Genomic DNA, 57671 nt, shown 5'->3' with positions numbered 1-57671 from the left:
CCAGCAGCTGACGTTGCGGAGTAATTCTCATGAAACAAAGAATTGTATGATTGGATTTTCTCACCTTCATAAACCTGACCATTTGCTTTTATAGTGCTATTTTGCTTGATGCCAAATGAAAACTGGCCACCCGCAGATAAAGTTAAGCCATCTAGACTAAAACGTAATGTTTCTTCCCCTTTGGCAGTATGATGTCCATATTCTTTTGTGCTCGTTCCCGCAGGTGTCTCTGCAGCATAGAGAGTCATCCACAAACTTCCAAGAGCATTCATTTTCTCAAATTGTTCTAATAGTTTTTGCCTTTCAACCTCTGTCATTTCATAGCCTAAATCTTCTGATTTCGTAGCTAATATAGCTGCATACTGTAAGCTCAATACATCAGAAGCATTTAACATATTTTGTAAATGTGCTTCAATTGCTGCTTCAGAATTCAATCCCATTAAATGATTGAGTATTGATTGCAATTTTTTTTGTTCTATCTCATTCATTGTTTCAGCTGGCATATTTGTAATATCTGCTAACTGCTTAACTAATAAAGCACTTGGTACATCACCAATTTTCGTCGCATCTAATTCAAAATAGCTTTTATAGTCTTCATTCAGTAGATATTCTAATGCTTTTGCATCATTTTCCTTCTTTATACCGTTCAAAAATCCCGGAATACTTCCAGCATCCATTTTTCCACTAGCAATAAGAGCAACAGCAGTTGATGCTGATAACCCATTTTTCGGATCAGTAATCATTGATACTGTTTCGATTGATGACTTCAATCCGGAAAGAGTCTCCTTGACTCCTTCTAAATCACTTTTGAATGTATCTACAGCTTCTTGTAGATTACTTCTCGTCTTCTTTATAGCTGTAACACATGTATCAACATCTGTTTGAAAGGCATCCTTTTTACTGCTAATCGTAGTAGCAGGATCACTGGTTATCGCAGCTGCTGCATCTGAATCGGCTAAAATTTCATCAATTACTTTTTTCATCTCATCGATTTGCCCTGTTAGCTTCTCTTCCCTTTTGACAAGCTTGTCACAATAATCGTCTTCCACACCTGGCACAGAAGAACGAACCTTCGTAGAAAAGCCTTCTCCTGTAACAGCTCCATGATATATATCTAATTTTCTAGCGAATAATGTAATTTGCTGTGGATATTCTACGTAGACCTTACTACTCATATCATTGATTATTTCCAAGTAGGCATTCAACGCATCCGCCTGTTGCCCTTCTATTTTTGCAGATAGCTTTGTACTAGCATCTTGTGTCGCATCTGTAATTGTTTGAGAATAACTTGTTAATGTACTACTCATTTCCTGTAGTCCAGAAATTTTATCGATTTTTACTGCCATTCTTTTCCCTCCTTTTTAGGCTTTCGCTTTTTCAGCTGCCTCTTCTGCTTTTGCTCTCGCTATCATTCGTTCATTTTCTTCTCTCGCCATAGCTACATGATAAGAATTCCTCAAGCTTTGAATCTGTATATCATAGGCTGTCGCCTTATTTTTTAAGCTTGAAACTACACTGCTTCTCTCAGCTTTGACATCACTGACACAGTTTGTAACCAAATCCTTGGCATTCTCATGGTGTTCTTTATACTTATCTCCGTCCATTTTATCAGCATCTCTCGTGACCCCATATGAAGATGTTATTTTAGTTCCAGATAACTGACTCGCAAAAGCGAGCAGTTTAGCCTTCTTTCCTTCTAACTTCGTAATATCTGCTGCAATACTAGCCGAACTACTCATAACTCCATTTCTCCTCCTTTTATTTAACCTTTAACTTAAGGGTAAGTAAATACTATTTTATCGATAAAGTAAAAATAATTATCCATTTTCAAATTATCTATGTGTTTGAACCTACCGTTTTTACGAATACTTTTCTTACTTCCCTTATCTATGTATCGAAACTTCCGTTTCGATACATAGTAAAAGAAGTATTTCTATTATTTTGGTGTAATGTAAGTCAAAATCTCTGCTGTCTGTTTATCAATCATCCTAAAGGATACGACACCCAGACCGACTGCATTCATTTCTGAAATTAAAATTGACCCATCTTCATAGACATGTTCAACAAAAGCCACATGGCCATATGTGCTGTCTGCCCCTGCTACTCCCGGTTGGAAGCACAGTGCTGTACCTGCTTTTGGTTCGTGACTGACCTCATAGCCGCGCGCTTTTCCTGTTGCGCCCCAGTCCATACCATTCCCCATGTTCACTTCAACATATCCGCCAAGCTGAACAACTCGGTTATAGGCATACTGTGTACAATTTCCTGCAGCATAATACTCGGCACCATGGTAACTTTCGCCTGCATAGTCTTTGAAATCACTGTCTGGATGACTGTCAGCTATAATCAGACCACCTGAAGAAGTAGATGGTTCTGCCTTATCATATTCTGTCAGTTCATATTCTTCGATAAAGGCATTCAGTTTTTCATCGTAGAGCGTATCTGTTGCATACACACCTGTTAATGCTTTGGTTGCTTCACGATAACTAGCCGCCTTCTCTTTCCACGTTCCTTCGTAAATCGTCGGATTCCACTCAGTGCCATCCTTCAATAACTCAGCATAATCCTCAAAAGATTCCGTATAGCTTGGGTATTGCCTGAACGCCGATTGAATCTGGTACCAGTTACCTGAACCATCATCCTCATACGTTGTAAAGGTCACTGATTGCCCTTCATGATCTCCCTTAATACCAAATAAATTGTAATAAGGCTCTTGGCTAAGCTGACTACCGCCTGAACCTGTTTCCAAAATGGCTTGTGCAATCATTACCGAGGCATAGAGACCATGTTCTTGCCCTACCTTACGCGCCTTTTCACCAATCCTTAAAATGAACAAATCCGTTGGTTCATTACGATTAACGGAAATCGTTCCTGCTTCCGGTGCTACTGATTGCGCCGTTCCTGTGCCACCAGTATCAGTCCAAGTCTGAGTTGGTGGTGTGCTTGGCGCAGGTGTTGGCTGTGCCGGTGTTTGAGGTACCTGTGGTGTTTCTACCGGTGGTGCAGGTACTTCCGGAATCTCCGGAGAAGTACTTGAGTCTGTTGTTCCAGAACCTGAGTCACCTGTTGAACTTTCACCGGTATTACTACTATCCGTACTTTCTGATGTACTACTATCTGTCGTTTCTTCTGTTGTCTCACCTGTTCCTGTTTCTGGAACAGTTATCTCGGCGTCAGCATTTTCTGCTCCATAAACAATCATTGGAGTAAATGTCTGTACCAGCAACAAACTTAATGTGCATATTGCCATTACTTTTCGCTTCATATGCGTTTTTGTGCTCCTTTGTTTAGTAAAAATCATTTTCTTATTGATTTCTTGGTTGCTGAATCTTATGGGCAATACTATTTTGGATAAAGTATCCCTCATCTTCTTTCAGATTTTCCTCTTTATAACTCTTATTATTGACAGTCAAGAATGTCTGATCATTAAGTCTGACTTTAAGTATTGCTTCCTCTGCTTTCTTGATCGTCTTGCTTACGTCATCGTAGCCCTTACCTAATTCAAATGCGTCACCAATAGAAAGTAAATGTACGCCTCTATCTTTTCCTTCAAGATAGACGGTTACTAATGCTGCCTGTGCCTTACTATTTAATGATCCAACGAATTTATTGACGTTGTTAAGAACAACAAATAATGGTTCTGCATGCTTTTCAAAATATTCTACTTGAGAAATGCTTCCATTCTCCTTTTGATAAGCGAAGAAATCATCTGTTCTTTGTTGGATTCTTTCTTGGATAGCAGTTATCAATTCTTCATGGTCTTCCTGAGTTGTCGCAGCGACATTAACTTGTTCATATTTGGTATATAGACTACTCTGACCACTATCAAATAACAGCACTTTATGCCCTTGCCCCAATAGAGTATCCAGCGCATGGTGAGCAAAGCTTTCTCCATCGGTTGGTTTTGCATACGCATACAACAAGTGTGCATTTTTAGGATACCAAGCAACACTTTGCACATCTTCAAAATCTAAGCCAATAGGTAATAATTGTTTTGTTGCAATCTGCTTGCGTACACTAGCAATTTCCTTGAACTCTTCGAAACTGAATACCTCAGGCATCATCGGAATCTCTTCCGGTCTCTCACCGGTCCAATGAGCGTCCATTTCAGAGACTTCTGCTTGGATTGCTTCGATGATTTTCAAGGTGTCTTCTCCGACTGCCGGTAGAGCTGCTTGGAATAATTCCGGCTCATCCAACTTGATTAAGCCACGACCTGGAAGGTCATCAATTGTTAAGGTCGTTCTGCCGACGATTGAGCGAGGCTCAGCATCATCAATCATTTTCAATGCAATTTGCAGCTTGATATTACTTGAAAGGTTCATACGCATTGCGTTTTGACGGCCTGCTGATAGCAGTAAGTGAATACCGATACCGGCACCTTCACGAGCTACCTGAGTGATGACTTTATCCAGCATCTCTTCAAATTTCGAGCCCTTCATTCCTTCGTAACCATCTAATAGAATCAAAATGATTGGTTCTTCTTTGCCACTGGCTTTTTCGTACATTTCCAACGTTGCAACAGAGAACTCACTCAACAGCTTTTTACGACGTTTTAGTTCATCATTGATTCTTCGTGCGAACTTAGCGATTTTCTCTTCTTCATCAATAGCCATCGTGTCTGCGACATGTGGCAATCGTTTCAGTGGAAGCAAACCGTTTGTTCCGAAATCAAGCAGATACACATGCAGGCGTTCAGGATTGTGCACACGTGCCAAATCCATTACGACATTCTGCATGAAGGTACTCTTTCCGTAACCTGGACTGCTGAAGACAGCCATGTGTCCTTCATTCGTCATATCTAGCTTCAAGGTTTCCTGTGCCTGCATACTTGGAACGTCTACTACACCAATAGTTGGTACCAAATGCTGCTTCTCTGATGCCCATTCTTCTTTGAAGTCTACTTCATGCAAGTCTGTTACTACGATACGTTCTTCCAATGGCGGCAGCCATGGTCTTGGCAATGGAGTGATATTTTCCTGCTCTGCTACTTCATGAATACCATCAATGATTGCATCCAGCTCTGTTGGGATTTGCTTCACATCATCAACATTTTCCAACCCACTCAAATCTTCACTGAGGATTTCATACTGACCTAACTCATTCACTAGATAAATGGTATGGTCTTCGATTTGCTGATCGTCTTTATCCGGCTGATAGTCGGCTCCACTCCACGCACTTTGGAACAATTCGTAGATTTCGTTATTCCCAACCTGCAGGTATGAACGTCCAGCCTGTGTGATTTCCGCAGCATCCGGTGTTTTCAGCATTTCCATACTATCCGCTTTATCTGCAACCTTCAGACAAAGCTTGAATTTCGAGTTACTCCAGATTTGATCGTTTACCACACCTGATGGCTTCTGTGTCGCCAAAATCAAGTGAATCCCTAAGGAACGTCCGATACGAGCGGTTGAAACCAGCTCTTTCATAAATTCAGGCTGCTCTGATTTCAGCTCGGCAAACTCATCACTAATTAGGAACAAGTGAGGCATAGGCTCTGATACATCCCCACTCTTATACAGCTTCTGATATTGATTGATATGGTTCACGTTGTTTTCAGAAAACAGACGCTGACGACGTTTCAGCTCGGCATTAATGGAAATCAGTGCCCGCATACTCTGTGCGCCATCCAAGTTGGTGATACTCCCCAATAAATGCGGCAAGTTTCTAAACAGGTTTGCCATTCCCCCACCCTTGTAGTCAATCAGTAGGAAAGCTACATCATAGGGATGGAAATTCACGGCTAAACTCAAAATATAACTTTGGACAATTTCTGATTTACCTGAACCAGTCGTTCCGGCAACCAAGCCATGCGGTCCATGTGCCTTCTCATGAAGATTCAGCATCACGATATCATCTTTTCCTCGCAGTCCCAATGGAACAGCCAGGGTTTTATGGGGCGAGTTCTGTGCCCAACGCTGCGTCACGTTGAATTCATTGAAGGTTTCGATGCCATACATTTCAAGGAAAGTCACGGCCTCAGGAATACTAGATTTCAGATTCTGTAAATGATTCAGCGGAGCCAATAATCTTGGCAACGCTTCTTTATCAAAGCCAGCAGGGAAATGATCCAATTGGAATTTCGTATTTTTCAGCTGACCTTTTTCCAGCAATAGGACACCAGTATTTCGATCGCGAATATCAATAACTGTTTTGATGTTATCAGATAAGCTACTCAATACATCTTCAACAAAAATGACACTACAGCCTAATTCGCTTGGATCTTCATTAAAGAATTCCATAATGACATGGTCAAGAATCAATTTCTCATCCGTAATCATCACGACATAGTGTGGCGTAAACAGGGTACTGTCTCGACTATTACCATTTTCTGCCAACGCATTCTTACGGTTTTTCAAAATCTGATTCAAACTGTTCAATACTTGGTCACGGCTTCGTTGGTTATAAACAAATCCCCGAACGTTTACATCCTGCAATTTTGCATGAGGCAGCCAACGCATCCATTCCCACTGATCCTTTTCGCTTTCAGGGAAAATAGAGATAAATTGTAAGTCATGATAACTGTGGAATAAAGATAATTGATTAACCAGTAAGTGCAACTGTTCCAACACAAAATTCCTTGGTCCGATATAACCGACAGGACCATTGACCAGATTCGCCAAAATTGGCATTTCATCAAGCTCAAGGCTTTTTGTATACAGCTCATAGCCTGACTTTTCCAAATTATCCGTTTCTTTTCCACGTTCCTTGTTTGAGTAATCAATTGAACTGGTACTTTGTACTCTTCCCAAGCCTAAACGATAGTACAGGAAGTCAAAGTGAAGAGCTGTTTTTTCATAGATACGTGGGCTGTATGTTTTCCCCATCTCCAACAGTTCCACAACGCTTGGATAATGATAATGCTGTCCTTGACGCTGCTTTTCATTCATCTGGTACAGCTCGACAGATTTATCAACTAAGTATTTGTTGTATTGTACTTCACGATCAACCAAGCTTTGCTTATGTTCCTTCTTGTTTTTAAAATAGCTTTGAATAGAGAAGGTTAGCGTCATCAAGGTTGTCGCTCCACTGGCTAGGACAAACAGCATGTTTGAACGGAGAAATGCCATTAAGGCTGTTACTGCCAACATACCCAGCGGTGGTAAAATAATCTTCACCAACTGTTCCTTCGGCTCATCCTTCGGATCACTTGGTGCATTGATGGTTACTTTTTCCTCCGGTTCACGATAAATGATACGTGGTGAGCGATGGAAATCAGGATAGTCTTCATACATCTCATAGCGAGAACGATAAATCTCACAAAGAGTTGAATCGGCAACCGTTCCTCTTGTTGCATGGATTTCATGAGAAAAGACCTTCAATGTATGTCGACCAAAAGAAATTTCATCGCCTTTTTCCAATACATAGTCCGTTTCCATCATGACTTTATTATTTAATGTCGCTAATCCTTCCAGCAAAAGAAGTTGCCAATTGTCACCGGATTTTTTCATTACAGCAGAGAAATGTTTTTCTGTAAGCGCAAGAGACACACCACGCTCGTGCCCAATAATCAGCTCCGTTTTATCCAACAGGTCAAAAACCATTTTTTTCTGTACAGGTGTAATAAGCAAACTCATTTCCTGCTCATCATCAAGTGTTATTGTCAGCACTTCATCTACAGTCAATTGCTGCTCTGTTTCATCTTGCTTTAGGTACCAGCCATCTTCATAGTAGAGAACCAATTCTTTTTCCTGCGGTAACGGCATATGCAGTGCTGCCTGATTACTATTGGAAATAAGCTGTTCTTTTTCATGATCCAGAAGAAGTTGATAGCGATAGCCTTCAAAATAGAGAATGGCTTGCATCTTATCCATCTAGTTCCCCTCCTGCTGGGAAGTCCCTGTTGTTTCGGCTGTTGACCCAGTTGTCGATCCAGCAGTCGTTTCCGCGGTTGCCTCTGCAGCTGCTGCTTCATCTATACTGGTATTCCGCTTTTCTTTGTATTTCTCATAATCACTTTCAAGCGTATTGATGGTCTCTTCTTTTTCTGTACCTGAAAGGTTTGAATCATTACGAACCTGTTCAATTTTCTGAGTAATTCCATATAAAATTAAATCTGAGTCTTCCAGTTTTTTCGCAATATCCAAAGCTTCGTCTAAGTTTCCGCGACCATTTTCAATCCAATAATCTAAGTAGTTCTTATCTGAGCGCAATGTAATATTGTTCAAAATAACTGTTTTCTGCGTATCTTGAAGAGCTTCACCTTGAACAAAGCTGTAAGCCAGTTCATATTTTTGTGTATAAGGCACATCCTCAGTTTTGATTGGTTCAAGTGTTGAAATAACCGCTTCATAATCATTCTTCAGGAATGCTGTATCTGTATCCTGCATCCTATTCAAAAATGGAATACGGAAGAATAGCAAATAAACCAGAGGCACAATCAAAATAACAGCTAAAATAGACATCCAAATAGACAGTTGCTTAATTAATGTGAATTTTCGCTTGCTCACCTTTCGAGTAGTTCTTTCCAGCTCAGCAACCGTTAGCTCGTAATTTTCTATTAAGTATTGATGAATCGCTTCGAAGGTCTCTAGTCCAATAATTGTCTGAATGAACTTTGATCCTTTTTTGATATCCAACTGTCCTTCATATAGCTTTGAAAAGTCTTGATCCTTTTCAAATAACGCAATAATCAGGCTCTTGTATTGACGCAACAGCAGCTCTTCATTCATCACCTGAGGAGGCATCTTACCTTCCAACCCACGGTAAGCAATGGTTGGTACCAAGTTGTAATCAAACAGAATGTTTTCCGGATGAATAAAAAATGTCAATGGAAGGTCTAACAACTGTTTTACTTCCATCATATTGGCCATTGCTCGTAATTTATCTTCTTTTGGACGAGTAAGCAGCTCATTAAAGCTGATATGTTCTTTAGGAAGATGGTAAGTAAAGGTCACTTCATCCTCTTCCCAGTGAATATCTGTAGCCATCAATAATGGATGGGCCACTTTCAATAGTGCCAAGTCCTTCTCTTCGCTAACCTGCACTTCTGATTTACGTAAAGCCAGCAGCCATTCAGCTGTCGCTTTCTCAAATTCATATGTGTGATTTTCAATTGTTATAATTGCTGATACACCCTTAGACGATTCCATGTACTTGCTCCTCCAACACTTCTATAATATCTCCATCAGTGATCGGATAATCCTTTATCCGTTGCTCCTCACTTAATAGAATCCCTTTATTTAAAACCTTTAATTGATACTTTTTCAGCGCCTTACTTCTGCCGAAAATCTGATTCAGCTCTCTGATAAAACGATATACAGTGATATTGCTGGGAATCCGCAAATCAACGATTTTCCCACGATTATCACTGTATACCAGTGTAATATTAATGTGTTCAGTATTGTCTGCCATTAAACCAACCTCTTTTTCCTTCTAGAGTGAAACAGGAACAATGCAACTACAGTTAGTAACGCGGTCCCTACTATCAACGGCCACAAAGATGGCGGTGAGGAAACTGCCGAAGCAGTCTCCTCCTGTTGTGCCACCTTGACTGTTTCCCCACCGATAAACAGGTCTTCTGTGTCTATTTCCTTCACTGCCGGTACTTCCACCAAAAAGTATTCCGACTTTTCCTGTTCACTTTTCTTTTCTTTTACTTCCTTCGCATGCTCGACTTTTTCCATCATTTCTACATCAAACAAACGGTCTTCCGCAATAAAGCTTTGGGTTTTATTCCCAGTTCCCTGGTCTTTATTCAAACGATCAGTTTTTAAATCTAAATCATTATCAATTAAATTCTCTTTCGCTGAGGCTGTCTCAGAAACTAGCATAAAGCTTGCTGCTGTTAAAAGTACAATCAGCCATTTCTTCATTTCTTTGCCACTTCCCTTGCTTTTTTACGTGGTTTCCAAATGAAAATGTTGAATGCAACCAACCCTGCAATAATTAACAGATAGAGCAGAATCTTAACAATATCCAATGCATTATTCGAAAGGATATCAGCTAAATTATGCTCACCGATTGAGAGCGGGTTGACCTGCCTGATGAACCCAACGAGCGGATTGTTTTCTTTCGTCTTTCCTATCGCATTCGTTACAAATACATAACTTACAAATAGAAATAGGCTCAAGGCAAAACCAGCAATATGGAACTGTTTCAACGCATAATGATTCATCAATGAGAAAATCAACATGAAAATCAGTACCATCATAATCCAGACAATTTGCGACTCCTTCGTAATTGCCAATTCTCCAATACTTAGCAGTGCTAATATCAAACCTACGACTACAGCACTTGTACTCAAAAGAATTGTCTCCATGATATTGTCTTTAAACCAAAGCTGCTCCCGCTTGAACTTGTCCTTGATTTTACGAACAACTGGCTGCGTTGCGAATAGATACGCAAGGAACAAACTCAAGGTAAACATAATCAAAATCCAAGTAAATGGTTGATTAACCTCTGTTGTCTGAATAGTTGCTTCAGCATTTCCTGTGACAGGATTAGCAATAAATTGAAGTAACGAGTTATTTGGCACACCGTCTTGGTACGCATTGTTTAATACCTTGACAAATGCATCAACGAAATTGGAATTATTTGCCAATTCTGTATTTAACTCTTCCATGATTTGATCCGCATTCTCTGATAGCTCTTCACTATTCTGCTGTGCATTTTTCACTTCATTATTGAAGGAATCAAAGATTGTTTTCACACCATCCGCCTGCTCAACATTTTGCTGCGACGATTCCTTCACCATCTCTGATTGAGAAAGAATCATCTTCAATGTTTCATAGACTGAGGTCACCTCTGAGTCCGTCTGAGCATTCACGGCACTGACCAGACTCTCGCTGGCGGTTAACGATTGACTCGTTTCCTGCCAAGTATTTAGTAGTTCCATTTGCTCTGCGACAGAGGCGTTTAAGCTGGTTGTGTTTTCTTGTGTTTGCACAAGCGTTGTCTGTACCTCAGTATTTTTGAGCTCAATAGACTCCGCTAATGCTTTTAGCTGCTGCAGTTGCTTCCATTGTTTCTCAAAATCACCGTCTGTGTTCATAAATGATTGATTTAGAACCGTTTTAAATACATCCGTCAAATTCATATCCAAAAACGTATGGAAAGTAATAAACGGGTAGTTGCTAAATTCTGCCAGCTCATCATCCACAGTTTTATACAATTCCAAAATCTTTCCGATTTCTTCTGAATAAGCTCTTTTAGCAATTTGATAATTTTCAGAGAGAAAAGCAGATGTATCCAAAGTATAATCAATTGTTACAGCATAACCATTTTGTGGTGTTGCTGCTCTCGGTTCAATTTGTGCTTCGGGCGCTGTTAATCCACCTTCAATAGAATCATCAGATGTAGGAGCATCCGAATACTCTGGGACATCTTCCAAAGTATCCTCTGAAGACTCTGAGTTTTCTTCACTTTCCATAATATCCTCATAATCTCCACTTGAGTTGATTACTTCTTCCGATGTAGACGTTAATGATTGGACAATCACTGATCCCTCTTCATTTTGAGTTGCTCTTAACTCATAAAAATCTTCTCGACCATCAGAATCAATAATACTTCTAGATTGCATTACTTTAACTTTTATTTTTGGATTCGCTTCCGTCTCATCATAATCGTCAGGTAATTCATATGGTATTATGATTTCTCTTCGACCATTAGTTGAGCTTTGTACTTTATATTGATATGAGTTTTCATTTATTCCTGATCCCAATAATTCAGGTACACTAACACCTGCACTAGGACTATTTAGTAATTTAACTTTTTGTGTTGTTCCTACTATTGTTGGATTAACAAAGATAGATGCTTCTTTCCCAATAATCTGCCAATCAATAACTATTTTATGCCTTTTACCTACTGCAACCTGTCTTTCAAAATCCAAATTAGTATAGGCTTCTTGAAGCGATTTGTAGTAGGTCGGATTATTATTGGCATCCTTGTCAATGTTGACTTCTGTGTTATCTTTTAGAAATTCCAATTGAGGAACACCGATATATGGATCGCTCCAATCTATCGGATTATAATGTGTATCATTTTGATTTTTGATGTCGTCATTGATTGTTGCAATCTTGGAATTGATACTAGTCAAGTACGTATTAATCTCCGCTAGAGGATGACCTTGCGTATTTTTATCCTTATTCCAATAAGGAGCATTGGTGTAGTTAAAAATATTTGCTTTTGCCGTTGTTGTCGGCAAAACATCTGCAAAATCAGTCACATCTCTTAACGGTAAACTATCCAACCTTTCTTGCATTCTTTGAATATATCTATCATTGAAGTTTTCTATTTGGTCAAAATAATTGTTCACTTCAGTTTCAACCTGATCCTCTGGGATTGTTGGATCCATCTCATACTTTTTCTTGATTACATCTCTTAACGTAATTCCAGGTGCAACATCTCCTTCGTTTAGTGTATATCCAAACGCAGAATAAAATTGTTTCTCATATTTTTCAAAATACTTATCTCTTAATGCTTCCAACTCTGCAAGTTGAGTATCAATATCCAATTTTGACTGAGTGAAATCACCAGTCAAACCAGCCATTTGTTGAAAATATTGTCCTTCCTCCTGTGAGCTAAACTGTTGAACAAAATAATCATTCAAATTGCTAATGGTAGACATTAAGCTACTTGTTTCTGAGCTTAAAATACTACTATCTAGAGTTAATAGTATTTCCAAGAATTCTTCATAGGTCAGTTTCCCTTCGGCTCGTTGCTGAAGCAGTTCTTCCAGAATAGTTGAATAGTCCTTGTGACTGTCCAATAACGAAACTGTGCTGTCAGAGAAGCTTGATAATAAGCTAGTCAGCAAATCATTAGACTGTAATGCACTGTTTGATTGACTGGTCAAAGCCGGTAGATAATCCTTGAAATTGATTGTTGGCTGATAAAGGACATCCTGGAAATTCCCAACTGATTCTGTTTGATTCGTATAAACCTTTTCAATATTTCTTTGAGCTGTAAACAAATTATCAATGATACTGACTACGTACATGTCTACTAGCTGCTGATTCAGGCCGCTGACGATACTGCGACCAACGCTTCTGGATTCATTTTCCAGTGTGCTGTTTCCATTGGCATTTATCTTATAATTAATTTGAAGCTTTTCCGGAGAAGAACTATCCAATTCCAGCAACTTCTCAGAAAACGTACTTGGGATAGTGATTAATAAATTGTATGTACCATTTTTCAATCCGCTTTCCCCGATCCCTCGAGTTACAGTAAACCAGTTGTGGTCAGTGTCCTTCTCAATTTTTTTCACATAGTCAACACCTAAGCTGTAGGCTCTCCCATTACGAGTCACCCCAACGTCCTCATTTACCAAAGCTATGTTCAATCTAGTCGCTTCTTCTTCTTTGTTCGCTGAAATATCAGTATGATCTCGATTCATAAATATAAGTGCAACAATCAGAACAACAACCATCCAGACTGATTTTAAAATATAATAAAGTTTTTTATTATTCATCTCCACTCTCCTCTAACCGACAGACTCCCTGTATCTGTATTTTTTTGTTTAATCAAAAAGGCTAAAAAATAATAAAAAAGAATAGGGGGAGGCTTGACCCCCTCGCTATTCTTCTTAAATCTTTAGACTAGATTGTCTTATTGGAAACCGAACACGCCAGAAAGCTCTGAATCTGTTTGTTCCACGATTTCTGCTGCTTTTTCTAATTGTCCGTTGATTTGTACCAACAGTTCAGAAAACTCAGTTACTTTTGGTTTCAGCTCTTCGAATTGATCGTTAAAACGAGTAGAAGCTTCACCTTTCCATCCATCTAGAATTTGTTGTTGAGTAGCTGTTAATGAATTTAGTACTTCATTTACTGACTCAGAACCTTCGATGTATTTTTTTGCTTGAGCACGCAGCTCGGCAGGATGCATAGTAATTTGATCAGCCATTTTTATTCCTCCAATTAATTTTTAGTATTAGGAAGTATTAGATACGTTCCATTAAGAACATTTTATCACAACCAGTAAAAAAAACGGGTTATAAGTAAAAAAATACAATTTAGAAGTAAAAAATAACAGGTTTTAAAAAAATAATATAATTCTAAAAGAAAAATCAAATAAACAATATTAAATTAATACTAAATAGAATTTACATTTGAAAACCACTGTGTACTTAAGAAATGTTACTTAGTTACCTATTTATAAGGAATTCTATATTCCTCAATAGATTTTTGAAAATCTTCTTTAAACCTTCTGCTAATAGAAATAGCCGCTTCTTTTGGCTCAGCAGAGCTATCTTCAAATGTACATAAAAACACTTCATCTCTGACTATCCTTGTCACATAATTCAAATTAATAACATAACTGCCGTGAACACGAATAAATCTGCCATCGCTTAGCTTCGTTACTATTTCAGACATTGTCAAATAGCTCTTATATATCTCATCCTTCGTATGGATATAAGCAATTCTGCCAGATTTTGTTACATAAATAATTTCATCCAACAACAAGACAAATTTTTCTCTTTTAAAAGAAAACTCGACATATGCTTGATTGCCGCCAAGATACTTCCTTGCTCGTTTCAAGCTTATTTCTATTTGTTCCATTGCGACAGGCCTCAGTAAATAATCAAAGGCATGGAACGCAAAAACGTTACTCATTTGACTATCATCCTGTGACATAAAGATTATCAGTGCAGCCAAATTAACTTTTCTGATTTCTTCAGCAACCTTCAATCCATCAGGTGTGTCACTATCAATTGATAAAAAATAAATATCAAATTCTTTACGATTCTTATGAATCCTAGCTAAAAGATCCGATTTATCTCCGAAGGTTTCCAGCTTGTACTCATAGTTATCAAGTGCTCTTATACAGCTTTTTATTTGCTTTAACTCACTGTTGTTCCCATCATACAACGCAATATTCATGATTTTTCCCCTTTTTTAGCAAAAGTAACTTTGCTCCAACAACGATGACCGTTTCCTGTCTTTCTTTTATCTTTGAACATTATCCAATTATTGCCCTATAATCTGATAGACAAAAACCGACAAAACCGAATAGAAGCTTCGATTTTGTCAGTACTTTTTAGAAGACACTGCCGTCCTCTTAATTGCAACCCAACGAGTTTATTGTCTTTCACAAAATATCTTATGATTCTAATTCATTTTTCTTCTTCAACATCATGTATCCAGCTTGTAAGAATAATACCGTTCCTGCCATAACTGTAACAACATTACTCTCCTCACCAGTTTCAGGAAGCAAGACTTTCTTATTGTTTTCAATTGGTTGAATTGTTTTCAATGGAACCATTTGTTCTTGGCCAACGGGTTGAACAGTTACATTCGGTTGTGTCGCCAATGTGTCATTTGGAATACTTGGTATTAAAGGATCAGTAGCTATATCTTCTTCTGGAAGATTTTCGTGTACTATTACCATACTTGTATGTGCTTTAGGATATAAGAAGGTAAATTCATATGGAAATTCTGTTATAGCAACCCCATTTATAGACAACACTTTTCTCCCGGAAGTAGTTATCTCATGTATTCGTACAGTTACATATGCTCCCCAGTAATGAGTAAAACCACCAATTGATATTAAATTACCTGACTCGTCAACATTGATAAATCTCAAATCAAATTGTTGTTTTTTATAGCCATTCACATTGACCATTTCCATACCAGAAGCGGGAAATGTACCTGTTATTACTGCAGGACCTGTATAATCATAACCATCAACCTGTGGAGGTGTGAAACTATAGGTATTCTCTGTCCCCTTAATGAGTACACACGCTTCTGATCCAACAACAGCTCCTGTATCTTCATCATACATATTGAAATACACTCCGGTTTCAGCTACAGAAACCAATTCCACAGTAAGCGAAGTCAAATCTGATGCATAGTGACCACTTAATTCAATACCCTTAAAGCCCTCATGAACGACGGCAGAAAATCTATTATCAGAAACAGAAGCAACAACATAGTTTGTAGCCCAAGTTGCAAATATTGTTGTTTCAATTTCTGCAACTCCTCGCACTGTTTCTGTTTTTAATACTGTACCATTCTCAACATAGGTAATGACCATCGTTACCGGCTGATCAAGTACAACCTCTCTTAGCGGTTCAATTCCCATATCCTCTGCAACAACCTCTTCTTCTACAGGAAGCTCTGCAGATTCTTCCGGTACTTCGACAGGGGTCTCCACCACTGACTCCTCTGTTGAACTGTCAACCGTTGGCACTTCTTCTACTACGTTTGTATCTGTAGTACTCTCTTCAGTTGCAGGCAACTCAGAATTTGTTGTTTCTTCCGTCACTTCTGTTGAGCTATCCATTGTTGTAGAATCTTCGGTTGCTGATTCCTCCATCACAGGTTCAACAGATGGAGCTGTCATAGCTTCCGGCACAGTCATCAAAGCTTCAGCTATAATTTCTTCCACTGCTGCTATATCTACCTGTTCAGCCTGCCCTTCTTCCGCAAATACGTGTTGCGTATTCAAAAGTATTGGACAACATAAAACAACCAAAACACCATAAATCTTCTTCTTCATTTCTTCACTCCTAAATAATTGAATATATTCATTTTTTCATTCTTTCATTCTTTCTAAATTGTCAGCACTCTCATGCTAAATACTTATTCATTTTAACATAAAAATCCATGTTAAAAATACTTTTTTTACAAAATAACGAAAAAATGATTTATTTAGTTCCATAACCTCCTACATACCAATACTTACCAATCATATAAAGTTACATGACGGACAATAAAGCGGTTATAAATAACTATATTAGACCAATTATCAATTAATAGTATAAACTGAAAGTGTTAATAATACTGAATCTAAAATATAAATACGCAAATTATTCTGCATTTTTTTCCAAAATAGCTGATTCAATGAATTTTTTTAGCTATAGCAGATTAGCATCTTAAAAGGCTACTTGTCTTAGCGACTTTCTTATTAACAATCGATTTCTCACTGCTATTTTTCGGACGAAAACCCATTCAGTTAATAAGTCCTTGCATCGTTGGTAAAGTAGAGATAGCTCAATTCAAACTTATTTTTAAATGGATGATTTCTCCTTCCAAAGCAAAGATAGCAGTGAAAGTTCAACGAATCGAATATATTTTTCAAAGAGGAAGGTGCTCTATGTTAGGGAACTATTCATACACAGCAGATAAAGACAAATTACTCTGTCTAGTATAAAAACACATGGTAATTGCCTGCTCTGTTCAGCAAACTGACAATTACCATGTGTTTCTATTCTACTATATCCAATACTGCTATCGAATCTTCATCAAAAAATTGAACCAAAAGTTCTTCAAGCCATTCAAGCTCCGCCAGACCCAATTTAGCACTGGCAAGATTCGGTGCTTTATCATAAAAAGATTTTCCTTCTTCCAAAAACGCCATCGCCTTCTCAAAGTCTTCCTCAATAAAGCCATAATAGGCTGCCGATATCGCTCTCGTTCCCATAAACGGTTGCTTCAGATTTGTCTGTATTTTTTTGTCCATCCACAGCTCTTCAATTCGTTCATCTTCCGGTGCACATACACATAACCAAATCAACAACGCCTTCCTCATCTCCAACTGATAAGGAAGCACCAGTTCCTCTTCTCTATCCCACATTGCTTCAAGCAGTTCTTCATACTCTTCCCAACGCTTCTCTTCAAAAAATAGACCCAATTGAAGAAACTCTTGATAGTCGTTAAAATATGTTCTTCTTGGAACGGCTGGAATAGATTGAAAATAATCTGACGATAATTCTACATAAGTTTTTCCCAGATTAAACTGATAGTTCACTTCAAACTGCAGATACAGCAAGTATTCCTGTTCTTTACTTAACGATGCCAGTCGAATCGTCATACCATCATTGAAGCCCATCGGAATACCATTGGTTAGTGCAAAAAACAAACCAACAATCACAAATATCGTTGCCGATAATGAAGCTGGAACAAAGAAGATGCCGATAATGAGGCTGGTAACCAGATTGGCCAGCACACCTCCTATCAAATAGAGTCGAAATGGATAGTTGCCGCTTATATCTGTGGGAGGTGGAGCCATCAAACATTGACCTAACGTCCCAGGTACTTTATGACGACGAAAAACAATTTTTCCATTATCCTGCCAAACCCACATAAAGGAAAATATACGAAAACTGACTAACTTATGTCCCGATAATTTTCCACAAATGGCATGTCCGGCTTCATGGATGACAAGCTGCACGACAAACCACAAAATAGAAAAAAATATTAGTTGAAAAACAACTATTCCTGTAAGTGTTCTTTCTCCGAGGGTTGTTCCCAGAGAATAACCAAAGAATCCCCCAACCAGTACCATGATTAATATATTTACAATTTGACTTATTCCTTTTTTCATTTTTTCCTCCTTAGTCACTCGCTTTTACCGCCTTTTCTTAAAATCCCATAGCACTCTTTATTTTATCGGAAAGATTATGTAAATAACAGATGCTTTTTTATTTATACCTTTATTGTAAGAAAAAAGCAGCCTCTTCGGCTGCTTCAAAATGACTTATTCCCAGATAATTGGGATTCTTAAGTCTGCAATATAATATTGGCCTCGAGGTTGAATTTGCACCCAAACGTCAAGGTATTCCGTACCTTCTTCAACGTTTTCCCATCTCAGCTTATCGGACATTTTCTGTTGTGGTGTTTCAGATTCAACATAAAAAGGGCTCTCAGAAGTAGCATTCCACCAGTTTTCTTCTTCATAAAAATGCTTTGATAGTACAATCGGTAAAGTCGTTTCGTAATTGTTATCCTCTGCTGTTAAATAAATTGGATCTAAAGTTCCAGCTGTTTCAACGCAAACATGTTGTAATGCTTCAATATTATTTAGCGCGGAGATATCAAGTAATGGCGTTTTACCCTCTACTTCTCCCACTCTTGTCATATTCTGATAGTAAAATGTTTCAAGTTCGGTCATATTTTGAAGTACATCTAAATCCCTGATGCCATGTGTATAGCCTAAATCATAATAAATACTCTCAAGTCTCAAGTCCTTTACACCGTTAACATGAGCAAGTGGTGTAATATCTATAATGGGCATAGTAATAGTTAAGTCTTCAACAGACAGTCCTTGAATCCCTTCTAAACTACTGTTTTCAGGATTTTCATAGTTTTTAGAATAAAGTTGTAAACTGTTGAACTCATCCTTATTTTGCAAAGCAGCTTTAGATACATAATGGAAATTCCTTAAATTCGAAAGAGCGTCCTCTCCGACTAACTCATTTCCCTCTAACACATTGAGAATCTCAGCCTTCACATCAGGATTAGGGATTGACACATACTCTTCATCCGCCATTGCGTTTGAAAGACCGAATCCTAAACCGATTAATGCCGCTCCAACACAACTTCCTAAAACCATTTTTTTCATTTTCATTTTTTCCATCCTTTCTTGTAACACTTTAATATTAACGTAAATCCATACTACTTTCATAGTCGTTTTTAATCAAAATTGATTATAAAACTAATCAAAAAGAGAAAAAATTATTATTGACTGAACTATTTTCACTATCTACAGATTTTAATGTCTGGATTTCTGAGTATTACTACGCCTAAATAATCAGGTTCTCAAATCTACGATATAGCAATTTGAATACTTTGACTTTGAACAGCATCGCTAAATAAACTATTAAAAAATAAGCCGAAATTCAGCAAAAATTTGTGTGAACAGGTTTCGCGAATTTCGGCTTATTGTATTATTGTTTAGAATACTTCGTAAGCAACATAGAAGATGAAAAGTACCTACTTGATGTTTTCAGTTGAATATTTCTACTCCTGCGATTACTCATTGCAAGAGGAAGCTTTGCCCCAACCTCCATAGCTATATATCAGAATAACCACTTGTTGATTTATCCTTTAGATTCCATTTTATTAGAAATGATAACAAATGGCATATAAATAAATGTGCCTACAACAATAATCACAATTTGCAGGATAGCCGCTCGGACATCACCAGCTGTTGCCAGATAGCCTGAAAGTACCGGTGGAGTAACCCACGGAATCAAAATATACGTTGGATTCACGAGGCTCAAACTTGTTGCAATATACGCTAACAAGGTGGAAACCATTGGTACAATACAGAAAGGGATAGCATAAACTGGATTAAATACGATTGGCAGACCAAACATCATCGGTTCGCTAATGTTAAATAGACTGGAAACACCGCCCAATTTTGCAATCATTCGTTGGTCGTCTCTTTTTGAGAACAATAACACAGCGATTACCAGACAAATCATTGTTCCTCCACCGCCCATATAGACATACGCATCCAAGAAAGGCTGTGTGACAATATTCGGTGCTGCTGATCCGGCATTAATTGCTTCCACGTTTTGTTGTAAGGAGGTCAATAAGATAGGACCTGAGATTGCACCAAACACAAACGCTCCGTGAATCCCAAAAATAAAGACAAACGTGGAAAGAAAGACATACAACAAAATTCCCGGCAGAGTTTGAAAACCGCCAACTAGTGGTGCCTGTAAAATATTGACTACAATTTCAGGAATTGTCAGCCCTGTCGCTGTCCGTAAAACTACTTCCCCAATAGCAAAAATACTGATAGCAATAAACGCTGGTATCAAGCTATTGAAAGATTTGGCAATTGCAGGAGGCACGCTCTCAGGCATCTTAATCTTTAGACGATTATTAGCCGAAAGCTTCACAACCAGCGGAACACTTATTAGTGCTGCTAAAATACCTAAAAGCATTGCGGAAGCGCTTGTATAAGTTTGTGTTAAGGTACCCGAGGTTTGAATTTCGGTACCGTCAAAGCCGGTAATATTGATAATGTTAGGAACAAGACAAACATAGCTTGCCAACGCAACAATTCCTTCTAACGCACCGTCTGAATCATACGAACGAGCCAAACGCACACCAATTAGAAACGTTACCATAATACCCAAAATACCAAGTGTTCCATTGTATGCCTGTACACAGACCTCAGAAATAATTGCTCGTCCAGGTATTCCTCTTAGAAGACCTGTGTCCTCCGTTAGCAAAACATTGTTAACTAGCAGAAAAAAAGCGGCAGTAATAGTAATTGGAATTGTGCTGGCAAAAGCATCACGAATGGCACCAATAAATCTGTTTGTTGCTACTTTATTCGCATACAAGGCAATCTTTTCCCCTAATGCTTCTTTGTTGAAACTACTGTCTTTTATCATGATATGGTCTCCTTTTATTTATTGTTGATATAAGGCAGGTAACTGCCTTATATCTTCATTCTTGAGGTCCGATGTCCATTATTTCTAGATGTTCCTACACCAGAATAATGGCTCTCCTTTTCTCTTTTGACGAAACTGCTCAAGTAATTTCACAGTTTCTTCATTCTCGAGGTCCGATATCTATTTCCCTAGTATTCTTGATAAAAGGGAAATAGTTCTCCTTTTACTTATTGTTGAGAAAGGACAGGTAACTGACCTTTCTCTTCATTCTGGTGGTCCGATGTCCATTATTTCTAGATGTTCCTACACCAGAATAATGGCTCTCCTTTTCTCTTTTGAAGAAACTGCTCAAGTAATTTCACATTTTCTTCATTCTCGAGGTGCGATATCTATTTCCCTAGTATTCTTGATAAAGGGGAAATAGTTCTCCTTTTACTTATTGTTGAGAAAGGACAGGTAACTGACCTTTCTCTTCATTCTGGTGGTCCGATGTCCATTATTTCTAGATGTTCCTACACCAGAATAATGGCTCTCCTTTTCTCTTTTGACGAAACTGCTCAAGTAATTTCACAGTTTCTCCATTCTCGAGGGCCGATATCTATTTCCCTAGTATTCTTAGTAAAAGGGAAATAGTTCTCCTTTTACTTATTGTTGAGAAAGGACAGGTAACCGTCCCTTCTCTTCATTCTGGTGGTTCGATAGCCATTATTTCTAGATGCTCCTACACCAGAATAATGGTCCTTCTTATTTTTATCGTTGAGATATGGCGGGTAACTGCTTTATATCTTCATTTCAGCTGCTCCGTTTTTCAAAATTTTTAGTTACGTCCGTTTTCATAGTTTAGCAGCTCGGCTGTCAGTGAAAGCCATTTCCCGGCTACACCGACCCAGACCTCTTTGTAGGTTGCATTATTAAATTGTGGCCAATAGGGCTGGTCCTCTTCGCCAAAGGTCTGCATCCCAACGGGCATTTCTCCGGTGATTTCTCCGGAAGAAACAGAGTATTGCTGCGGGTAATTATGCCCTTCACCGTATACCATTGATTGACCAAATGGATTTTTTCCAACCATCCACTGCAGCTGCTGGTGCCCCATATCAAGTAATGCTTGATTATTTGTCAGTCGGCCAATAATTGCAGCTGACTTGCCCATAGACAACAGGATGGCATTATTTCCTCGGAAAGAAAACCAGACTGGGAAACGTTTGATATACAAACCTTCACCGATTTGAATCCCTTGTTTCAATTGCTTTTGATAACTTTCCTCTGCTTCATCACTGACTAGTAAATGCTGCTTATAAAAGCTATCCTTATCCTGCCACTCATCTTCCCAATAAATCCCGCTGGCAAACATGGGGTACGGTTCTGTAAATGTATCTAAAAATTCAAGGTATGCGCCGTACTCTTTGGCCGCCTTCAGCCACTCACCGTATCTATCATTGGTAGGAAAAGCTATTATCATTTCTTCAAACGCTTGTGCATATAAGTGTTCTCTCGCTTGATGGTTAAAATGCTGAAACACTTTGTGTGTTTCATCTCGATAAAACATCCCTTTCAACACTGTTCCATCAGTCAGCAGAAGCCCTTCTTTTTCCTGACACAATTGCAGCTCTTCAAAACGACGAAGCGCTTCTTCCTGATATTTTTCTTCATTGAAAAGCTGGTACATCAATGCCGAGGTCCAAGCCATCGTTGCTAAAAATGTACTTTTCGATGTGCTGTAGGTATGCTCCCAGAAAATTGGCTCATGCCTAAAGCCTGATTTTTCAAAACCAGCCATAGCATAACCATAGTCTTCTTTTACGACCTGTAACAGCGTTGTTTTCAACGGATGTTCTTCCGGTAATCCCTTAACTATTTTAGCAAGGAGACCAGTAATCAAAAAATTATCATAAGGACTATTGTGAATACGTGGAACGGCATCATCCATCGTGCCAATTCGATTATCTGTCCAACGAGTGATTCCCGCACTGGTAATCCGATCGCCAGCATCCAACCTTGTCTTCAAGATGAAATCAATACCCCATTCTCCTTCCTCCATCAAGCGAAGGGAAAGACGGATGATGTCGATAATTCTGAAAAACGGTCAATCAGAAATGGCTGTGTTTTTGTATCACCTATTTGAATCGTATAGGAGCCTACTTCCGTAACCTCGGAAAAATCCAATATACCAAAGGTGCCATTCGCTGTTTCCTCAATGGCAATCTCTTTCTCTACTATCATCTGCTTTTCTTTCGTTGACCTGACCTCAAATGTTCTTTCTAAAAAATCATCGGAATGAATAATCACTGTTTTTCTAAAATCCGGATGATAGCCGATATGAGAATAGATGATTTCCTTTTTGGGTGCCTGCCAGCCTGTTGCAGAAGTATTATGCCTATTTTTTTCCAGATAAAGCTCACTAATCGTATAACTCAGCTGCCCGTCGAGATTCATATACGAACCATTTGCTCCGGAAAAAATATAGATTCCTGTCACTGCATCCCTTGGAAGATTGCTAATATCAAGAACATATGTCTGTTTTTCCTGACCTTCCAAATTAATCACATGAGTTCCTTCCCTATTGTAAATATCAGGAATTTTTATTTCTCCGTCATTTTCTAGGGTAAGTACAATTGCTGGGTTGATAACATTTTTACATTCTGCTTCAACAGACAGTTTGATTTGAGTGAAGGAAGACCAATCTTCCCGATTAATAGATAAATGCGCTCCGACCTCTCCAAAATTCACATAATCACCGTCCTCCGGAGCACCGTCCGGCCAGGAATCATAGCGTGTATCGCTAATCAAGGTCACTGTAGTATCAGTCTTTTTTAAATGTCCTCTTCCTCTATGCTGCCACTGCGTACTACCTTCTGATACAATCGGTTTACGCTGCAGAATTTCTTCTTTATTTAGCTGCATAGCTTCATAAGAACGCTCGTGATTCAAAGGTAGCGGGCGATGAACATAACCAGATTCTCTCAGTTGCTTCTCAAACTCCTGCATAGCTCTGCTCTCCTTTCTGTTTTATAAAAACCAATGCAGCAGCTCCCTTAAGCGCCACAGCATTTGGGTCTAGCTCAGTCACTGAAAAACTTTTTGTAACAAAACGAATGGTCTTCTCATTTAGAAACGTTACCAAATGATCTAGAAACCAACCGTCATTCATGACACCTCCACCGAATACCACTGCTTCCGGGTCACTGACACGCACAAGATTCATCACTAAAGCAGCAGCAGCCTTCAAGGCTTGACTCACTACTTTCTTCGCTAACGGGTCGTTTTCTTCGTAGGCTCTTATAAGCGCATAAAAAGGCACGCGCTCCGATTCCTTTATATCTATTAGGCTATCTGGATAATCCGCTGCAAATTTCATTACTTGATTGTGCATCCCTAAACCGGAAGCGAACAGCTCAACGCATCCTTGCCTGCCACAGAGGCAGCGATCCTCGCTGTTCATATCTACAACCATATGACCAACTTCCCCAGCGTTGCAGTTCCCTCCAACAATCAATTGCCCATCTGTAACGACACGACCGGCGATACCTGTACCAATATTTATATAGACAAAATTATCCGTCTCCTTACCTTTCCCAAGCACTTTTTCAGCTAAGGCTGCACCGGAGACATCATTTGTTACCCAACAAGGAAGCTGAAACTCCTTAGACAACATATGAGAAAGATTTATCGGTTCTGACAGTCCCGGGCGAATTTCAAACCAGTTACCAGTTGCCGTCTCCACTCTTCCAACCACACATACACCAATTCCAATAAGCTGTCCCTGCACTTCTTGTTGCGAAAGAAAGTCTCTAATTGCTTCTTTTATCTTTTCCGCTGCAGCATGCATACTGTCTACATTTGACGGATATTTCTGTGTAGATAGGATGTGTCCATCCCTCGTCACTTCACCTACCAATATTTTTGTGCCGCCTAAGTCAACGGCTAAAACTGTCTGCATCACTTTATTCACCTCAACATTTGATAACGTTACCAAATAATTTTATTATGTTCCCGCTTTCACGACCATCATACATCGACATTAATCTGTCTGTCAATACCTTTTCATTAAATTTAGAAACGTTACCAAAAAAATATTGCGTTTTTTTCAAACCTAACATACACTAAGAGATAAGGAGGTCTTTGGCATGAAAAAAAATATCACAATCAAAGAAATCGCAAAAAAAAGCGGTGTCTCAGTATCTACTGTTTCCCGTGTTTTAAATAATCATCCCTCGGTTTCTCCTGTAAAGCGAGCAAAGGTGCAGGCAATCATTGAAGAAGAAGGCTTTCAGCCGAGTATGCTGGCACGGGGCATGGTTTCTAATCAAACAAAGACATTAGCAGTAGTTGTCTCGGATATTACCAACCCTTACTTCACTTCTCTTGTATCGGAAATTGAGCTTGCCAGTCAGGACCAAAGCTATTCCCTGCTTCTTTTTAACACGATGACCGCAGGACATAAGAAAAAGCCCGATAGCAGCTTCATTGAGAAAGACACGTTTAATACTATTCTTGAAAAGAAAGTAGACGGTGTTCTTATCCTTGGAGGAGAAATCGATCGAGACGAGCCGAATCCGGACTATTTGCATGCCCTGAATCAACTAAACAAACAAATTCCTGTACTGATTATCGGACAAGCACAGGAAGACTGCACCTGTTCCTTTTTAGAACGTGATTTGGAAAAAGGAGTATTTTTGGCGATGCAGCACTTGTTGGCTCTCGGCTATCGCCGGATTGGGTTTATTGGTGGTGAAGCCGGAGTTAAAATCACGACTCAGAGAGTTGAGGCATTTGAAAAAGCATTGTCCTTATACAGCACCTTCGACTCATCTTTACTCTATTTAAGCGACTTCTATACCGAAGATGGCTACCAGAGTATGACAAAAATCATTCACGAGCAGAAAAAATTACCTGATGCTGTTTTAGCTATCAATGACCGTGTGGCAATCGGTGCTTTTCGAGCGTTGAAGGATCAGCAGCTATCGTGCCCTGAGGATATTGCCATCGCCAGCTGTGATGCTTTTCCGGATGGCGAATATCAAATCCCTCGTATTACAACAATTAATCAGCACAATCAAATATTAGGCCAACTGGCCGTAAAACGGCTTCTGAAATTAATCAATGAAGAACCATTAGGTGCCATCGACATGCATTCACCAGATTTGATTATTCGTGAATCTTGCGGCATACAAAGGAGAACATAGTATATGGACAAACATCTTATCTTTATGGACATAGACGGAACCTTGGTAGATAGAGACCAAAAAATATCTGCTAAAACCCGTTCAGTAATCACTGAATTACAACAAGAAGGACACCAATTTTATGTAGCAACAGGTAGGAAATATTCCTCTGCGTACGAAATGGCTCAAAAACTCAATGGAGAAACAAGGGTTGTTGCCTCTAATGGCAGTATCTATTCAGTGAACAATACCCTACACAAAAAACAGCTGTCACGAGAAGCACTGGCTGCGATTTATGAAACAGTTGCTCATCAGAATCTACCGATGTTCTTCTTCGGTGAACATACCGTTTTCTACACCGAAGCACTGCCTGATTATCTTCAAAAAGGCGATCAATCCAGAGTCAGCAATAATGAGGAGGAAGACTTTCTATTCATTGATTCGATTGACACGCTTCTTTCTATGAGCACTCGAATCGTGAACGGAATCATTATCGCCGATGACAGAAAAAACGAACTCAATAAGGTCAAAGCCGAACTGGCAGAAAGAGACTTGCTTTCATTGTCCTCTTCCCATCCGAATAATATTGAACTGATTCCAAAAGGCGTCAATAAAGCAACAGCCATTCAGGAGATTCAAAAGGAGCTGGTCGTTCCTAAAGAACAAATCATCAGCTTCGGTGACGGGATGAATGATATGGAAATGCTGCAAGCCTCCGGTATTAGCGTAGCAATGGGTAATGCCGTGGATGAACTGAAACAGCAAGCAAAATTTATTACAGATGCCAATACCGAAGATGGTATCGCAAACTTCTTAATGAATTATTTTAAGTAAACAAAAAGGAGCTGCCTCAATCATGACAAAACCAACAATGCTCTCCTATATCATGGACGAGCAAGAAACATTGACCAAAATCATTAGCCACTATCCGAAAAATATTGATCAGGCGTTGAAGGGCTTAGCGATTGATGCAAACAACTGGCTAGTGCTTGGAACCGGCTCAAGTATCAATGCTGCCCAAAGCGCGAAATACTATATTGAAAAAATAGCGAATATCAAGCTATCCATTGAAGAGCCCTACAACTTTACCCACTATGAAAAAATTGATGCAGCACTTCAAGTCGTACTGGGGATTTCTCAAAGTGGACAAAGTACCTCAACAATCGAGGCAATCAATAAAATTACAGCGCATCATGCTGTTCACACCATGGCTGTGACAAGTATTCCAGATAGCGAAATCACCAAAGAAACAACAACAACTTTGGATATCCTTTCCGGTCGCGAGCGTGTGGGCTATGTCACTCTCGGCTTTTCAGCAACAGTTCTTGCATTAATGCTGTTAGGACTTAGGACAGGAGTCAAAAAAGGGTTGATTTCAGTTGAAAAAGAACAAGCTGAACTAGCAGAATTCTTAGCAATGACGCAACGTTTTAATGAAACAATCGCAAAAGCAACCACATTCTTTGAGACTCATCGTCATGATTTTCGAGATGCACCTCGTTTCACCTCTATAGCTTACGGCCCTGCTGTAGGTACCGCTCAGGAGATGGAAACAAAATTTTCAGAGACGATTCGCGTTCCTTCTCAAGGTGTTGAACTGGAAGCCTTTATGCATGGTCCTTATCTGGAAATCAATCCAAATCACCGGCTATTCTTCATTGACACACCCGCAAAGCCGGAAATCATTGAAAAATCCGAGCTATTGAAAACCTATGAGCAGCGACATACTGAGCATGTCTTTACTATCTCATTACGTTTAGAAGAATCTGCCGATGAGCATACATTGGCATTGGGCAGCTATGATGATGAGTTCAAAGCTCCTTATCTGGCTATTCTTCCATTTCAAGTGTTCTGTTGGTATATTTCTCGTGAAAAAGGGATTGATATCACGCAGCGGATTTTTACAGATTTTTCTCAAGCCGTCAAAAGCAAGACAACTGTTCAGGATTATGTGTAGCAACAATTGCCACCCTTGAAACAGCAACGAACTATTTACTTCTATGCCTACCCTTCAGTGTGTTCGCATAGAAGTTTTTTTCTTTAATCCAATCCCCTTTTTTGCGCCATCCCCCCTTTTCATCCCTTCATTGCACATGATATACTTTGGTTATCAGATGAGATAAAGGGAGTGGTTCGTATGGCTATTGAAACAATTCGCTTACTTCTAGGTGTTGGCTTTGCATCTACAGGTATTTTGCTACTGTTAGCACTGCTTATAAGGTATGTCACCGGAGGATTGTTTCTTTCCAGAACACCACAACGGTTTATGGAAGATAGAAAAAATCCTTTTTATGACAAAGAAAAAAAAGCCGGAGACTATTTCAGTTCGTGGGTTCTCTACTATATCCCTGCACTATGTCTTGCTTGCTTACTGCTATTACTTTTTTCTTTACTGGCAGGATAAGCGTTTAAAAAGTAGAATTAAAATGTTGTTAACGGAGGACATTGGATGAATTACAAAAAAATAGCAATAAACGAGTTAGTTCCTGAGTTGTTCACTGATTTCATTCGCCATCAAAACGTCACGCATTGTTGGCGCTATTCTGATGGTCAATGGAAAATAGAACCTGTCGTGTTCACAGAGGAATGGGGACACGACGAATATAAACAGCTTTGTGGTTACCTAAAAAATACACTAAAAACCAGAGGTATCGTCATCGGTGCTTTTTCTGATAAAGACCAACTAAAAGGCTTTGTCAGTGTTGAAGGAAAACGATTTGGCAGTTATAAACAATATCTTGATTTGTCTGCCCTCCACGTTTCAGAGGATGTTCGCGGACAAAAAATCGGAAAACAGCTTTTTCTGTTAGCAGCTGATTTCGCTGCGAATCAAGGAGTAGAAAAATTATATATTTCCAGCCATTCTGCCGTAGAAACACAAGCATTCTATTCTTCATTAGGCTGTGTTGATGCAACTGAACCATCTATTTTGCATTGTGAAAATGAACCTTATGATCGACAACTAGAATATCGCCTAGGAGGGATAGCGTGAAGGAAGGACTTGCACCAATCTTTGATGCACAAACAGAAATTCTTATCTTAGGAAGCGGCCCGAGTGACCGCTCTATTGCTCTCCAGCAATATTATGGGAATAGAGGTAACCAGTTTTGGCGTGTCGTGTTTGAGTCATTAGAGGTTGCTGATCCGCTTGATTACGACAAACGGCTTGCGTTACTTAAAAAGCATCATATCGGTCTTTGGGATGTCTATGGCACATTTGAACGCCAAGGAAGTATGGATACCAACTATAAAGAGACACAACTTAATGATTTCACAGAGCTGTTGGAAAGCACAAATATCATGCTGATTATCGCCAATGGAAATGAGTCGTTTCGAATCATTGAAAAGCATCGCCTGTTTCCTGATATAGAGGTTGTGAAATGCTCCTCTACCAGCGGTGCAAACAACGGCAGACAAGCACAACGCCTAATAGAATGGCAAGCAGCACTATCTACAGTGAAGTGATAAATAGAAATAACTAAAAAGCGCTTGGAATGCGAGTCACATTCCAAGCGCTTTTTCTATTTTAGCGAAGGTTATCAACCAAAACTCTGTGTGTAAAAAACTTCTATTTCTACCTCTCTTATTTAGATAATCGCAAAGGCTCGAATAGTAAAACCAGGTGCCTGCTTTATCTTCGGAACACCTAAGACAATTGCCCCGCCAACAGCTGGAACCTCGGATAGATTGGTTAGTACCTCCACCTGAAATTTATTCTGAGAAAGCCAGTAAAGCTCACCGATTAAGCCGTTGTTTTTCGTGCACTCCATGGCAGAATCTGTATCCAACGTTTCATGCCCAATTGCCTGTACCTTTCTTTTCTCATGTAGAAATTGAAGGGCCTCTAATGACCAGCCCGGTGTATGTGCTTGTCCACTTTCATCTCGATTGTAATAGGCTTCATGATTCTCCCAACGCCTAGACCAACCACTGGCAAAAGCAACAAAGCACTCCTCTGGTATTCGTCCGTGTTGCTCTTCAAATGCAAGAATATCTGCTACAGATAGCTGATAATCATTGTCCATCTCCACCGCTGCTTCTTTGTGCAGAACTATCAAAGGCAGTACCAATTCCTTTAACTGTAACTCTTCCAGGTACCGTTTCCCCGAAGAAAAATGACATGGAGCATCAATATGCGTACCATATTGTGTAACTAAATTGTATTCCTTTGCGAAAAAGCCGTTTTCCTCTACAGTAAACAACGTTTCTTCAGTCAAGGGCTTGAAGGAAGCGAAGTACGGAATATCGCCTGTCACCTCATGCGTCAAATCAATCCATTTCTGCTGCTTCAAAAAAGCGATGCTCTCCAAAACTGTTGGCATGTCACTTTCCCTCCTAATCGTTAGGCCATACTTCTTTCGCTGTTTCAACAACGAGTCGCAGCTTCGCCCATTGGTCTGCTTCACTCACCTTGTTTCCTTCGTGCGTGGAAGAAAACCCACATTGAGGACTTAAGCATAGCTGCTCTAAGGGTACGTACTGCGCCGCTTCTTGAATTCTCTTTTTCAGCAGCTCTTTACTCTCCAGCTCCGGTGTTTTTGTTGTAACCAAACCAAGAACCAGTCGCTGATCTTTGATATGTTTCATCGGTTCAAAGCTTCCTGAACGCTCATCATCAAACTCCAAAAAGAAGCCATCAAATTCAGTGATTGACAAAAGACGTTCCGCAATCAAATCATATGAACCATCATACAGCCAGTGGGATTGAAAATTTCCTTTACAGAAATGGAACGTGACTGCTAAATCGGCTGGTTTCTTTGCTAAAACCGCCTCTGTAATATCTCCAAATTCCTGTATCAGCTCATCGGGATTGTAGCCATTTTGTTGAATCATCCCGCGGAAGCGTTCATCAAAAAGTCCACCCCAACTGGTATCATCTAATTGTAAATAGCGACAACCGGCATCGTAGAACCCCTGTATTGCTTCTTGGTAAGTTGTAATTAAATCTTGTATGAAATCCTCTCTCTTTTCATAAGCTGGCTGCTCATGATATTGTTTTGAAAGAATAAAAGAATCCAAATAAATCATATTGGGTCCGGGTATCGTTTGCTTCGCAAGAACATCCCCAGCCTGCTCTTTAGTAAATTTGAAATGTTCTAAAAAGGGATGCGCTTGATTAAAGGCCAGCTTTCCACTTACGAATGTTCCCTGAGCCTCTGTTGTGATACCAAAAGCCTTTGTTTCAAAATCATAGACAGTGATTCCCTTCAGACCTGCGATAAAATCCAGGTGCCACCAGCGACGACGAAATTCTCCATCAGTTACTGCTGATAAGCCAATCTCTTTCTGTTTTTCAATAATTTTGATGATTTCTTCGTCCTCTACCTTTGTCAGTGCTTCTTTTGAAATATGTCCTTGCTTGAATTGCTCCCGTGCGTTCTTTAACGCTTCCGGTCGTAGTAGACTACCTACTTGATCCCAACGAAAAGGTATTGTTGTCATAATCTTTCCTCCATTTTTTTGATAGTTAAAATGAGTTAGGCAATTGTTATCTTCACACGCTTCTATCTCGATTGTCCAATTAAGCACAGAAAAATAGAACATCCTATTTCCAAAACATCAACACTTTTCTGCTATTGAAGTGAGTATCCTATATTCCCTCATTTTTCTTTAATCTTTTTTTCATCAAATATAGCAATGAAACCCGCTGCTGTCAACATCCCTCTGATAAATACTCAATCATTGAAATCCCCATCAAAACACAGCTACTTCTTATAGATGATTCAGACCCGCTGCAATCCAACGGTTCTTATAAACAAAAAAACTGAAACGATCAGGAATCCATCGTTTCAGTCATTCATTTTCTTAGTAGCTGCCCTTTATCACAAAATAGGAACCACGAATCACACCAGCCAGCTTAGATTTTTGGCGTGCAAACTTGAACTTGCCTTCCAGCTCCTTTGGAACCTCCATCCCCTCTGACAGCTTAAACCCAACGGCTCGCTTGCCTTCTTCTGAGAGACTGTACATCACATTTACCGACAAACCATTTTCATAGAACACATAAGAAAAACGTGTCCCCTCCACTTCAAAATCAGATACCTCCAGCGCCTTATAAGGAAATACCAATTCCCTTTCCTGTAGGATTTTTTCTATCCACGCTAAAGTATCAAGGGCTTCATCCGCTGATACTGTGACAAACTCATGCTTGTATTTATTCCAAAAATATCGTGCCTCATTCGCTCGCAAACCCGCCAACGCTGCCGCAAAAGGTGAGCTTTCAAAACCAATTGTCGATACCTCTTTAAAATCTACTTTGTAAGACATGCCTATCCTCTTCTCTCCTAAGATTTATACAATTAGTATAATCAGATAGGAATAAAATGCCAAAGAATTGATACTGAAATCAAGCAAGAACATACCTACACAGAAATATTTTTACTGAAAGACCTTCAAAAACGTCTTTACTCACGAAAACAGTTCCTCTTTGTCAATCAACGCCTGAAACAGCATCAACGCCTCCATAGCCGTTGCTTTCTCTTCTTCACTATGTGTTGCGCTTAGCCACCATTCAACAATTCCTGCCATGGCTTCTCCACACCCACGCAATGTCAGCTTATTTTCCGAAAAGCTATGGGTATATACAGCCAGCAGCTCTTTTGTAAAAATACTTCTTATTCTTTCCTTGACCCATTGCGTTTCTTCCGCTCTTAATAGACCTTTCAAAATTGTGCCCGATGTATCAAGTGTTTCAAGAAACCTGTTCCAACTACCAACAGAAAGCTTCGCGGCTATCGTTTCTCTACATAGTTTGGTAAACCAACTGAACTGCTCATCCAACAAACTGTATTTATCCAAGTAATAAATGTAGAAAGTATTCCTGCTTATCCCAGCTTCCTCTGAGAGCCTGGTTACAGAAATCTCTTCAAAAGAATGTTCCTGCAGCAGCTCTTCGAACGCATGAAGAATCAATTTTTTAGATTTTACTGTTCGTCTATCTCCCACAGGCGCCCTCACCTTCCTTAATTAAGATATTGATCAACCAGCTGACAATCATTGATTCGCATCATTCGGAAAATTTCTCCCGGCAGCTCCTGCCAATAACGAATCAGCTTTTGAAAAATAGTTGCCTCTGCAGTTATTTCATATTCTGTTACAGTGACACCAAAGTTCTTTCGAGTTTCTTTTTTTGCTTCATCCTCAAATTTGTCCATAGCCTGTTGTTTGTGCTCTTCTATACCTAATGTATCAATTTCCAGAAAAGAGCCTTCGATTTTTTTGACGCGTTCTATGAAATAGAGCGTCTGTGTTTGCGTACTCACTTCCATCACCTTCCTTTGACTAGAATAGTCATTCTTATTTTCTTTATTTCTCGAACTGACTGTTATACAAATCAGCATAAAAGCCTTTTTGCTGAATCAACGCATCATGTGAGCCTTTTTCAATGATATTGCCTTCTTTCATTACCAAAATTAAATCAGCGTTACGAATGGTAGAAAGCCGGTGAGCAATTACAAAAGAGGTTCTGCCTTCCATCAATCGATCCATCGCTTTTTGAATCAGCTCCTCTGTTCGTGTATCAACAGAGCTCGTTGCCTCATCCAGAATGAGCATCGGCGCATCCTTAATCAAGGCTCTGGCAATCGTCAGCAGCTGTTTTTGTCCGACAGACAGTGACACACTGTCATCCAAAACTGTGTCATAGCCATTTGGCAATGTACGAATAAAGTGATCGATGCCAACTGCTTTACATGCTGATTCCACACGTTCCTGACTGACACCTGATTGATTATAAATCAAGTTTTCCGAAATTGTTCCTTCGAACAGCCATGTATCCTGCAACACCATACAGAATTGGTCATGAACCTCTTCCCGTGTCATACTTGCTATCGGTACCCCATCAATTGTAATCTGTCCTTGATTGATTTCATAGAACTTCATCAACAAATTAACGATGGTTGTTTTCCCGGCACCTGTTGGACCAACGATAGCAATTTTCTGACCTGCTCTTGCTTCAGCAGAAAAGTTGTTAATAATCGTTTTTTCTGAATCATAGCCAAAGCTGACGTTGGAAAAAGAAACATTTCCTGAGACAGATTTCAACTGTACAGCTTTGCCGGTTTCATCTTCCATTTCCTTTTCATCCAAAAACTCAAAGACTCGAACCATTGCTGCACCCGCTGATTGCAGACTGGAAATTGCTTGTGCCAACTGACTCAAGGGCTGTGAAAACAGACGGACATAGACCATAAACGCTACGATTACGCCAAAGGTAATTTGTCCATTCAATGCCAAAACTGCTCCAACCACACAGACAGCCACATAACCGAAGTTTCCGATGAAGCTCATTAGCGGCTGCATAATTCCTGATAAAAACTGTGCTTTCCAAACACTGCCATGGAGCTTGTCATTCAGCTCTGTAAAATCTTTTGACATGTTTGCTCCCGCACTAATAAGAAGTAATCACGTCATGTCCGGAGTATGCTTCCTCGATAAAGCTGTTAACCTCTGCTAAATTGTTTTGCTGTCCATCAAAGTGTGTTTGCGATTTCTTCATGATGACAATCATCAAAACAAAACCAAGCAGTACAGAAACCACCGCAGTTAAGCAAAGAATTGGGTTTGATCGAATCATCATAAACAGACAGCCAATAAACAGTGTAATAGAAGGAACTAATGTACCTAAGCTTTGGTTTAGTGATTGACCGACGGTATCCAAGTCATTGGTTACTCGACTTAAGGTATCTCCCTGACTATGGGAATCAAAATAACTCAGAGGAATCTTGTTAATTTTTTCAGATATTTGTTTTCTCAGCTTCTTCGAAAAGCGCTGCGTAATAGTCGCCATGATATACCCTTGCCCATAGGACATTAGAATCCCTATCCCATAGATAATCGCCAACGTTAAACAAATGCTGGTGATTTGCTCTAAATCAATCGATGTCTGTAGGCCTGCAGTAATCAAGTCGGTAATTTCACTCAGCTTATCCGGCCCAATAATCGATGTCACACTTCCGATTACTGCTAAGATAACAGCTATGAAGAAGGGTGCCGTATATTCAGACGCGTATTTTTTTATGTTATTCATTAAGCCTGAGCTTTTCTTTTTCTCTGTTTGCATTTCAGTTATTGTACTATCCATTCGCTAATTCCTCCTTTGAAAGCTGTGAATAAGCAATTTCTTGATACACACGATTATTTTTCAAAAGTGATTGATGTGTCCCTTGACCAACAACGTTTCCTTCATCCAGCACGAGAATCTCATCAGCATCCATGATGGTACTTATTCGCTGTGCAACAATCAGCTTCGTCGTATCAGCTACCTTTTCAGCTAATACATCCCTCAGCTTTTTATCTGTCTTGTAATCCAAGGCGGAGAAAGAGTCGTCAAAAATCAAAAACTCCGGTTCTCTTGCTACTGCTCGAGCAATTGCCAAACGTTGTTTTTGTCCACCGGAAAAGTTCGTCCCATTTTGTGCCACATGGCTGTCCAGCTTTTCTTCTTTACCATCAACGAAGTCCTTGGCCTGCGCGATATCTAAGGCTCGTTCAATCTTTTCATCATTTAAAGGAGAAGCACTGCTCTCACCAAAATCAATATTGGATCGGATCGTACCGCTGAATAATACCGCCTTTTGCGGAATATAACCAATCCGCTCATTTAAGTCTTGATGACTGTATGCTTGAATATTTTTCCCATCAATAATTATTTCTCCGTCTGTTACATCATAGAAGCGCGGAATCAAATTGACGATGGTACTCTTCCCACTTCCCGTTGAACCAATAAAGGCAATGGTATCTCCTTTTTTTGCTTTAAAGTTGATATTTTTGATAACAGCTTCGGAAGCATTTGGATACGTAAAGGAAACATTAGTGAACTCAATTTCTCCTTTATTTTTACCAATATTTCCACTATCCTTCGGAAATTCAATAGATGGTTCCATATCCAATACTTCATTTATCCGTCTGGCAGAAACCGTAGCTCTAGGTAAAATTAGGAAAATGACTGTCATCAGCATAAAGCCCATCACAACCTGCATCGCATAAGAAGAGAAAACAACCATATCACTAAACAGAGTGATTTTCATTGCTCCCTCTGCTGCGTCAATCAGATAAGCCCCAATCCAGTAAACCGCCAATGTCAACCCGCTGGAAACCAACGTCATTCCCGGACTCATGATTGCCATCATCCGATTGGTAAATAAGTTAACCTTAGTCATTTCTTCATTTGCATCATTGAATTTATTATTTTGGTAATCATCTGCATTATACGCACGAACGACACGCAAACCGGTCAAGTTCTCTCTGGTAATACTATTCAACTTATCCGTCAAGCCTTGAACAACCGTGAATTTTGGTTGAACAATGGTCAGGATTACCGTCAACATTACTAACAAAACAACCACTGCGACGCCTGTTGAAACCGTCCATTCCCAGTTTTTATTGGCAATTTTCATAATTGCCCAAACCGCTGTAATCGGACCTTTAATCGATACCTGCAATCCCATCGCAACCACCTGTTGAATTTGTGTAATGTCATTGGTTGTCCGAGTAATCAAGCTGGGAATTGAAAATTTGTGCAATTCGTCCGTAGAGTAATCCATCACACGATGATAAACTTCTTTTCGCAGACGGCTCGTTAAGCTTGCCGCAATTCGTGCCACGAAATACCCCACGATGACAGATGATACAAAGCTTAAAAGAGACAAAAGCACCATCATCATTCCCGGCTGCATAATATCGGCGATGACCGTATCCGGCATTTGCAGTTGGCTCGTAACCTCAGACATATAGTCCGGAATTTTCAGCTCCAGCCAGACTTGTAAAACGATAAATGCAATGCTGACAAGCACTAACAATCGTTCCTTTGTATTTGTTTTCTTAATAATTTTTAGCATAAAAACCTCCTACCGCCGATAGTTACCCGGCTAACTATATAGTGAAAGAAAAATCTGACGATGAAGTCTGTCAGATAGGTATTATTTTAAACATAAATGCTGTGTGAAGGATTCTCTTAATTAAACCGCTGTATCCACACAGTCTCCTAGCGACTCAATATCGTTGCATCAATAAAAGTCCTTAAAAACCAGCTTCTACACAGAAGCCTTTATAAATCTCCTGTAGGTTAACTCTGGATATTCTTTTTCAGCTTTCCTATTGTGTCGATAAAGGAACGAAGTTCTTCCTCTGAAATATTCTGTGTTAGGCGAGCTTCCAAATTTGAAACAAAGCTCTCCACTTTTTTCATATTTTCTAATGCTTTCTCAGTGATGATAATCTGTTTAAAACGCTTATCCTTCGCAGAAACAACCGTTGTGATAAAGCCATTCTTTTCCATGCGGTCGACTAAACGGCTTGCTGTTGGTTTACGAATCGACAGCTCTTTTTCCAAGTCTTTTTGATAGATTTCCCGATCTCTGTTTTCACTTAGGAACCCCAATGCCCAAGCTTGAGGACCTCTCATTTTTGCCAAATCATTACCAAGCTCTTCCTTTTCTATATATCGACCAATCAAGATAGAGAGCTCACGGATTTCGAACCCTAACGTTCCATGTGGCTTCAAGGTAGTCCCTCCTCATTTACTCATTTTAGTTACCGTGCTAACTATTAATAGAATACCTCTACTTTTTTCTTCTGTCAACGATTATTCATCAAGTTGTTTTTGACTAAAACAGTTCTTAAACTTTTCAAGTAAATGAAACATTAGCCTTTTTTGTAAAAACAGAGAAAAAACTATTTTTCTCTCAGTCATTATAAGGTATGGTAGAGACAGCTCGATTATTCCAGGAGGAAACCTATGAAAAAGATACTCGTTATTGAAGACGATGTTGATATCGCCAGAAATCTAAATACACTACTTCAGAAGCATCAGTATGATGTTCAGCTGGTCAGCACACAACAGCAAGCACTCGCGTTACTTCAAGAAATGCCATTTGACCTCGCATTAATTGATGTTGGTCTACCTGATGGCAATGGGTATGCTGTCGGTACCAGTATTAAAAATTTAGAAAGCCCATTTCCATTTATTTTTCTAACTGCGATGGATGATGAGGCTAGTGTTGTTACCGGCTTAGAGCTTGGCGGAGAGGATTATATTACAAAGCCGTTTCGCCCAATGGAACTGATTTCCCGCATTAAAACTGTGCTTCGACGCAGCGAAAAGGACCAGTCAGAAATTATTATCGACAATCTCGTTATCGATACATTGCGGGGAACCGTTCATAAAAATGGACAAGAACTCTTTCTCTCCGCTTTGGAGTACAGGCTGCTTTTGCTATTCGTAAATAATAGCGGACAAATTCTTTCAAGAGATCAGCTGCAGCAACAGATTTGGGATATTGCCGGTGATTTTGTCAATGACAACACTATGACTGTCTATATTAAAAGACTGCGGGAAAAAATTGAGGATAATCCCCAACACCCGAGTAAAATCAAAACCATTCGCGGTTTAGGTTATAAGTTGGAGGTTTAAGATGAAGTACTTACGGAACAAAGAAGAGAAAAGATTTTTTTTCAGCTTGAGCTTTCTTAGCCTCCTCGCTATTAGCAGCAACTTTTTAATCAATCGAAGAGCCGGCGTAATTACACTGCTTATTTGCTGTGCTTTTTCTTTGACTATTTATCTCTACAACAGAACTCGTTATCAAAAAATTGAGGAGTTAACCAATCAGATTGATGAAATGCTCCATGGAAATCAGCGTTTGGAGCTTCACGCGGAGGAAGGTGAGCTGGCAATTTTATCCAGCCAGATAGCAAAAATGACCGTTCGTTTACAGGAGCAAAGCAGCTCTCTTAAAAAGGAAAAGGAACACTTATCCTCTTCACTGACTGACATTGCGCATCAGCTTAGAACTCCATTGACTACGCTGACGATGATTGGCGATTTTCTAAGCGAGCCTGAGCTAAGTGAGCAACGCAGACAGGAGCTGACAAGAGAGCTGTTAAACATGCTGAAACGAATGGATCAACTGATTACCATCCTTTTAAAAATTGCCAAGCTGGAAGGGCAAACCGTTCAATACCAGCCTCAGAAAATCCTTATCCATGAGCTGTTAACTGATTCTCTTCAGCCATTTCTAATTCCCTTGGAGCTGAAGGAAATGACTGTTCAGCTTCAAGGAGACCATCAGGCTGGACTCTCTATCGATGCCTCATGGACACAGGAAGCCATCGGAAATATCATCAAAAATTGCATTGAACATTCTGAAGATGGCAGTATTCTCACCCTCTCTTATGAGCAAAATGCACTTTATACAGAAATAACTCTCTCAGATACAGGAAAAGGCATTGACTCAGAAGATTTACCTCATATCTTCGAACGTTTTTATCAAGGAAAAAACCATCACAAGAACAGCTTTGGTGTCGGCTTGTCCTTAGCTCGCATGATTATTACACAACAGGGCGGCAGCTTAACCGCCAAAAATCAACAGAGCGGCGGTGCACTTTTTACCATCCGTTTCTACGAAGACATGCTTAAATGACGAAATTGTCATTTTTGAGTCACTAAGCAGTCACTCTACTTCGATACACTAAATAGTAAGTAAAAGAGAAAGTGTTGTGATGAGCATGAAAATATTGGAAGTAAAAAATTTATCAAAGGTTTATGGAAAGGGCGACAATCAAGTAACTGCCTTAGACAATGTTTCCTTTAGCGTTGAAAAAGGACAATTCGTTGCAATCATTGGTCCTTCCGGTTCGGGAAAATCTACCTTGCTACACCTGCTGGGCGGTGTCGATGAGCCAACCTCAGGAAAAGTTTATATTAATAAAACGGATGTTTATGAGCAAAATGCTGAGCAGCTGGCAATTTTCCGTCGTCGTGAAGTGGGTCTAATCTATCAATTTTATAACCTTTTACCTGTATTGAACGTGGTAGAAAATATCACCCTGCCAGTTTTATTAGATGGTCGAAAAGTAAATAAAAAACGGTTGAAGGAGCTGCTTTCAGTATTAAACTTAAAAGATCGCAGAAACCATCTGCCAAATGAGCTTTCAGGCGGACAACAGCAGCGTGTGTCTATCGGACGTGCACTGATGAATGCCCCCGCCATTGTACTGGCTGACGAACCAACCGGAAACCTTGACAGCAAAAATGGACAGGAAATTTTGCAGCTCCTGCGTAAATCCAATCAAGAATACGATCAGACGATGATTGTTATTACCCATGATGAAAATATTGCTTTACAAGCCGATCGCATTATAAAGATTGAGGATGGTCGAATCACACAGGACGAGGTGATTCGACCATGAATATCCTGAACAAACTTACACTGGCAAATCTTAAAAAAAATCGAACTCGTACACTAGTTACAATTATTGGCGTTATCCTATCTGTCGCGATGGTCACTGCTGTTACAACAAGTATTGTTTCTCTACAGGAGCATATGGTCAAAAATACCATTTCCTCAACCGGAAACTGGCAGGTGCGTTTCATTGATGTTCCAAAAAAGGAAGTAGATACGATTCGACAAGATGAAGACGTAGAGAACAGCTTTACAACAAAATTATTCGGCTACTCGCCTTTAAAAAATGAAGGGAAGTATGAAAATCCTTTTCTAGCGATTGAAGGCTATAGTGAGCAGGCATTCAAGGAATTGCCCTATACTCTTTCACAAGGAGAGCTTCCAAAAGACGAAACAGAAATTCTTTTGCCGATTAATTACCAGACAACGCTAAAAGAGCTTTATAAAATCGGTGATATCGTTACATTTAAGCTGGGACAGGAATCGATTATTAAGGATGATGAAACATTTGAAGCTGTTGATGCGGATACTTATTCGACCACGGAAGAGCAAACCTATAAAGTCGTTGGCTTCATTGAGTGGGGCATTGAAAAGCTATACTCTGAGCCTAGCTATTTTGCAGTTACCGGCCTTACAGATACCCAAACTGCGGTCACACAATATGTCGCATTGAAAAATCCTAAAGATGTCTACACCTTCTCAAAAAAATACGAGGCAATGACCTACCAGCATAATCGTTCTCTTCTTCAATCACTGGGTATTACAGGAAACGATTCTTTCCGTAAGATGACTTTCTATTTAGGTGTTATTCTCATTCTTTTGATTGGCACCGGCTCTGTACTCTTGATTAACAATTCTTTTGCCATTTCAATTAACGAGCGGCTAAAGCAATTCGGTGTCCTTGCCTCTGTCGGAGCAACAAAAAAACAATTACGGACATCCGTACTATTTGAAGGCACCATTATCGGCAGTATTGGAATTCCTATCGGCTTATTTTCCGGCTTTTTCGGTTTGTGGGTTACCTTCAAGCTTCTGGAAGATAAGCTTAATGTATTTGGGAATATCAACCCGTTAACATTACAATTTTCTTGGCAGGCAATTATCCTCTCTATCCTTATCAGTATTTTGACAATTTATATTTCTGCCTACTTACCAGCTCGGAAAGCACTGAAAAAATCGATTATTTCTTCTATCAGACAATCAGAGCAAATCAAGCTTTCAGGGAAAAAAGTTCGTACACCGAAATTCATTCAAAAGCTGTTTGGGTTGGAAGCAACAATTGCGTTGAAAAATTTCAAGCGGAATAAGAGAGCCTATCGCAGTACCATCGCTTCCCTTTTTGTCAGCATCGTTCTATTCATATCAACAGCTTCCTTTAGTATGTATTTGATAAGCGGTGTAAATCAAAGTGTCGAGCTTTCAGAGGCGGATGTAACGTATACCAGTTACGGCGAGTTGAATGCCGAGACAGCCACAGAACTGTTTGAGCGGGCTTCAAAACTTCCGGAAGTTGAAGCCGCAGCATGGCAGCAGACTGCTCACTTTACTGTTGACCTTTCGAAACAAAAGCTAAGTAAAGAGTATAGTGATTATCTGAAAAGCCAAGACACCAATTACAAAGAAGACCCGGCTTCCTCTTCCCTTGTTGTTCAACTAATAGATAAGGAAACCTTCAAAAGCTATTTGAAAGAATTGGGATTGAGCGAAGCGGATTATTTTCGTTCAGACAATCCAAAAATTTTAGCTATCCAAACAATCAATATGTATGACTCAACCGCTCGTCGGATGGTCAACTTCGATATGTTTGACTCAAAAGAACCGTTAACGGTCGAAATGTTGCGTATGACAGATACTGGAACTGGAACAACAGGTAAAACCTTGACGTTGTCAACCTATGCGGCACATGGTCCTAAATTATTATCCAGCTCCTATTCTTATGGTTTAACTGCGATTCTTCCTGAAGATCAGGCAGCTCTTTTACCAACAGCTCAAAATTATGACTACTTCAATTTCTCTTTTAAAGCAGCTGACTCAAAATTGTTGGTTGAAAACCTTGCTTCACTTTTACAGCAAATGAATCTGCCGGTTGATCGCTCACTGACAGATGTTGCATCCTATCAGGAAACAGATAAGAACATGGTTTTTATTATCAATGTCTTTTCTTACGGCTTCATTATTTTGATGACACTTATTACGATTGCTAATGTCTTCAATACAATCTCTACCAGTATTCAGCTACGACGCAGAGAACTGGCCATGCTGGAATCCGTCGGAATGACTGAAAAGAGCATTAACAAGATGATGCGCTTCGAATGTCTGTACTATGGCTTCAAATCGCTTCTGTATGGACTGCCAGTTGCCTTTGCCATTACCTATCTGATTTATACAAGTGTTGCTGTTGCGATAGACCAAAGCTTCCGTCTACCTATTACCAGTGTCTTGGTCAGCATCCTAAGTGTATTTCTGATTGTATTCATCACGATGCTTTATTCCGTGCATAAGCTGCGGAAAATGAACCTCATTGATTCCTTGAGAACAGAAACAGTTTAAAAAAGAAGTGCCCTCTATCCGTTTGATAAGAGGCACTTTTTTTGCTCTTTTCTCATTTTATTACTACTCCTCGATAGATATGAGCTCGACTCATAATTCCTATTTATGATGTATAATGAATACAGAATAAAAAGGAGATTTTATATGATATTTCTATATACAATTTTCCAAGGAAAAGTGACACCCTTTAATGCCCTGTATATTCTACTGATGCTGCTTCTATTATTAATTGCCGTAGCGATGCATAAAGAAAAACGGGAAAAGCTTTTTGTACTTACACTGCTGTTGATGACCTTTCTCAGCCTATTTTACTCAAAGTTCGCTGCTATTTTTGATTATCTGATAAAATTCAAGGAAGCATTTTTCAGTTAAAATAAAGAGTACTTCTTCTGAAAACAGTTAGAAATAGAACTGAGATAGTTTGGTTCTTTTCGAATACAAAAAAAGACCGAGATACACTGCTATATCTCAGTCTTTTGGGTTTGCAAACTATTGTCTCCACGATAGACCCGCTTCACCCTATGCCTACATCAAACGACTTTTAATTTTTTCCTGCCGCTTCAGATGAAGATAGCCAATTGCTACTACAACCAGCGTTCCAGCCAGATTAACCATAATGTCTTGCATCGTATCACCTAATGCCTCATGCCCAGAAAGAATCGTTCCCTCCGCTGTCATAAATTTCTGCATATTGGTTTGCAAAATATGATCGGCCAGATATTCATAAACCTCCCACAGCACACCACAGGTCGTTGCAAAGCAAAATGAAAATAGACTGATGAAAAAGGGGCTTAGATGAACCTCATTACGCTTGCTTCTACTAATGAAATCAACAATCAAAAACCCTAAGGCACTCAGCATACCTGCACTAAATCCATGCAGAATCATATCCCAAAATGGAATTTTATAGTAAAAATTTTGTACCTCGCCCAGATAGATTGCACAAAACAGAAAAATGAAATAGATGATTTCCATTAAATCAGGAATATCGATACCATATCTTTTCTCCACTCGATACGGAATGAAAATGACAATCATCCCTACAACACACTGCAAAATCATCAAGACATAATCACTTTTCACCAATTCGTATTCTTTATTGGAGGTTCCTGAAGGGGCGTCCATCAGCATAATGATTGCATAGACAACCGAAACAGCCAACAAACAAAAGACAATGATAAAAATTAAGTTTTTACGTTTGTCCAATTTTGTTTTCTTCTTATCGATAAACCACTCACTCCTTTTCTTCTCTATTTCATGATAGCATAATTAAGGAAGCTGACATAATCTAATCTCGATTCTACCAATCGTGCCAGCTATCTGAGGTTAGAATTCTTTAGCCATTGCAAAATAGCATGCTATACCTCCGTAGGCACAAGTTAGTTGGTTTCTTGTTCGTCGAGAATGCGCAAAACCTTTTGGTAGTCTTCATTTTTACTTCCATCCAAATTTAAAGGACTAAGCGCATACCCAAATTTTTTGTACAGTTGAATCGCTTGATGGCTCCACGTCTGAGTATGAAGATAAATCACTGCTTCCGGTTCAGCCTCTGATAGAGAGTTTGTGACTTTAGCCACCAACGCCGCGGCCAGCCCTTTTCTTTGGAATTGCGGCTTCACCGCCAACCAATGCAGCAATGGTACTGTCATGCCATTAACATTTTTCCACCAAGCAGTACATGTAGCCACCTTTTCTCCATGCTCGTTTTCAATAAACAACATCCGCTTAGAAAGCTGAGTAGGAAATGGTGCGAAGGCCTGTGCAAAATAGGCCAAGGCTTCCTGTTCGTCTGAAAACTCTGAGACAGAGCTCTCTATTTTGGCCCACTCAACTTCATCGCCCTGTCTATAATGAACGAAGCGAAATCCTTTTGCCAGATTTGCCGGTGGTATCGGCTTTCCTCCTGAGCGTGTCATCCATACTTCGTAATACGGTATATGTTTATCCAACATGTCGCACCCCTTCTTTCTATGTACTCTCAGTCTATTATACTTTGTTTTTAACGAATTTCCCGTTCTCAGCCATTAAAATAAAAACCGAAAACCTTTGCTTTAAGGTTTTCGGCTTTATTATAATTATAGGAAAACACACAATTTGTAACGCTGTATAAGCTTACGCTAAACGATTATTTTACTGCTTTCATTGCTTCGATGATCGCTTGCAGATAACCGCTTGTATCAGAGAAGGTTGCTCCTGTGACAACATCAGCAGGACTATCATCTTCGCCTAAGCCGTCTAATTCTTTCACTGAAGCTTCCAGTTCAGAAACAGTTTTACCTACTGCAAATTTAGCAATTGCATTCATGCTGTCTGCCCAGCCTTGAGACGCGCCGCCTTTATCTGCCATCAAGTCTGAGTAAGCATCGTTGTTTGCTTCTTTCGATGATAACACTAAACCGCCTTGAACATCTGCACCAAAGTCAGCATCAGAGTTTGGTACACCGCCGAATGCTGCTGGATCTACATATTGGAACTCATCCAATGAAACAACCGCTAATTTATCCCCATCCATAGCTACAGTTGTAACAGAGAAGGATTTGTCTCCGTGAGGTGCGCCCAATACTTGAGCCTCTTTCAACTCTTCTGTAGATGTTTTAATGCCTTCAGAAATCGTTCCTTTTGTTGCTGCATCAATGATTGCTTGCAGGTAGCCGCTTGTGTCAGAGAAAGTCGCACCAGTCACAACATCTGCTGGATTTGCATCTTCACCTAAGTCCGCTAACTCTTTTACTGTATCTTCCAATTCTGAAACTGTTTTGCCTACCGCAAACGCAGTGATTGCATCCATACTCTCTGCCCAGCCTTGTGTAGCGCCGCCTTTGTCTGCCATCATTTCAGAATATGCTTTATCATTTTCTTTCTTACTTGACAATACTGTATCTGTTGGATAGTTTTCTCCAAATGCACCGTCAGAGTTTGGTACACCAGTAAAGTCGTCCGGTGAAACATATTGGAACTCATCCAATTCAACAGCTAAGATTTTATCGCCATTCATTGTAACGTTTGTCACAGCAAATGATTTTGTACCGTGAGGAGCTGTAAGAAGCTGTCTCATGTACACAGTACCCTCTGCAGGTGCTGAATCCTTTGTACTGCCGTCAGCAATTGTGATATCTGCCGCTGCAGCTGATGAACTGCTTTCAGTCGTAACTGAGCTGCTTTGTGCTGTTGAAGAGCTTTCTGATCCTTTCTTGTCGTCAGCGGAACAACCAGTAGCCGCTAATAATGCCAATAAAATTGCTGTTGTTAAAGTAATCTTTTTCATATTAATTTTGCCCCCTAAAAAATTATGTTACCCATTGCTCATTATATCACATTAGAATAACAGTCACTAGCTTCTTTAAAAGCGTTTTCTTGTTTTGAAAAAGGGATTCTTAAAATAACATCGGAAAAGATTGATTCCATGCGCTTTCTCTATAAATAGAGGAAATAAAATAGTTACGTTTTATAAATAATTTTTTGATTAGAACAGCTAATAGTTTCCTAATCAAACAAAAAAAGCTTCGAAAACATACAATTAAGTATGTTTTCGAAGCTTTAATTTCTTTTATTTGAGATAACAGAAATCAATCTAGTTATTCTACTCTGTCAGCTCTTCAAATTGGGAGTTATACAATGACGCATAGAAGCCGCCTTGCTCCAGCAATTCTTCATGTGTTCCCTGTTCTTTAATATCTCCACCTTGCATATAAAGAATCTTATCTGCATCTTTAATTGTTGACAGACGATGGGCAATAACAAAGGATGTTCGTCCGGCCATCAGATTGTTCATCGCTTCCTGAATCAACCCTTCTGTCCGTGTATCAACAGATGAGGTCGCTTCATCCAGAATCAAAATTGGTTTATCTGCCAAAATCGCACGAGCAATCGTCAATAATTGTTTTTGACCTTGTGAGATATTGGAAGATTCTTCATTCAATTCCATGTTGTAGCCGCCAGGCAGCGTTTGTATAAAGTGATGAACATGGGCTGCTTTCGCTGCAGCATAGACCTCTTCATCGGTGGCATCTAAGCGACCATAGCGAAGATTCTCCATGATTGTTCCTTTGAACAGCCAAGTATCCTGTAGCACCATTCCGATGTTTTTACGAAGATCCGCACGATTGAAGTCTTTGATATTATAACCATCGATTTTGATTGCTCCGGAATTGACATCATAGAAGCGCATCAGTAATTTCACCATAGTTGTTTTTCCGGCACCTGTAGGTCCGACAATTGCAACTGTTTGTCCCGGATCAACATGTGTACTGAAGTCATTGATGACGATTTTATCCGGTGTGTAACCGAAATGCACATGGTCAAAATCAACCATTCCTTGTGCTTTATCAATCTTCACAGGATTTTCTACCGTTTGGTCTTCTTCCTCTTCTTCCAGGAATTCAAAGACACGTTCAGCAGCTGCTGCCATAGATTGAAGCATATTAGATACTTGAGCCAATTGCGCAATCGGCTGTGTCAGGTTACGCACATATTGGATGAACGCTTGAATATCCCCAACGGTAATGGAACCGTTATAAGCCATAATCCCACCGACAATTGCTACTGCTACATAACCAAGGTTTCCGACAAAGTTCATAATCGGCTGCATCAAACCTGAAAGAAATTGAGATTTCCAAGCTGATTTGAACAAGACATCATTTTGTTCCTTAAATTCGTTCAACGAGTTTTCTTCATCATTGAACAAACGAACGATGTTGTAGCCACCAATTGTTTCTTCTACCTTCCCATTAATAACCCCAAGATATTCCTGTTGCGTCTTGAAGTATTTTTGAGAATTTTTCACAACAATCATGATTAAGACAAATGAAATCGGTACAATTAGAACCGCCACACCTGTCATCTTCACAGAGATTGACAGCATCATAACAATAACTCCGACAATCGTAAATACTGAGGTAATTAGCTGTGTGATTGATTGGTTCAGCGATTGTCCCAAAGTATCCACGTCATTCGTGATACGAGATAATACTTCCCCAGTTGTCCGACTTTCAAAATAATTCATCGGCATACGATCAATTTTTTCTGAAATCTCTTTACGCATACGATACGTAATTTTTTGAGAAATTGTGGACATAATCCAACCTTGCATGATACCAAATAATGATGCTACCAGATATAGACCCAACATGAAAAGAAGGATGCCGCCAATCTTTTCAAAGTCAATACCACCGGTTCCCTGATATTTCTTAATCAAACCGTCAAACAATTCTGTGATTGCAGATGATAAGATTTTAGGACCCCAAATATTGAACACGGTTGAGGCAGCAGCAAAGATCATTACAAAGAAAACTGGTATTTTATACTCACCAATATAGGAAACCAATTTTTTGATTGTTCCTCTGAAATCTTTGGCTTTTTCTACTGGAGCAATTTGTCCAGGACCGCCGCCGCGTGGGCGTTTTTTATTTTCTTCTGCCATTCTTTTTGCTCCTCCTTACTCAGCTTCTTCTATGCCTAGTTCAGCATTACTTAATTGTGACTGGGCAATTTCCTGATAAACTTTTGACGACTGCATCAAATCTTCATGTGTTCCCTGAGCAACAATACGTCCTTCATCCAAAACGATGATATTGTCCGCATGAATGATTGTAGATATCTTTTGTGCAACAATGATTTGTGTCGCTTCTCTAATATTCTCAGATAGCGCTTTTCTCAGTGCCACATCTGTTTTGTTATCCAGAGCAGAGAAAGAATCATCAAAAATTAATATCTTAGGATTCTTAGCTAACGCTCGGGCAATTGATAAACGCTGTTTCTGGCCACCGGAGACATTCGTTCCGCCTTGAGAAATTTCACGTTCGTAGCCTTTTTCGTTTGAATCAATAAATTCTTCTGCCTGAGCAATCTCAGCGGCTTTCTTCATTTGCTCATCTGAAATATCTGCATCACCAAACTTGATGTTTGAAGCAATATCCCCTGAGAACAAAATCCCTTTTTGCGGCACAAAGCCCATAATTTCATGCAGCTTATGCTGGCTCATTTCACGAATATCCACACCATCAATCGTGATTCGTCCACCCGTTACATCAAAGAGGCGTGGAATCAGATTTACAATCGTAGACTTCCCTGAACCGGTTGAACCAATTAAGGCAGTTGTTTTTCCAGGCTCAGCTGTAAAGTTGATGTGATGAAGTACATCCTCATCGGCATCCCCATAACGGAACTGCACACCTTCAAACTTCACTTGACCTTTGAAGTCATGGTTGTCTTTTGGTTGTTCCGGATCTTTAATTGTTGGTTCAGTTTCAAGAACCTCTTCTACACGACCTGCAGCAACATTCGCACGAGGTAAAATGATTGAAACCATTGACAGCATCATAAACGCCATAACAATCTGCATTGTATAGGTAATAAACGCCATCATATCTCCGACCTGTAATTGACCGGCATCCATATTGTGTCCGCCGACCCAGACGATCAGAACGGAGATACCATTCATCAACAACATCATGATTGGCATCATGATAGACATCGAACGGTTAACAAACAATTGTGTTTTCATCAAATCTGTATTGGCAACATCAAATCGTTCTTCTTCAAATTTTTCACGAGAGAACGCACGAATGACAGGCAATCCTGTAATAATTTCACGGGAAACCAAATTGACTCTATCCACTAAATTCTGTAATGCTTTGAACTTAGGCATAGTAAACAGTAATAGAGTCATTACCAGAACCAGCACAGCCACTACAGCGACACCAACAATCCAGCCCATCCCTGTTCCGGTTCTATACACTTCATAAATACCGCCAATACCAAGAATCGGTGCATAAAGGACCATTCGCATAATCATAACAATCCCCATCTGCATTTGTTGGATATCATTTGTATTACGCGTAATCAGAGATGCCGGAGAGAATTTCTCCATCTCTGTATTGGAAAATTGCAGTGTTCGTTCATATTGACCGACACGCAGATTTCGTCCGACAGCAGCTGCTACAAGTGAAGCAATTAGCCCTACAATAATGGCTGCTACAGCTGAAATCAGCGTTAGTGTAATCATTTTTGAACCAGTTTTAATCATATAGTCTGTTTGAATTTGCTGAACATCCATATCCAAGGCTTTGTACTCTGCCAGAGTCAGCTGAATTCCTACAGTTTTCATTGAATCCGCCCCAAGGTCGCCCAAGCTATCCTCGGTCGCCTTGCGCGCTGCATCTACCTTCGCAGGAATTTCGTCTGTTGCAGCAGTTATTGAGTCAGCAAGTTTTTGTGCTTCAGCACCTTTTTCCTGTGCTTCTGCTGCCAGAGTTTGTGCTTCAGCACCCTTTGTCGCAGCAGTCTGCATATCCGTTGCAGCTGCGGCAGCCTCGCCAGCTGCTTTCGCCTGTTCTCCTAAAGCAGCGGCTTCTTCGCCAAGCTGCTTGGCCTTTGCACCATCTTCTGCAATCGCTGAATACGCATCAAGAACGGCTTTCGCTTCACCGGCACCGGAAGCATCCTTTGCCTGTGAAGAGGCCAACATCATCATTGGCAAATTGAAAATATCAGCTAATTTTTCTTCCGTCATACCACTTTGAAGCTTCAGCTTATATACCTCAACCTCTTCGCCGTCAACTTTCTCAGTTGTCAGCTTGTAGTTATCTTCAATCGTTTGCTTCTCCTCATCGGTCATGAACATTTCAATCCCTTGAAGCGTTGTTTTCCTGATTTTCTCAGGAGTAGAGTATTCAAGCCCTCCTTGTTGAATACCAACATCGACAATATCCGATGTCAGGCTTGGTAAGCTCAAATCACTATATGCCTGCACAACTAAAAGCGCAACAACGGCGATGACGGCATACCAGTATTTGCCAAGATATTTAAAAATCTTCACTATTGGTCACCTTCCTCTTTCAGGGATAATTTTTGGGAGCATTCTACAAATTTTGCAGTCATTTCGATGAACTTTCTTGTATCCGCTTCTCCCATCATTTCAAAAATTTGGATAATCTTATCACGCATCTCTTTTCTTTCTTCATGGGCCATCTTTATGCCGTTTTCTGTCAGCGTGACATTGATACGACGGCGATCCTCCGGGTCCATATCACGAATAATCAATCCTTTTTTCTCCAAACCACCTAATACGACAGCGATACGGGCACTGGACAAATTCAATGATTCAGCTAAACATTTAGGACTGGTTGGCTCACCTTGCCGAGCAAGAAACTTAATCACGATGTTTTCGCCTTTGTTGCTCTTCTCAATCTTGCTGAATGCACCATTACGATTCTGAAGCATCAAGCGAAGCAACTCCTGCTCTGCATCTTCTGCAAATGTCATAATGCTCTCCCTTCTTTCAAAAATAATTTCTTTCCACCACAAGTTACTAACACTATTAGTAACTAATGCTGTTCGATATTAACGCATATAGCTGTTAATGTCAACACTCTAGCTTCAAACTTAATAATGAATACGTTTTAATAAGAACAATCTTAAAAAACTGTTATGAAATAGCTAGAATAGTTGTATTTAAAACAACCGTTAAATAACCTCACAACACAAATAATACTAACATAAAGAAAGACATTAATCACCAAATAAAATAAAAAACACCCTCGACCAGTATACTGATGATCGAGGGTAGTCCTTTGATTGCTGTTTATTTAATTCCCTTTTTTAAATCAGGCTGATAAACACTTTCTTCTTATTTATTAATCGTAATTGCTTTTCGTTTTTCTATCATCTTCATAGAGATTAATCCTTCATTCCTGAAGTTTTTATTCCTGCTACCAGATGCTTAGACGCAAACATATAGAGAATCATTGGCGGAATTGCCATAATCATGGCAAAGGCCATTTGCATGTTCCAAGCAGTTTGGTTTTGACCACCCTCAATCTTGAAGGCATTCAACGCCCCTAAGGTTAAGGGCTTTAGGTTCTCAGAGTCAATGAAAATCAGTGGTTGAAACAGTTCATTCCACCAAAAGATAGTAGACAAAACACCCACAGTAATAAAGATTGGCTTCGCCAAGGGGGCAATTACCTTTGTGAACACCTGCATTCTTGAGCAGCCATCCAGCATTGCTGATTCGTCAATACTTTTAGGAATCGTTTTAAAGAACTGACGGAACAGAAACACATTGTACGGATAGGCGAAGAAGCTTGGTACCATCATTGGTAAGAAGCTATCTAACCAGCCAAAGGTTCTAAACAATAGAAATTGCGGGATAACCAGTGTAACAGTTGGTACCATCATCGTTGCAAGAATCATTCCAAAGATAACGCCTTTTCCCTTGAACTCCATACGAGCTAATGGATAGGCCACAATCGAGCTGGACACCAATGTTCCGATTGTATTACCAACAATTAGAATCAAGCTGTTCTTTAGATATTCCAGTGCATTACTCTTCTTGATTACGTCAATGTAGTTCTGCCACTGAGGCTCTGAAGGGAATATCTGAGGAGGAAACTCACTAATACCGTTTAATGTTTTTAACGAGTTAGAGAATATCCAAAAGATAGGGAAAAACATCAGGATGGCGAAAAAGATCAACACGCCATATTGTATCAACTTCACTGCTTTTGAATCATAATTCATGCTCTTTTTCACCGTCCTTATCCATAGTTTACTTTGTCATCTGACAGTTTAAATTGGAGAATCGATATTACCGCAACAATGATAAACATAATAAAGGCTAGTGTTGATGCGGTCCCCATATCAAACTGCTTAAATGCCTTTTCATAAATCAACAGACTCAATACTTTTGTTGCATTGCCGGGACCACCACCAGTCAATGGGAACAGCAATGTGAACGCACCATTAAAGGAATTGACTGTCGCCACAACTGTATTAAATAGTAGGATTGGCGAAATAGAAGGCAAGGTAACATTTTTAAATCGTTGCCACGCATTGGCTCCATCCAGGTGAGCGGCCTCATATAATTCAATCGGTACTTCTTTCAAGCTAGAGTTAAAAATCAGCATCATCTGACCTGTAGAGAAAGTAAACACACTTGCTATTCCGACAACTACCCACACTAGATTGGCATCCCCCAACCAGTTGGGTCCTGTAATTCCTACTGTTGACAGAAAATAATTCACTACCCCTAATTGATTATTAAACATCAGAATAAAGCAGCTGGTCATCACAACCGAAGGCATGACTGCCGGAACAAAGTAGAAAAATTGAAAAATACCTATAAAGCGAACTTTGAAGTTTAATAATACGGCTAAAAACAATGAGGCACTGACCGTTACAAATACATTTAGCAACGTAAAGAGAAAGGTAATCTTCAATGTATTAAGAAAATCAGAGCTTCCACTGAATAGCTGTTGATAGTTTTCGAACCCGACAAATTTAGGTTGCCCCAGCAAATTCCACTTCGTCAAGCTCAATAAAAATGAAAGTAAAATCGGTCCACCGGTAAAGAAAATGAACCCAATAACCCAAGGGGATAAAAAGCCGTAGGCTGTTAACGTATCCTTAAGACTCTGCCTCTTTTTTGCTTTTTTTCCATTCGATATCTTTTTCATAGCAACCTCTCTTTTCTTTTTTTTGAAAGGATCAAGACAGCGACTCATTTTTTGTCGCCTATTATAATGCTCAATGTATAAAGGAAGGCGGCATCTCCTCTTCCTGCTAAGAAACAGTAGCACTCAAATTGTTTTACGAAAAAATTCAAGTAAGATGATGCAGAAGCAAAAGGATTATCCGCTTATGCCTCTGCACAGCTTATTTTGACTATAGAAAATTGCTAATCTTTCTACTAATTTCTGCTTACTGCTCCAATAAATCTTGCTCTTACATGCAGCTACTCTTATTGGTTGTCTTTTATTTCCTGATTGGCATTTGGAATATATTTATCAAAAATATCATCCATGTCCATTGTTCCCAGAAGATATGCATCGAACTGATTGACTAAGTTTGTCGTTGATGCCGCATTTATCAGAACGTAGCCAAATTCGCCTTCTTCACCGGCACGCTCAATGACTTCCCAATTTGTTGGACCATTCTTTCCTTCTTTTTTATAGGCGCCCTGCTCTGCGATAGATTTTAGTGCAGATGGATTTGAACCCCATTCAGAGTTAAGAGTCTGTCCCTTTTCACTCATCATAAACTCAATGAATTTCCACGCTTCATCAGGGTGCTTACTTGCTGCGTTTATCGTATAGAAGCCTGTATGCAAGGAATTATACGCACGTTCTCCTTTAGGCAAGGTTTCGATATCCCAATTAAATTCTGCGTCTCGATAGTTTAATATTTGCCAGCTGCCTGTCCGTGTCATTGCAGCCTGACCGGAAGAGAACAAGTCAGCAACTGAATCTCCGGCAGAAGGCTCCGGACTAACCTTCAATTCATTGGTCAATTTATTTTGGTATTCCAGGGCACTCTTCAAACCGTCGCCTAAATCCAGCTGTCCGTTTTTCACAACAGCATCTCCACCTTGTCCGGCAAGTGACCACCACAATCCTCGGAAAGTCAGTGCATCAGCACCCCATTGTGTTGTCTTACCGTTCTCAACAACTGTCAGCTTTTGAGCCGCTTTTTCAAAATCAGCCCATGTCCAATCCTTCGTTGGATAGTCTACGCCGGCCGCATCAAACATATCTTTGTTATAGAATAATATCTCAGAAGCATACGCCCATGGCAGACCGTAGTTGCCGCCTGTTTCTTCATTCAACGCCTGAACTGCCGGAATAAAATCATCCGTGTCTATCTTGTCCGTATCTGCTAAATAGTCCTCTAAGGATAGGATTGAACCGGAATCGGCAAACTTGGGTAAATCGGTTTCAAAAGACAAAATAACGTCTGGAGCCGTTCCGCCAACGAGCATTTGATTAATTTTTTGAGAATAATCCGAATCCGGTATTTGTACAAGTTCAATTTCAATATCAGGATATTCCTTATTGAATTCTTCAATAATATTGTCAGGAAACTTATCCCAAGCTGAAAACTTGATTTTCACCTTGCCATTATCAGATTTAGAGCCTGAATCTCCATTAGAGCCACAACCTGCAAAAAGCGCCAAACCTGCTACAACCGTCAACAACCCTACTGTTACCTTTTTCCACATAATATCCATCACCTTTCCCATACTCTTTTATCAATCTCGTTTCGTTAACCGAATCATATTCCATGACAACGCCGGTAAGCGTATATCTAGTTGTGTATCTGACATGTTGATTTGATTATTTGTTTCAGGCTTAACTCTTTCCTGTCCCTGTTCATTCACTGTTTTCAGCCCATGATTGGCAATTGTTGTGCAGTCTTTGATTGACTCTATGTTATAGCCCTGTATAGCTAATTCCAAGCTTAACTCTTCGTTCTGTGAACGGTTCACCGCAAAAATGACCAGCTCGTTACTCTTGTCATTCTCTACGACAACACTCTCCAAATATGGCACCTCGGAAAAGTCCTTAGTATCATATTTATCTGAGACCACGTCTGTAACCAAAACCTTTCCTCTGCCATAAGTAGAAACCTGTTGAAATGGATAAAAAATTGTCTGTCGCCAGACCTCTCCTCCCGTCTCCGTCATAATCGGTGCAATCACATTGACTAGCTGAGCGAGACAAGCAATTTTCACTCGGTCACTGTTCTTCAATAATGTAATCAATAGACACCCAAAAGCCAAAGCATCCTCAAAGGTATAAATATCCTCTAATACCGGTCGTGCAACCTGCCACTTTTCAATCTGTTCATCGGTTTCCAATGTATGGTACCAAATATTCCATTCATCAAAAGCCAAGTTCAACGTTTTCTCAGTCTTTTTTCTCGCTTTTACAGAATCACAAATGGCGACAACTCCTTTGATGAAGCGATCCATATCTAACGATTTTGCCAGATAATTACCAATATCGTTTTCCGGATTACCATAATACATATGCAAAGACAGATAATCCACATACTCATAGGTATGTTCCAAAACTGTCTGTTCCCAAGTGCCAAAGGACGGCAAAGTACTTATGGATGTGCCACAGACAACCAGCTCGATTGATTCATCAACAAGCTTCATCACCTTAGCTGTTTCACATGCCAAGCGACCATATTCTTCTGCCGTTTTCGCCCCGATTTGCCAGGAACCATCCATTTCATTTCCGAGGCACCAAGTCTTGATATTAAATGGCTCGCTTGCCCCATGTTTTTTCCTCAAATCACTCCAATAAGTACCACCTGGAAAATTACAATATTCCACCAAATTTCTAGCAGCATCGATTCCTCTTGTTCCAAGGTTGACACCCATATCAACTTCTATCCCCAACTCATTCGCCCATCTCATAAATTCATGCAGACCAACTTCATTGGTTTCAATTGTTTGCCAAGCTAAATCCAATCTTCTTGGCCGTTCAGCAACAGGTCCGATTCCATCCTCCCAGTTATAACCGGATAAGAAATTGCCTCCCGGATAGCGAATGAGCGGTACGTTTAGCTCCTTAACCAGCGCTTTTACATCATCTCTGAACCCATAGTTATCCGACATAGGATGTGAAGGATCAAAAATACCTCCATACACCGCTCTGCCCATATGTTCAATAAACGAACCATAGAGGCGATCATCTATTTCACTTAATACATTTCCCTTGTTTATAAGCACTTTCGCCTTCACACGACTCCCCCTTGTTTCATTCAGTAATTGCAATTTCTGTTTTATTTAAGTATATTATAATATGTAATCGCTTTAATGTTTTATAAAAATCAAACTACAATTTATAATATTCCACACTAAAGGAGGAGAAAAATGACTACCGTACCGATTCTTTCTATGATCATTCCACCCTTTCCAACATTTATCGAAGGAAATTTTACCTCCTACTCTGCCGGACAACAGCATCCCAACAGAAATAATCTTCCCTATTTCGATTTATTATTTGTATTGAAAGGGACACTGTACATCACGGAGGAAACTACAGATTATGAAATCAAGAAAGGAGAAATGTTGGTGCTCTCTCCTTTTCTTCACCACTTTTCAACAAAGCCCTGTACAGAGAACACCGATTTCTATTGGCTTCACTTTCATTATGATGGTCATTGGGAAGCCCTTAATCAGCCGATCCAGCTGAACTCAGATGTCATCATGCCTGAGCTGCATTATCATAATGAGGATTACACGCTTCATCTAAAAAAATACCAAAAACTGTCTGATTCGAAGTTTATTTACGCCTTGCTTGACCGCTTGTTGCTAGGTACAGTGGGCGAAAAAAAATCAATTGTCTTCTGGGATAATCAAAAACGGTTTTCCCAACTGCTGAAATCGTTGGAGGAACAAAGCTATTCCAAGACAAATGTGATTGATTTAGCCGAAAACATCGAGCTGTACATTAAGCAAAATTATGCAATTGAAATCACAAATTCAAGCTTATCCAAGCATTTTCATTTCCATGAAAACTATCTTGTTCGTTCGATGAAACAGGTTTTTCAATGTACACCGTTGGAATATTTATCCAATTACCGATTGGATAAGGCAGCCAGCTATTTGATTAAAACCAATCTATCTATGACAGATATTTCCATAAAATGTGGATTTAACAACTCTGCCTATTTCTCTTTATGCTTCAAAAAAAAATACGCCATTTCTCCTCTAAATTATCGGCGTGCTCATTCAGGAAAATAAAAAAAGGACAGAAGCTCTACGCACCAAGCGTTTGAGCTTCTGCCCTATTTGTTAATGACTTTAGTCGGTTTCAATCACTAAAGTGATTGAAACAAAAAAACCACGCGTACTGCGCGTGGAAGAAGTAGCTTTAGCGATAAAACTCCTTTCGATATACTAGATAAAGGCTA

At 39.6% G+C, this 57671-nt stretch carries 46 protein-coding genes and 1 pseudogene (1 of these 47 running past the window's edge); 12 read left to right on the top strand and 35 right to left on the bottom strand.

The features are described from left to right. The 17 genes from IW510_RS17445 to IW510_RS17370 all read right to left on the bottom strand — a co-directional run. Positions 1-1346, bottom strand: the 5' portion of a protein-coding gene (locus IW510_RS17445; protein WP_202061815.1) for a hypothetical protein. The gene continues 718 nt to the left of window position 1, outside the view; the window shows 1346 of its 2064 coding nt (coding positions 1-1346); it begins with the start codon at positions 1344-1346; the stop codon falls past the left edge of the window. Positions 1347-1361: 15 nt separating this feature from the next. Beyond that, a complete protein-coding gene (locus IW510_RS17440; protein WP_202061813.1) occupies positions 1362-1739 on the bottom strand; it encodes a hypothetical protein in 378 nt (125 codons plus the stop codon). A gap of 197 nt (positions 1740-1936) precedes the next feature. Next, on the bottom strand, positions 1937-3265 hold the full coding sequence (locus IW510_RS17435) for a glucosaminidase domain-containing protein (protein ID WP_202061811.1): 1329 nt from the start codon (positions 3263-3265) through the stop codon (positions 1937-1939). Between the two features lie 40 nt (positions 3266-3305). Further along, the gene (gene essC, locus IW510_RS17430; protein ID WP_202061810.1) at positions 3306-7814 is read right to left on the bottom strand and encodes a type VII secretion protein EssC; all 4509 of its coding nucleotides are present in this window, start codon (positions 7812-7814) and stop codon (positions 3306-3308) included. Beyond that, a complete protein-coding gene (gene essB, locus IW510_RS17425) occupies positions 7815-9092 on the bottom strand; it encodes a type VII secretion protein EssB (RefSeq protein WP_202061809.1) in 1278 nt (425 codons plus the stop codon). Then, positions 9079-9354, bottom strand: coding sequence for an EsaB/YukD family protein (locus IW510_RS17420; protein ID WP_202061808.1), 276 nt, complete (start codon positions 9352-9354; stop codon positions 9079-9081). Before IW510_RS17420 ends, essB begins: the two co-directional genes overlap by 14 nt. Further along, a complete protein-coding gene (locus IW510_RS17415; protein ID WP_202061806.1) occupies positions 9354-9815 on the bottom strand; it encodes a hypothetical protein in 462 nt (153 codons plus the stop codon). Before IW510_RS17415 ends, IW510_RS17420 begins: the two co-directional genes overlap by 1 nt. Then, positions 9812-13411: a type VII secretion protein EsaA gene (gene esaA, locus IW510_RS17410; RefSeq protein WP_202061804.1), complete on the bottom strand. Its 3600-nt coding sequence runs from the start codon at positions 13409-13411 to the stop codon at positions 9812-9814. Before esaA ends, IW510_RS17415 begins: the two co-directional genes overlap by 4 nt. 137 nt (positions 13412-13548) lie before the next feature. Next, positions 13549-13845, bottom strand: coding sequence for a WXG100 family type VII secretion target (locus IW510_RS17405; RefSeq protein WP_202061802.1), 297 nt, complete (start codon positions 13843-13845; stop codon positions 13549-13551). Positions 13846-14090: 245 nt separating this feature from the next. Beyond that, a complete protein-coding gene (locus IW510_RS17400) occupies positions 14091-14822 on the bottom strand; it encodes a LytR/AlgR family response regulator transcription factor (protein ID WP_202061800.1) in 732 nt (243 codons plus the stop codon). 220 nt (positions 14823-15042) lie between these two features. Then, positions 15043-16440, bottom strand: coding sequence for an LPXTG cell wall anchor domain-containing protein (locus tag IW510_RS17395; RefSeq protein ID WP_202061798.1), 1398 nt, complete (start codon positions 16438-16440; stop codon positions 15043-15045). 708 nt (positions 16441-17148) lie between these two features. After that, on the bottom strand, positions 17149-18267 hold the full coding sequence (locus tag IW510_RS17390) for a hypothetical protein (RefSeq protein ID WP_202061796.1): 1119 nt from the start codon (positions 18265-18267) through the stop codon (positions 17149-17151). Between the two features lie 153 nt (positions 18268-18420). Further along, positions 18421-19290, bottom strand: a complete 870-nt coding sequence (locus tag IW510_RS17385; RefSeq protein WP_202061794.1) for a hypothetical protein — start codon at positions 19288-19290, stop codon at positions 18421-18423. A 472-nt stretch (positions 19291-19762) separates the two neighbouring features. Beyond that, positions 19763-21073, bottom strand: coding sequence for a PTS sugar transporter subunit IIC (locus IW510_RS17380; protein WP_202061792.1), 1311 nt, complete (start codon positions 21071-21073; stop codon positions 19763-19765). Positions 21074-21890: 817 nt separating this feature from the next. Then, a complete protein-coding gene (locus tag IW510_RS21375) occupies positions 21891-23078 on the bottom strand; it encodes a glycoside hydrolase family 9 protein (protein WP_236674802.1) in 1188 nt (395 codons plus the stop codon). Positions 23079-23110: 32 nt separating this feature from the next. After that, positions 23111-24058: a cellulase N-terminal Ig-like domain-containing protein gene (locus IW510_RS21370; protein WP_236674801.1), complete on the bottom strand. Its 948-nt coding sequence runs from the start codon at positions 24056-24058 to the stop codon at positions 23111-23113. Further along, positions 24045-25010 (bottom strand): ROK family protein, encoded by a 966-nt coding sequence (locus tag IW510_RS17370; RefSeq protein ID WP_236674805.1) that lies wholly within the window; start codon positions 25008-25010, stop codon positions 24045-24047. The genes IW510_RS21370 and IW510_RS17370 overlap by 14 nt, the downstream gene beginning before the upstream one ends. Positions 25011-25197: 187 nt before the next feature. Here IW510_RS17370 and IW510_RS17365 point away from each other — a divergent pair, with 187 nt between their 5' ends. From IW510_RS17365 to IW510_RS17340, 6 genes are all read left to right on the top strand, one after another. Continuing rightward, a complete protein-coding gene (locus IW510_RS17365) occupies positions 25198-26256 on the top strand; it encodes a LacI family DNA-binding transcriptional regulator (RefSeq protein ID WP_202061790.1) in 1059 nt (352 codons plus the stop codon). A 3-nt stretch (positions 26257-26259) separates the two neighbouring features. Then, positions 26260-27069, top strand: coding sequence for an HAD family hydrolase (locus IW510_RS17360; protein ID WP_202061789.1), 810 nt, complete (start codon positions 26260-26262; stop codon positions 27067-27069). 22 nt (positions 27070-27091) lie between these two features. Continuing rightward, positions 27092-28192 (top strand): SIS domain-containing protein, encoded by a 1101-nt coding sequence (locus IW510_RS17355; RefSeq protein WP_202061788.1) that lies wholly within the window; start codon positions 27092-27094, stop codon positions 28190-28192. Between the two features lie 180 nt (positions 28193-28372). Further along, positions 28373-28639, top strand: a complete 267-nt coding sequence (locus IW510_RS17350) for a hypothetical protein (RefSeq protein ID WP_202061787.1) — start codon at positions 28373-28375, stop codon at positions 28637-28639. Between the two features lie 45 nt (positions 28640-28684). Then, complete coding sequence (locus IW510_RS17345) at positions 28685-29227, top strand: GNAT family N-acetyltransferase (RefSeq protein ID WP_202061785.1); 543 nt, start codon at positions 28685-28687, stop codon at positions 29225-29227. Continuing rightward, positions 29224-29700 carry a DNA-deoxyinosine glycosylase gene (locus tag IW510_RS17340; RefSeq protein ID WP_202061783.1) on the top strand — a complete coding sequence of 159 codons (477 nt, stop codon included), beginning with the start codon at positions 29224-29226 and terminating at the stop codon, positions 29698-29700. The genes IW510_RS17345 and IW510_RS17340 overlap by 4 nt, the downstream gene beginning before the upstream one ends. 122 nt (positions 29701-29822) lie before the next feature. Here the strand turns inward: IW510_RS17340 and IW510_RS17335 are convergent, their stop codons facing one another. From IW510_RS17335 to IW510_RS17300, 8 genes and pseudogenes are all read right to left on the bottom strand, one after another. After that, positions 29823-30557: a cyclase family protein gene (locus IW510_RS17335; protein ID WP_202061781.1), complete on the bottom strand. Its 735-nt coding sequence runs from the start codon at positions 30555-30557 to the stop codon at positions 29823-29825. A 13-nt stretch (positions 30558-30570) separates the two neighbouring features. Next, positions 30571-31677 (bottom strand): 5-methyltetrahydropteroyltriglutamate--homocysteine S-methyltransferase, encoded by a 1107-nt coding sequence (locus IW510_RS17330; RefSeq protein WP_202061780.1) that lies wholly within the window; start codon positions 31675-31677, stop codon positions 30571-30573. Between the two features lie 363 nt (positions 31678-32040). Continuing rightward, entirely contained in the window at positions 32041-32502 is a 462-nt protein-coding gene (locus IW510_RS17325; protein WP_202061779.1) for a phage tail protein, read from the bottom strand. A 141-nt stretch (positions 32503-32643) separates the two neighbouring features. Continuing rightward, positions 32644-33180, bottom strand: a complete 537-nt coding sequence (locus tag IW510_RS17320) for a TetR family transcriptional regulator (protein WP_202061778.1) — start codon at positions 33178-33180, stop codon at positions 32644-32646. Positions 33181-33197: 17 nt separating this feature from the next. Then, complete coding sequence (locus IW510_RS17315) at positions 33198-33497, bottom strand: hypothetical protein (protein ID WP_202061777.1); 300 nt, start codon at positions 33495-33497, stop codon at positions 33198-33200. Positions 33498-33540: 43 nt separating this feature from the next. Further along, positions 33541-35317 (bottom strand): annotated as a pseudogene (locus IW510_RS17310) (ABC transporter ATP-binding protein). Further along, positions 35310-37073: an ABC transporter ATP-binding protein gene (locus tag IW510_RS17305; RefSeq protein ID WP_202061775.1), complete on the bottom strand. Its 1764-nt coding sequence runs from the start codon at positions 37071-37073 to the stop codon at positions 35310-35312. Before IW510_RS17305 ends, IW510_RS17310 begins: the two are co-directional and overlap by 8 nt. A 227-nt stretch (positions 37074-37300) precedes the next feature. Next, a complete protein-coding gene (locus IW510_RS17300; protein WP_236674800.1) occupies positions 37301-37738 on the bottom strand; it encodes a MarR family winged helix-turn-helix transcriptional regulator in 438 nt (145 codons plus the stop codon). Between the two features lie 234 nt (positions 37739-37972). Here IW510_RS17300 and IW510_RS17295 point away from each other — a divergent pair, with 234 nt between their 5' ends. The 5 genes from IW510_RS17295 (at position 37973) to IW510_RS17275 (ending at position 43340) form a co-directional block, all read left to right on the top strand. Beyond that, positions 37973-38647: a response regulator transcription factor gene (locus IW510_RS17295; RefSeq protein ID WP_202061773.1), complete on the top strand. Its 675-nt coding sequence runs from the start codon at positions 37973-37975 to the stop codon at positions 38645-38647. Between the two features lies 1 nt (position 38648). Continuing rightward, positions 38649-39656: a sensor histidine kinase gene (locus tag IW510_RS17290; RefSeq protein WP_202061771.1), complete on the top strand. Its 1008-nt coding sequence runs from the start codon at positions 38649-38651 to the stop codon at positions 39654-39656. A gap of 85 nt (positions 39657-39741) precedes the next feature. Then, complete coding sequence (locus IW510_RS17285) at positions 39742-40425, top strand: ABC transporter ATP-binding protein (protein ID WP_202061873.1); 684 nt, start codon at positions 39742-39744, stop codon at positions 40423-40425. Next, positions 40422-42968, top strand: coding sequence for an ABC transporter permease (locus tag IW510_RS17280; RefSeq protein ID WP_202061769.1), 2547 nt, complete (start codon positions 40422-40424; stop codon positions 42966-42968). Before IW510_RS17285 ends, IW510_RS17280 begins: the two co-directional genes overlap by 4 nt. Before the next feature lie 144 nt (positions 42969-43112). Beyond that, positions 43113-43340 (top strand): hypothetical protein, encoded by a 228-nt coding sequence (locus tag IW510_RS17275; RefSeq protein ID WP_202061768.1) that lies wholly within the window; start codon positions 43113-43115, stop codon positions 43338-43340. Positions 43341-43493: 153 nt separating this feature from the next. On the opposite strand, the gene IW510_RS17270 is transcribed toward IW510_RS17275, so the two are convergent. The 10 genes from IW510_RS17270 to arfA form a co-directional block, all read right to left on the bottom strand. Then, positions 43494-44174, bottom strand: coding sequence for a hypothetical protein (locus IW510_RS17270; protein ID WP_202061767.1), 681 nt, complete (start codon positions 44172-44174; stop codon positions 43494-43496). 173 nt (positions 44175-44347) lie between these two features. Beyond that, entirely contained in the window at positions 44348-44920 is a 573-nt protein-coding gene (locus tag IW510_RS17265) for a GNAT family N-acetyltransferase (RefSeq protein ID WP_202061766.1), read from the bottom strand. Positions 44921-45093: 173 nt separating this feature from the next. Beyond that, on the bottom strand, positions 45094-46233 hold the full coding sequence (locus IW510_RS17260) for a peptidoglycan-binding protein (protein WP_202061765.1): 1140 nt from the start codon (positions 46231-46233) through the stop codon (positions 45094-45096). A 315-nt stretch (positions 46234-46548) separates the two neighbouring features. Beyond that, entirely contained in the window at positions 46549-48387 is a 1839-nt protein-coding gene (locus IW510_RS17255) for an ABC transporter ATP-binding protein (protein WP_202061764.1), read from the bottom strand. Positions 48388-48402: 15 nt separating this feature from the next. Next, a complete protein-coding gene (locus IW510_RS17250; RefSeq protein WP_202061763.1) occupies positions 48403-50784 on the bottom strand; it encodes an ABC transporter ATP-binding protein in 2382 nt (793 codons plus the stop codon). After that, complete coding sequence (locus IW510_RS17245; RefSeq protein ID WP_202061762.1) at positions 50784-51230, bottom strand: MarR family winged helix-turn-helix transcriptional regulator; 447 nt, start codon at positions 51228-51230, stop codon at positions 50784-50786. The genes IW510_RS17250 and IW510_RS17245 overlap by 1 nt, the downstream gene beginning before the upstream one ends. Positions 51231-51644: 414 nt before the next feature. Then, on the bottom strand, positions 51645-52487 hold the full coding sequence (locus IW510_RS17240; protein ID WP_202061761.1) for a carbohydrate ABC transporter permease: 843 nt from the start codon (positions 52485-52487) through the stop codon (positions 51645-51647). A gap of 17 nt (positions 52488-52504) precedes the next feature. Continuing rightward, positions 52505-53422 carry a carbohydrate ABC transporter permease gene (locus IW510_RS17235; protein ID WP_202061760.1) on the bottom strand — a complete coding sequence of 306 codons (918 nt, stop codon included), beginning with the start codon at positions 53420-53422 and terminating at the stop codon, positions 52505-52507. Between the two features lie 284 nt (positions 53423-53706). Then, positions 53707-54963 (bottom strand): ABC transporter substrate-binding protein, encoded by a 1257-nt coding sequence (locus IW510_RS17230; protein WP_202061758.1) that lies wholly within the window; start codon positions 54961-54963, stop codon positions 53707-53709. A 30-nt stretch (positions 54964-54993) separates the two neighbouring features. Beyond that, positions 54994-56496 (bottom strand): arabinosylfuranosidase ArfA, encoded by a 1503-nt coding sequence (gene arfA, locus IW510_RS17225; RefSeq protein ID WP_330932668.1) that lies wholly within the window; start codon positions 56494-56496, stop codon positions 54994-54996. Positions 56497-56628: 132 nt separating this feature from the next. Here arfA and IW510_RS17220 point away from each other — a divergent pair, with 132 nt between their 5' ends. Further along, positions 56629-57501, top strand: a complete 873-nt coding sequence (locus IW510_RS17220; RefSeq protein WP_202061756.1) for a helix-turn-helix transcriptional regulator — start codon at positions 56629-56631, stop codon at positions 57499-57501. Positions 57502-57671: the final 170 nt, after the last annotated feature.

Source organism: Enterococcus sp. BWR-S5 (genome assembly GCF_016745255.1).
Taxonomy (GTDB): domain Bacteria; phylum Bacillota; class Bacilli; order Lactobacillales; family Enterococcaceae; genus Enterococcus_L.
Note: the sequence above shows the minus strand (reverse complement) of the source record. Positions and strands in the feature narration are given on the sequence as shown.

Bases quoted from the DNA above. Each gene is read 5' to 3' on its own strand.
- IW510_RS17440 (WP_202061813.1), bottom strand. From the start codon at position 1,739: ATGAGTAGTTCGGCTAGTATTGCAGCAGATATTACGAAGTTAGAAGGA.
- IW510_RS17435 (WP_202061811.1), bottom strand. From the start codon at position 3,265: ATGAAGCGAAAAGTAATGGCAATATGCACATTAAGTTTGTTGCTGGTA.
- essC (WP_202061810.1), bottom strand. From the start codon at position 7,814: ATGGATAAGATGCAAGCCATTCTCTATTTTGAAGGCTATCGCTATCAA.
- essB (WP_202061809.1), bottom strand. From the start codon at position 9,092: ATGGAATCGTCTAAGGGTGTATCAGCAATTATAACAATTGAAAATCAC.
- IW510_RS17420 (WP_202061808.1), bottom strand. From the start codon at position 9,354: ATGGCAGACAATACTGAACACATTAATATTACACTGGTATACAGTGAT.
- IW510_RS17415 (WP_202061806.1), bottom strand. From the start codon at position 9,815: ATGAAGAAATGGCTGATTGTACTTTTAACAGCAGCAAGCTTTATGCTA.
- esaA (WP_202061804.1), bottom strand. From the start codon at position 13,411: ATGAATAATAAAAAACTTTATTATATTTTAAAATCAGTCTGGATGGTT.
- IW510_RS17405 (WP_202061802.1), bottom strand. From the start codon at position 13,845: ATGGCTGATCAAATTACTATGCATCCTGCCGAGCTGCGTGCTCAAGCA.
- IW510_RS17400 (WP_202061800.1), bottom strand. From the start codon at position 14,822: ATGAATATTGCGTTGTATGATGGGAACAACAGTGAGTTAAAGCAAATA.
- IW510_RS17395 (WP_202061798.1), bottom strand. From the start codon at position 16,440: ATGAAGAAGAAGATTTATGGTGTTTTGGTTGTTTTATGTTGTCCAATA.
- IW510_RS17390 (WP_202061796.1), bottom strand. From the start codon at position 18,267: ATGAAAAAAGGAATAAGTCAAATTGTAAATATATTAATCATGGTACTG.
- IW510_RS17385 (WP_202061794.1), bottom strand. From the start codon at position 19,290: ATGAAAATGAAAAAAATGGTTTTAGGAAGTTGTGTTGGAGCGGCATTA.
- IW510_RS17380 (WP_202061792.1), bottom strand. From the start codon at position 21,073: ATGATAAAAGACAGTAGTTTCAACAAAGAAGCATTAGGGGAAAAGATT.
- IW510_RS21370 (WP_236674801.1), bottom strand. From the start codon at position 24,058: ATGCAGGAGTTTGAGAAGCAACTGAGAGAATCTGGTTATGTTCATCGC.
- IW510_RS17370 (WP_236674805.1), bottom strand. From the start codon at position 25,010: ATGCAGACAGTTTTAGCCGTTGACTTAGGCGGCACAAAAATATTGGTA.
- IW510_RS17365 (WP_202061790.1), top strand. From the start codon at position 25,198: ATGAAAAAAAATATCACAATCAAAGAAATCGCAAAAAAAAGCGGTGTC.
- IW510_RS17360 (WP_202061789.1), top strand. From the start codon at position 26,260: ATGGACAAACATCTTATCTTTATGGACATAGACGGAACCTTGGTAGAT.
- IW510_RS17355 (WP_202061788.1), top strand. From the start codon at position 27,092: ATGACAAAACCAACAATGCTCTCCTATATCATGGACGAGCAAGAAACA.
- IW510_RS17350 (WP_202061787.1), top strand. From the start codon at position 28,373: ATGGCTATTGAAACAATTCGCTTACTTCTAGGTGTTGGCTTTGCATCT.
- IW510_RS17345 (WP_202061785.1), top strand. From the start codon at position 28,685: ATGAATTACAAAAAAATAGCAATAAACGAGTTAGTTCCTGAGTTGTTC.
- IW510_RS17335 (WP_202061781.1), bottom strand. From the start codon at position 30,557: ATGCCAACAGTTTTGGAGAGCATCGCTTTTTTGAAGCAGCAGAAATGG.
- IW510_RS17330 (WP_202061780.1), bottom strand. From the start codon at position 31,677: ATGACAACAATACCTTTTCGTTGGGATCAAGTAGGTAGTCTACTACGA.
- IW510_RS17325 (WP_202061779.1), bottom strand. From the start codon at position 32,502: ATGTCTTACAAAGTAGATTTTAAAGAGGTATCGACAATTGGTTTTGAA.
- IW510_RS17305 (WP_202061775.1), bottom strand. From the start codon at position 37,073: ATGCTAAAAATTATTAAGAAAACAAATACAAAGGAACGATTGTTAGTG.
- IW510_RS17295 (WP_202061773.1), top strand. From the start codon at position 37,973: ATGAAAAAGATACTCGTTATTGAAGACGATGTTGATATCGCCAGAAAT.
- IW510_RS17290 (WP_202061771.1), top strand. From the start codon at position 38,649: ATGAAGTACTTACGGAACAAAGAAGAGAAAAGATTTTTTTTCAGCTTG.
- IW510_RS17285 (WP_202061873.1), top strand. From the start codon at position 39,742: ATGAAAATATTGGAAGTAAAAAATTTATCAAAGGTTTATGGAAAGGGC.
- IW510_RS17280 (WP_202061769.1), top strand. From the start codon at position 40,422: ATGAATATCCTGAACAAACTTACACTGGCAAATCTTAAAAAAAATCGA.
- IW510_RS17275 (WP_202061768.1), top strand. From the start codon at position 43,113: ATGATATTTCTATATACAATTTTCCAAGGAAAAGTGACACCCTTTAAT.
- IW510_RS17265 (WP_202061766.1), bottom strand. From the start codon at position 44,920: ATGTTGGATAAACATATACCGTATTACGAAGTATGGATGACACGCTCA.
- IW510_RS17260 (WP_202061765.1), bottom strand. From the start codon at position 46,233: ATGAAAAAGATTACTTTAACAACAGCAATTTTATTGGCATTATTAGCG.
- IW510_RS17255 (WP_202061764.1), bottom strand. From the start codon at position 48,387: ATGGCAGAAGAAAATAAAAAACGCCCACGCGGCGGCGGTCCTGGACAA.
- IW510_RS17245 (WP_202061762.1), bottom strand. From the start codon at position 51,230: ATGACATTTGCAGAAGATGCAGAGCAGGAGTTGCTTCGCTTGATGCTT.
- IW510_RS17240 (WP_202061761.1), bottom strand. From the start codon at position 52,487: ATGAATTATGATTCAAAAGCAGTGAAGTTGATACAATATGGCGTGTTG.
- IW510_RS17235 (WP_202061760.1), bottom strand. From the start codon at position 53,422: ATGAAAAAGATATCGAATGGAAAAAAAGCAAAAAAGAGGCAGAGTCTT.
- IW510_RS17230 (WP_202061758.1), bottom strand. From the start codon at position 54,963: ATGTGGAAAAAGGTAACAGTAGGGTTGTTGACGGTTGTAGCAGGTTTG.
- IW510_RS17220 (WP_202061756.1), top strand. From the start codon at position 56,629: ATGACTACCGTACCGATTCTTTCTATGATCATTCCACCCTTTCCAACA.